The sequence below is a fragment of the Demequina aurantiaca genome, assembly GCF_050598105.1.
GTDB lineage: Bacteria > Actinomycetota > Actinomycetes > Actinomycetales > Demequinaceae > Demequina > Demequina aurantiaca_A.
This window is the reverse complement of sequence record NZ_CP192436.1, coordinates 285,893-343,034: the sequence shown is the minus strand read 5'-3', so window position 1 is coordinate 343,034 and position 57,142 is coordinate 285,893. Positions and strand designations below refer to the sequence as shown.

The 57,142-nt window shown below is 66.1% G+C and carries 53 protein-coding genes (2 of these 53 cut by a window edge); 31 read left to right on the top strand and 22 right to left on the bottom strand.

All coding sequences use genetic code 11. From position 1 onward, the window contains the following. The 6 genes from ACQU6B_RS01560 to eccCa form a co-directional block, all read left to right on the top strand. On the top strand, positions 1-322 hold the 3' portion of the coding sequence (locus ACQU6B_RS01560; protein ID WP_430868290.1) for a hypothetical protein. It extends 38 nt beyond the left edge of the window; only the last 322 of its 360 coding nucleotides appear in the window; its start codon lies off the left edge, out of view; the stop codon is at positions 320-322. Continuing rightward, entirely contained in the window at positions 322-1,635 is a 1,314-nt protein-coding gene (locus tag ACQU6B_RS01555; protein WP_430869262.1) for a S8 family peptidase, read from the top strand. The genes ACQU6B_RS01560 and ACQU6B_RS01555 overlap by 1 nt, the downstream gene beginning before the upstream one ends. After that, positions 1,632-3,041, top strand: a complete 1,410-nt coding sequence (locus tag ACQU6B_RS01550) for a hypothetical protein (protein WP_430868289.1) — start codon at positions 1,632-1,634, stop codon at positions 3,039-3,041. The genes ACQU6B_RS01555 and ACQU6B_RS01550 overlap by 4 nt, the downstream gene beginning before the upstream one ends. 93 nt (positions 3,042-3,134) lie before the next feature. Beyond that, entirely contained in the window at positions 3,135-4,514 is a 1,380-nt protein-coding gene (locus tag ACQU6B_RS01545; protein ID WP_430868288.1) for a hypothetical protein, read from the top strand. Beyond that, complete coding sequence (locus ACQU6B_RS01540) at positions 4,511-5,932, top strand: FHA domain-containing protein (RefSeq protein ID WP_430868287.1); 1,422 nt, start codon at positions 4,511-4,513, stop codon at positions 5,930-5,932. The genes ACQU6B_RS01545 and ACQU6B_RS01540 overlap by 4 nt, the downstream gene beginning before the upstream one ends. Continuing rightward, positions 5,929-9,906, top strand: coding sequence for a type VII secretion protein EccCa (gene eccCa / locus ACQU6B_RS01535; RefSeq protein ID WP_430868286.1), 3,978 nt, complete (start codon positions 5,929-5,931; stop codon positions 9,904-9,906). Before ACQU6B_RS01540 ends, eccCa begins: the two co-directional genes overlap by 4 nt. Positions 9,907-10,010: 104 nt before the next feature. On the opposite strand, the gene ACQU6B_RS01530 is transcribed toward eccCa, so the two are convergent. After that, entirely contained in the window at positions 10,011-11,588 is a 1,578-nt protein-coding gene (locus ACQU6B_RS01530) for a DUF7059 domain-containing protein (RefSeq protein WP_430868285.1), read from the bottom strand. Positions 11,589-11,831: 243 nt separating this feature from the next. Here ACQU6B_RS01530 and ACQU6B_RS01525 point away from each other — a divergent pair, with 243 nt between their 5' ends. From ACQU6B_RS01525 to ACQU6B_RS01470, 12 genes are all read left to right on the top strand, one after another. Then, positions 11,832-12,233, top strand: coding sequence for a YbaB/EbfC family nucleoid-associated protein (locus ACQU6B_RS01525; RefSeq protein ID WP_430868284.1), 402 nt, complete (start codon positions 11,832-11,834; stop codon positions 12,231-12,233). A gap of 18 nt (positions 12,234-12,251) precedes the next feature. Next, a complete protein-coding gene (locus ACQU6B_RS01520; RefSeq protein ID WP_430868283.1) occupies positions 12,252-12,584 on the top strand; it encodes a hypothetical protein in 333 nt (110 codons plus the stop codon). 4 nt (positions 12,585-12,588) lie between these two features. Then, positions 12,589-14,124: an ADP-ribosyltransferase gene (locus tag ACQU6B_RS01515; RefSeq protein WP_430868282.1), complete on the top strand. Its 1,536-nt coding sequence runs from the start codon at positions 12,589-12,591 to the stop codon at positions 14,122-14,124. 624 nt (positions 14,125-14,748) lie between these two features. Continuing rightward, entirely contained in the window at positions 14,749-14,964 is a 216-nt protein-coding gene (locus ACQU6B_RS01510; RefSeq protein ID WP_430868281.1) for a hypothetical protein, read from the top strand. Then, positions 14,961-15,866 carry a hypothetical protein gene (locus ACQU6B_RS01505; protein ID WP_430868280.1) on the top strand — a complete coding sequence of 302 codons (906 nt, stop codon included), beginning with the start codon at positions 14,961-14,963 and terminating at the stop codon, positions 15,864-15,866. The genes ACQU6B_RS01510 and ACQU6B_RS01505 overlap by 4 nt, the downstream gene beginning before the upstream one ends. Before the next feature lie 515 nt (positions 15,867-16,381). Beyond that, the gene (locus ACQU6B_RS01500; protein WP_430868279.1) at positions 16,382-16,720 is read left to right on the top strand and encodes a hypothetical protein; all 339 of its coding nucleotides are present in this window, start codon (positions 16,382-16,384) and stop codon (positions 16,718-16,720) included. Between the two features lie 371 nt (positions 16,721-17,091). Further along, positions 17,092-18,141, top strand: coding sequence for a hypothetical protein (locus tag ACQU6B_RS01495; RefSeq protein ID WP_430868278.1), 1,050 nt, complete (start codon positions 17,092-17,094; stop codon positions 18,139-18,141). Next, positions 18,132-18,470: a hypothetical protein gene (locus tag ACQU6B_RS01490; protein ID WP_430868277.1), complete on the top strand. Its 339-nt coding sequence runs from the start codon at positions 18,132-18,134 to the stop codon at positions 18,468-18,470. The genes ACQU6B_RS01495 and ACQU6B_RS01490 overlap by 10 nt, the downstream gene beginning before the upstream one ends. A 184-nt stretch (positions 18,471-18,654) precedes the next feature. Continuing rightward, positions 18,655-18,795, top strand: coding sequence for a hypothetical protein (locus tag ACQU6B_RS01485; RefSeq protein WP_430868276.1), 141 nt, complete (start codon positions 18,655-18,657; stop codon positions 18,793-18,795). Between the two features lie 301 nt (positions 18,796-19,096). Then, positions 19,097-19,486 (top strand): hypothetical protein, encoded by a 390-nt coding sequence (locus ACQU6B_RS01480; protein WP_430868275.1) that lies wholly within the window; start codon positions 19,097-19,099, stop codon positions 19,484-19,486. A 329-nt stretch (positions 19,487-19,815) separates the two neighbouring features. Continuing rightward, positions 19,816-20,034 (top strand): hypothetical protein, encoded by a 219-nt coding sequence (locus ACQU6B_RS01475; protein WP_430868274.1) that lies wholly within the window; start codon positions 19,816-19,818, stop codon positions 20,032-20,034. Continuing rightward, a complete protein-coding gene (locus ACQU6B_RS01470) occupies positions 20,027-20,338 on the top strand; it encodes a hypothetical protein (protein ID WP_430868273.1) in 312 nt (103 codons plus the stop codon). The genes ACQU6B_RS01475 and ACQU6B_RS01470 overlap by 8 nt, the downstream gene beginning before the upstream one ends. A 96-nt stretch (positions 20,339-20,434) precedes the next feature. Here ACQU6B_RS01470 and ACQU6B_RS01465 read toward each other — a convergent pair whose 3' ends face one another. From ACQU6B_RS01465 to ACQU6B_RS01455, 3 genes are read right to left on the bottom strand one after another with little or no spacing between them, the layout of a single operon-like run. After that, positions 20,435-21,886: a M20/M25/M40 family metallo-hydrolase gene (locus ACQU6B_RS01465; RefSeq protein WP_430868272.1), complete on the bottom strand. Its 1,452-nt coding sequence runs from the start codon at positions 21,884-21,886 to the stop codon at positions 20,435-20,437. After that, on the bottom strand, positions 21,879-23,393 hold the full coding sequence (locus ACQU6B_RS01460) for an MFS transporter (RefSeq protein ID WP_430868271.1): 1,515 nt from the start codon (positions 23,391-23,393) through the stop codon (positions 21,879-21,881). The genes ACQU6B_RS01465 and ACQU6B_RS01460 overlap by 8 nt, the downstream gene beginning before the upstream one ends. Before the next feature lie 45 nt (positions 23,394-23,438). Next, positions 23,439-25,841, bottom strand: a complete 2,403-nt coding sequence (locus tag ACQU6B_RS01455; RefSeq protein WP_430868270.1) for a sodium-translocating pyrophosphatase — start codon at positions 25,839-25,841, stop codon at positions 23,439-23,441. Positions 25,842-26,009: 168 nt separating this feature from the next. Here ACQU6B_RS01455 and ACQU6B_RS01450 point away from each other — a divergent pair, with 168 nt between their 5' ends. Next, positions 26,010-26,606, top strand: coding sequence for a SigE family RNA polymerase sigma factor (locus ACQU6B_RS01450; RefSeq protein WP_430868269.1), 597 nt, complete (start codon positions 26,010-26,012; stop codon positions 26,604-26,606). A 2-nt stretch (positions 26,607-26,608) separates the two neighbouring features. Next, positions 26,609-28,534 carry a hypothetical protein gene (locus tag ACQU6B_RS01445; RefSeq protein ID WP_430868268.1) on the top strand — a complete coding sequence of 642 codons (1,926 nt, stop codon included), beginning with the start codon at positions 26,609-26,611 and terminating at the stop codon, positions 28,532-28,534. A 291-nt stretch (positions 28,535-28,825) separates the two neighbouring features. On the opposite strand, the gene ACQU6B_RS01440 is transcribed toward ACQU6B_RS01445, so the two are convergent. The 6 genes from ACQU6B_RS01440 to ACQU6B_RS01415 form a co-directional block, all read right to left on the bottom strand. After that, entirely contained in the window at positions 28,826-29,182 is a 357-nt protein-coding gene (locus ACQU6B_RS01440) for an Rv3654c family TadE-like protein (protein ID WP_430868267.1), read from the bottom strand. Then, complete coding sequence (locus tag ACQU6B_RS01435) at positions 29,179-29,472, bottom strand: TadE family type IV pilus minor pilin (RefSeq protein WP_430868266.1); 294 nt, start codon at positions 29,470-29,472, stop codon at positions 29,179-29,181. Before ACQU6B_RS01435 ends, ACQU6B_RS01440 begins: the two co-directional genes overlap by 4 nt. A gap of 47 nt (positions 29,473-29,519) precedes the next feature. Continuing rightward, the gene (locus tag ACQU6B_RS01430) at positions 29,520-29,714 is read right to left on the bottom strand and encodes a DUF4244 domain-containing protein (protein WP_430868265.1); all 195 of its coding nucleotides are present in this window, start codon (positions 29,712-29,714) and stop codon (positions 29,520-29,522) included. 126 nt (positions 29,715-29,840) lie between these two features. Continuing rightward, positions 29,841-30,332, bottom strand: coding sequence for a type II secretion system F family protein (locus ACQU6B_RS01425; protein WP_430868264.1), 492 nt, complete (start codon positions 30,330-30,332; stop codon positions 29,841-29,843). Beyond that, positions 30,329-30,841, bottom strand: coding sequence for a type II secretion system F family protein (locus ACQU6B_RS01420; RefSeq protein ID WP_430868263.1), 513 nt, complete (start codon positions 30,839-30,841; stop codon positions 30,329-30,331). The genes ACQU6B_RS01425 and ACQU6B_RS01420 overlap by 4 nt, the downstream gene beginning before the upstream one ends. A gap of 22 nt (positions 30,842-30,863) precedes the next feature. Next, the gene (locus ACQU6B_RS01415; protein WP_430868262.1) at positions 30,864-31,931 is read right to left on the bottom strand and encodes a TadA family conjugal transfer-associated ATPase; all 1,068 of its coding nucleotides are present in this window, start codon (positions 31,929-31,931) and stop codon (positions 30,864-30,866) included. A gap of 141 nt (positions 31,932-32,072) precedes the next feature. Here ACQU6B_RS01415 and ACQU6B_RS01410 point away from each other — a divergent pair, with 141 nt between their 5' ends. The 4 genes from ACQU6B_RS01410 to ACQU6B_RS01395 all read left to right on the top strand — a co-directional run bounded on the left by ACQU6B_RS01410 (position 32,073) and on the right by ACQU6B_RS01395 (position 36,254). After that, positions 32,073-32,882 carry an HAD family hydrolase gene (locus tag ACQU6B_RS01410; protein ID WP_430868261.1) on the top strand — a complete coding sequence of 270 codons (810 nt, stop codon included), beginning with the start codon at positions 32,073-32,075 and terminating at the stop codon, positions 32,880-32,882. Between the two features lie 83 nt (positions 32,883-32,965). Beyond that, positions 32,966-33,574, top strand: a complete 609-nt coding sequence (locus tag ACQU6B_RS01405) for a hypothetical protein (protein WP_430868260.1) — start codon at positions 32,966-32,968, stop codon at positions 33,572-33,574. Next, on the top strand, positions 33,571-35,148 hold the full coding sequence (locus ACQU6B_RS01400) for a hypothetical protein (RefSeq protein WP_430868259.1): 1,578 nt from the start codon (positions 33,571-33,573) through the stop codon (positions 35,146-35,148). Before ACQU6B_RS01405 ends, ACQU6B_RS01400 begins: the two co-directional genes overlap by 4 nt. Before the next feature lie 137 nt (positions 35,149-35,285). Next, entirely contained in the window at positions 35,286-36,254 is a 969-nt protein-coding gene (locus ACQU6B_RS01395) for a hypothetical protein (protein ID WP_430868258.1), read from the top strand. 30 nt (positions 36,255-36,284) lie between these two features. Here the strand turns inward: ACQU6B_RS01395 and ACQU6B_RS01390 are convergent, their stop codons facing one another. Then, a complete protein-coding gene (locus ACQU6B_RS01390) occupies positions 36,285-37,622 on the bottom strand; it encodes an acyltransferase family protein (RefSeq protein WP_430868257.1) in 1,338 nt (445 codons plus the stop codon). An 80-nt stretch (positions 37,623-37,702) separates the two neighbouring features. Continuing rightward, complete coding sequence (locus tag ACQU6B_RS01385; protein ID WP_430868256.1) at positions 37,703-37,978, bottom strand: hypothetical protein; 276 nt, start codon at positions 37,976-37,978, stop codon at positions 37,703-37,705. Positions 37,979-38,075: 97 nt separating this feature from the next. Between ACQU6B_RS01385 and acs the strand changes: the two genes are divergently transcribed. Beyond that, positions 38,076-40,073 carry an acetate--CoA ligase gene (acs, locus tag ACQU6B_RS01380; RefSeq protein WP_430868255.1) on the top strand — a complete coding sequence of 666 codons (1,998 nt, stop codon included), beginning with the start codon at positions 38,076-38,078 and terminating at the stop codon, positions 40,071-40,073. 31 nt (positions 40,074-40,104) lie between these two features. Here the strand turns inward: acs and ACQU6B_RS01375 are convergent, their stop codons facing one another. Continuing rightward, positions 40,105-40,998 (bottom strand): hypothetical protein, encoded by an 894-nt coding sequence (locus ACQU6B_RS01375; RefSeq protein WP_430868254.1) that lies wholly within the window; start codon positions 40,996-40,998, stop codon positions 40,105-40,107. A gap of 267 nt (positions 40,999-41,265) precedes the next feature. Here ACQU6B_RS01375 and ACQU6B_RS01370 point away from each other — a divergent pair, with 267 nt between their 5' ends. Then, a complete protein-coding gene (locus ACQU6B_RS01370) occupies positions 41,266-42,276 on the top strand; it encodes a phosphotransferase family protein (RefSeq protein WP_430868253.1) in 1,011 nt (336 codons plus the stop codon). 25 nt (positions 42,277-42,301) lie between these two features. On the opposite strand, the gene ACQU6B_RS01365 is transcribed toward ACQU6B_RS01370, so the two are convergent. The 6 genes from ACQU6B_RS01365 to ACQU6B_RS01340 form a co-directional block, all read right to left on the bottom strand. Further along, positions 42,302-42,946 carry a hypothetical protein gene (locus ACQU6B_RS01365; RefSeq protein WP_430868252.1) on the bottom strand — a complete coding sequence of 215 codons (645 nt, stop codon included), beginning with the start codon at positions 42,944-42,946 and terminating at the stop codon, positions 42,302-42,304. A 140-nt stretch (positions 42,947-43,086) separates the two neighbouring features. Further along, a complete protein-coding gene (locus tag ACQU6B_RS01360) occupies positions 43,087-43,830 on the bottom strand; it encodes a phosphatase PAP2 family protein (RefSeq protein ID WP_430868251.1) in 744 nt (247 codons plus the stop codon). A gap of 57 nt (positions 43,831-43,887) precedes the next feature. Continuing rightward, on the bottom strand, positions 43,888-44,751 hold the full coding sequence (locus tag ACQU6B_RS01355) for an ABC transporter ATP-binding protein (protein ID WP_430868250.1): 864 nt from the start codon (positions 44,749-44,751) through the stop codon (positions 43,888-43,890). Continuing rightward, complete coding sequence (locus ACQU6B_RS01350) at positions 44,744-45,559, bottom strand: ABC transporter ATP-binding protein (protein ID WP_430868249.1); 816 nt, start codon at positions 45,557-45,559, stop codon at positions 44,744-44,746. Before ACQU6B_RS01350 ends, ACQU6B_RS01355 begins: the two co-directional genes overlap by 8 nt. Beyond that, positions 45,559-46,608: an ABC transporter permease gene (locus ACQU6B_RS01345; protein WP_430868248.1), complete on the bottom strand. Its 1,050-nt coding sequence runs from the start codon at positions 46,606-46,608 to the stop codon at positions 45,559-45,561. Before ACQU6B_RS01345 ends, ACQU6B_RS01350 begins: the two co-directional genes overlap by 1 nt. A gap of 157 nt (positions 46,609-46,765) precedes the next feature. Beyond that, complete coding sequence (locus ACQU6B_RS01340; protein ID WP_430868247.1) at positions 46,766-48,973, bottom strand: MMPL family transporter; 2,208 nt, start codon at positions 48,971-48,973, stop codon at positions 46,766-46,768. Positions 48,974-49,100: 127 nt separating this feature from the next. On the opposite strand from ACQU6B_RS01340, the gene ACQU6B_RS01335 reads away from it, so the two are divergent. The 3 genes from ACQU6B_RS01335 (at position 49,101) to ACQU6B_RS01325 (ending at position 53,070) form a co-directional block, all read left to right on the top strand. After that, entirely contained in the window at positions 49,101-49,766 is a 666-nt protein-coding gene (locus ACQU6B_RS01335; RefSeq protein WP_430868246.1) for a TetR/AcrR family transcriptional regulator, read from the top strand. Positions 49,767-49,840: 74 nt separating this feature from the next. Next, on the top strand, positions 49,841-52,099 hold the full coding sequence (locus ACQU6B_RS01330) for an RNA degradosome polyphosphate kinase (RefSeq protein WP_430868245.1): 2,259 nt from the start codon (positions 49,841-49,843) through the stop codon (positions 52,097-52,099). Beyond that, complete coding sequence (locus tag ACQU6B_RS01325) at positions 52,096-53,070, top strand: NUDIX hydrolase (RefSeq protein ID WP_430868244.1); 975 nt, start codon at positions 52,096-52,098, stop codon at positions 53,068-53,070. The genes ACQU6B_RS01330 and ACQU6B_RS01325 overlap by 4 nt, the downstream gene beginning before the upstream one ends. A 140-nt stretch (positions 53,071-53,210) precedes the next feature. Here ACQU6B_RS01325 and ACQU6B_RS01320 read toward each other — a convergent pair whose 3' ends face one another. The 3 genes from ACQU6B_RS01320 to msrB are packed head-to-tail and all read right to left on the bottom strand — an operon-like array spanning position 53,211 to position 55,291. Beyond that, entirely contained in the window at positions 53,211-54,107 is an 897-nt protein-coding gene (locus ACQU6B_RS01320) for a hypothetical protein (protein WP_430868243.1), read from the bottom strand. Positions 54,108-54,165: 58 nt separating this feature from the next. Next, the gene (locus ACQU6B_RS01315; protein WP_430868242.1) at positions 54,166-54,795 is read right to left on the bottom strand and encodes a hypothetical protein; all 630 of its coding nucleotides are present in this window, start codon (positions 54,793-54,795) and stop codon (positions 54,166-54,168) included. Further along, positions 54,788-55,291 (bottom strand): peptide-methionine (R)-S-oxide reductase MsrB, encoded by a 504-nt coding sequence (msrB, locus tag ACQU6B_RS01310; RefSeq protein WP_430868241.1) that lies wholly within the window; start codon positions 55,289-55,291, stop codon positions 54,788-54,790. The genes ACQU6B_RS01315 and msrB overlap by 8 nt, the downstream gene beginning before the upstream one ends. A 131-nt stretch (positions 55,292-55,422) precedes the next feature. Between msrB and ACQU6B_RS01305 the strand changes: the two genes are divergently transcribed. Beyond that, positions 55,423-56,355, top strand: a complete 933-nt coding sequence (locus ACQU6B_RS01305; RefSeq protein WP_430868240.1) for a phosphotransferase — start codon at positions 55,423-55,425, stop codon at positions 56,353-56,355. A 303-nt stretch (positions 56,356-56,658) separates the two neighbouring features. Beyond that, positions 56,659-57,142, top strand: the beginning of a protein-coding gene (locus ACQU6B_RS01300; RefSeq protein ID WP_430868239.1) for a siderophore ABC transporter substrate-binding protein. The gene runs 521 nt beyond the window's last position; the window shows 484 of its 1,005 coding nt (coding positions 1-484); the start codon lies at positions 56,659-56,661; the stop codon falls past the right edge of the window.

Below are 57,142 nucleotides of genomic sequence, written 5' to 3'. Positions count from 1 at the left end.
GGAGCCCGCCGACACCCAGCAGGCTGCGGGGCCGAATCTCAACGAAGTGGGCCCCGCAGCCACCGAGTTCGATGCTGCCGTTAAGAATGCAGCTCGCAACGTCGCGATTGCTTCAGCAGAACTTCGTCAAGAGTTGGTGGGACTCGGGGAGGCACTGAAATACTCGCGGACGGACTTCGCGGAAAACGAGGCGGAACTTCAAGCCTTTATCGCCCGTCTCGCGGACGGATTGGACAACTCCACGGGCGCTGCGACGCCAGGGCCGGAAATAGATAGCACATCATCCGGTTCAGCAACGGCGTCCAACTATCGGGCGTCGTGATGAAGCTCAGAATCGCCGCTGTTGGAGTGGTCGTAGCGTTGGTGGCCGTGGCGGTAGGCCTTCCCGCGGCCGCTGCTACCAACGACGACGGCCAGTGGTACCTGGACGTGTATGGGATCCCGGATTTCCACGCTGAAGGTATTGATGGTTCCGGGGTCACCATCGCGGTGCTCGACGATGGCATCAACCTGGACGCCCCAGCTTTGCAGGGTGCCGACGTCACTGTGCATGAACCTGCATATTGTTACTCGCCTGAAGGCGTGTCCCGTCCGGCCCAGTCGGATGACGTTGACGCCGCCTGGCACGGTACCAACGTGACCTCGATGATTGTGGGCAACGGCAATTCAGACACCGATGCCCCCGGTGTGCAGGGAGTCGCCCCCGGCGCATCAATCCTGTTCTACGCAGTCGGCGGAGATCGCGTCTGCTATACCGAGGACGGCGGTAGTAGCCTCCAGGGCGTACTTGGTCCCGCCATCTCTCAGGCAGTGGACGACGGCGCAGACATTATTTCAGTCTCGTTCATCACCGATGAGGACGTTGAAAAGGACATTCTCAAGGCGTTGCGAGCCGGGGTCATCGTCGTGGCGGGACTCAGCAACCAGGACACCGGAGACAGCATCCAGGACACCGACGGAGCACCCGTCATATACAACGGTGTGCTCGGTGTGGGTGCCTTTGGTCCCACCGGCGAGGTCATCACCGACTACACGGGCAATCCGAACACCAGCCAGTTTGTGGACGTGGTCGCTCCGGGTGACGTGATCTTGACCCAGGGTCACAAAGGTGACACCTGGGCCGGCACGGAGTTGTCGTCGGGTACGTCGTTCGCGACCCCCATTACCGCGGCCAACCTCGCGCTTGCCGTGCAGAAGTATCCGCAGGCCACCTCTAACCAGCTGATTCAGTCGTTGATACGCAACACCGGCGTGGAGCCGCACGAGCTGATGTGGGACGACATCAATGGATACGGGTCGGTGGACACCATTTCCTTCCTGGCCTCGGACCCCACACAGTATGAGGACATCAACCCCCTACTCGTCGAGTTGACGGGCGATGTGTTCATTGGCCCCTCAATAGAGCAGGTACTCGGCAGCCCCTCCGCTGCCCCCACCACCTCCACGTCCCCCAGCCCCTCTGGTAACGCCACGGAACCCGCGCCGTCTCCCACCCCCCTGCCTGACTCACTGGGAGCGTCCAACACCACCATGGTTATCATCGCCATCGCCGTGCTCGTCGCACTGGCCCTGATCGCCACCGTAGTGATCGTGATCGTGATCTCCAAGAACCGAAAGCAGAGCCCCACGCCATGAGCTACTACGAGGACAAACTCAACGCCATCACCTCCTCCGGAGGCTGGCAAACACCTGGGTTCGAGTCCGCGCAAAAAGCGTACTCGCGACTTGTCCTGACGCTGGATTCGCTCTCTGATCACGAGGGCATCGAGGGCGAGACGGGAAGGGCCGCTGGCCAAGCCTTCAGCAAGTTACAAGCCAAGTTCAACGTTCTTCACACGTCAGTGGTCGCGATGCAGGGAGTCATTGAAAGCGCGAATAGGGAGCTCATGCAAGCCGACAGCGACGGCGGCCTGCCCCCCGGATTGCCGCCCGACTGGGTGTATGCGGCTGCACGCAACACCCCGGAGCCCACCACCCCGCTCTTCGTTCCGGAGTTGGGCATCACCGTGGCCGCCAACGCCGTTGTCGGTGTCGCCGAACGCCTCTTTGGCAACAAGCGAGAGGAAGAAGCCAAGCGACGCTACGAGGCCATCGAGGCAAAGCTCAAAGTCCGGGCCCAAGAACTGCGCGCGAAGGAGTCCGGAAAGAACATCGATCGCCTCACTCCCGTCGAAGACGTGACGACCGAAAACGGTATTAGCGAGGACTATTCGGCTGGCGATGGATCCCAGTCTGGTGGCGGAACGCTACCCCGCGGACACAGCGCCTCCTATGTTGACACCTCCACCTACGGCCGCGGGTCTGGATCGGCTGCAAGCGGCGTCGGGCTCGCCGGCGCGACAAGTGGGTCCTCCGGATCTGGCACCAGCCCCTCCGCCGACGGTGGTTACAGTAGCGACGGCTCCGGTAGCGCCGGTGGCCACTACGGCAGCAACGCCGGCGGCTATTACGGAACTGAGGGCGGCACTGGCCCCTCCTACTCAGCGGACAGCAACAGCCAGGGTCAGATTCCCGGCACCTCAGGCGGCTTCAGCGGCGCGAACGCCGCGATGGGCGCCGGCATGATGGGTGGCGGAGCGGCGGCAGGCGCAGCCGCGCTCAAGTACGGCTCCGGCGCGGGGGGCATTGGTGGTGCCAGCGGTATCGGCAGCGTAGGTGGTATCGGCGGCGCGGGAAGCTTGGGCGGCAGCGGTGGCCTCAATGGGCCGGGCGGCGCCAACTCTGGTAGCGCTGGCGTGCGCGGCTCCGGAGGACTCTTGGGCTCTGGCGGACAAGGCGCAGGCGCGGGTGCCTCAGGCACCGGCGGCGCGAGCGCGGCTTCCGGCGGTGCAGGCGGCGCGGGCGGTCGTGGCGGAATGATGGGAACCGGCGGTCAGGGTGGCGGCAGCCAGTCCAAGGACAAGCGTCCCGGCCTGGGTGGCCACATCGCCCCCAAAATTGAGGACGAGGACGAGTTTGTGCTGCGCCCCAAGTCAGCCGGCTCAGGTGGTCGCGCAGAGCGACTGGCGGACGAGCCAACACAAGCGTCCGAGTCGAATTAGGCTCCCGGGCGCACCACGATCGCAGACCCCGCGGTGTGCCCGTAAACTGCCAGCGGCGGACTACCTTAGGTACAAGGAAAACACCACTCACATATGAGCACGACTACTCCAGAGCACCGACGCATCGCCTTTTTTGGCGATGACGCGCGCTTGGACGTCAGCGCTCCCACCACGCAGCTAGTCGCGGATGCGCTCGATGCCATTGGCGTCTCCTTTGAGTCCGGTCGCGACGTGTTGCTGGACCGCTCCGGCCGCGAGGTCCCCCCGACCACGCTCATAGGCGACCTAGCCGACGGCAGCCTGCTGAGCATCGTCGACCTGGGCAAGGCGGCCGCTACACCACCAGGTTTGCGTGCACAGGCCACAACCACGCGCGCCGACCACCGATCCACGTGGTGGCTGCTCGCCCTATCAGCGCTCCTGCTGGCCGCCGGAGCGCTCGGCTCACTCGCGGCTGGGGCGCCCCTGCTGGCCGGCGCAGGCAGGCCGTGGGTGGCGCTGGGATTGGGGCTGGGCGCACTCGCGTCCGCCGCGCTGTGGATTGTCCGCTCCGCGCCGCGCGGCGCGGGAGCAGCCGCCCTTGTCTCCACCCTTACGCTCGCGTTTGCCGCCGGAACATTGGCGGTTCCCGATGCCGTGGGTGCCACCCACCTCGCCGTCACGATTGGCCTGTTGAGCGCCGCCGCGCTGGGCTCCGTGATGGCAGTGGCCGCGCGGGACCGCGTGCTGCGGGCCATCGCCTCCACAGTGTCCGTGTTGCTGGTGGTGTACGGGAGCATCTGGGGCATGACGCTGCTGCTGGAATGGCCCATGGTCGCGGCTGCGGCTCTGACGCTGGGGCTTGTGGTGCCCGGGATCAGGTTCCTGCCCACCGTGCTGCTACCGGTGGCGGACGGCTACGCCATCAACTACAAGCACTTCATGTCCAGCCGCTGGACCGTGCGCGGCGCCATTCCCCAAGAGCCCGGCGCGGTAATGATGGAGGCCATCCGTCCCACCGTGGAGGTAGCGGCTGCACGCCTGCGCACCGGCACCATTGCCCTGTGCCTGACCGCTCCCATCATGGCGCTGCTGGTGCTGCCAGGCTTTCGTGACGGCGGCATGATGGTGCGAATTGGCAGCATCGGCGTCATTGCCGCCACGGTAGCCGCACTGTTCCTGATGCCCCGTCACGGCACCGAGCCAGTCATCATGTGGGTCTCCCGGGGCGTAGCCGCGGTCATGGTGATTGAGGTGGCAATTGCCGGGGCCGTAAGCGCAAGCACGGTGAGCGTCACGGTACTCGCCGTGGCGCTGCTCGCGGTGGGAATCGTGGCCGCCGCGCTGATAGTCCCGCTCTCCAAGGGAGCGAGGTCGCTCGGGTGGTCACGAGTGGGGGACAAGGTGGAATCGCTATCCGTAGCGCTCGCCCTCCCGTGCGCGCTGCTCGCGGCGAATGTGGTGGAGCTCGTGCGTGGAATGATGTCCGGATGAGCGCTCCTATCCCCTCGCCGATCGTGGCCTGCTGGAGTTGCCAGGAACCCGTCAGCCCGTCCGCCGCGCAATGTATGTGGTGCGGCGCCGCCCGCCCAGGAGTGGCTCACGGAACCGGGGCGATCCCGTCTGCCCTGCCGCCGGGCATGGGTGGCACCCATGCCGATCAAGCCTCCCCTCCGGTGCAGCAGGCTCAGCAGCAAAATACGGCGCTGCCAGGGTTAGCCACGCAGCCGGCTGGCATGGCGTCCGCGCCGGCCATGAGCTCCGCGACGGCTGCCACTTACTCGCCTCGTCAAGCCGACTCCGCTCCCGCACTGGGGGCCGCCTTCCGTGGCCGCGCTGCGGGCACCGGCGCCCGACTCGCCGCCTTTACCCTGGACGTGTTCGCCACCCTGGCCATCGCGGGTGCGGTGCTGGCAGCCACGGGCTCACCCGTCCTCGCAGCCGTTGCGGTGCTCGAATGCGTGGTGTTCCTGTGGGTCTTGGAGGCTCGCACCGGACTCAGCGTTGGCAACGCGATCATGGGCATCCGCACCTCGCGTAAAGACGCCCCTTTCTCCCCCGGAGTGGGCCGGTCCGCCGGGCGCTTCGCTTTCACGGGCGCGGGCTTTGTAGTGGGACTGGTGGGCGCTTGGATAGTGGTCGCCTCCAGCGCATGGGACGGCCAAAGCCGACGTCGCGGCTGGGCGGATATGGCCACGGGCACCATGACAGTGGCATCCCCTCGCGCCGCGCGCAGTGGGCGCCTACCCGGAGTCAACGAACTGGCGGCCTACCAGGCTCCTCACGTCGAGCGAGCCGCTCAGCAGGTCACCGCTCCGACCACCACCGCGCCCAGCAACATCGAGCGCCCACTGCAGGTGCCGCTTGAGTACGAGGACTCCCACAGTTCCTCACGCACAGTTGCCCCTAGCGACACGGCGCTTCCCGCAATCACGCCAACTATTCCAGCCCCCACCCCAGCGCCCAACCCAACCGGGACAAGCGATGGCCCTCCCGCACCCGCGGAGGACTCCGCACTCTTGCAAGCATCGGCCGCGAGTGCTGAGGCTAGCCACGGGGACGTGCTGTTGGTCTTTGACACGGGCCAACGCGAGCAAGTGCCGCTACCGGCCGGGATCGTCCTGGGGAGGAACCCCTCTCCCATCGAACCGAGCGACCACACCATTGTTGTCACGGATACGGAGAAAACCGTGTCGCGCACCCATGTGCGCATTGAACACTCGCGTGGACGTACCTGGGTCACCGACAATGGATCTGCCAACGGCACCGACCTCATTGATCACACGGGCGGCGCTACGCCCCTCGTAGCCCACGAACGCACCCTGCTTGAGGACGGCATGCGCGTGCGCATAGGCCAACGCGCATTCTCCATCAACATCCTTACCGACGGCCCTCAGGGAGGACGCGCATGAGTGGTCGCAGACTAGCGCCACCGCGCCAACCTTCGGGATCTATCCAGGTTCAAGCACCGCCCGAACTCGCCACCGCGGACGGCGCGTCGAGCATGCTTACATCGCTGATGCCGATGGTGGGGTCACTGGGCGCAATCCTGATGGTGGTCATGACCAACCAAAGCGCGACCGGACTGCTCACGGGTGGCCTATTCCTGCTGTCCTCGCTTGGCTTTGTGGGAGTCAACGGTTGGCGTCAAAAGTCGCAGCGCAGCGCGCAGGTGCTTGGTGCACGCCGGGAGTACCTCGCGTACCTGACTGACCTGCGTCAGACCGTGCGCACCGCCGCAACGCAGCAACGCCGCGCCGCAAACTGGGCCAACCCCGCGCCCGGAACCTTGGCCTTTGTGGCGGAGGAGCGCACACGGGTCTGGGAACGCTCTACTGATGACTCGGACTTCCTCTTCACCCGGGTGGGACTCAGCACGCAGCCTTTGTGTATTGCGCTCGAGGCACCGGAACTTCCACCGTTGGCGCAACTCGACCCGGTGTCCGCCTCCGCCGCGCACCGGTTCATGCTGGCGCACGAGACTCAGAAAAACCTACCCTTTGGCGTCAACCTGACGGACTGGGCGCGCGTTGAGGTCACCGGTGATGAGGCTGAGGTGCGGGCCATGGTCCGCGCGATACTGCTTAACATTGCCACCTTCCACAACCCCGATGCGGTGCAGATTGTGATTGCGGCGGACCCGTCCACCGTCGCCCACTGGGAGTGGGCCAAGTGGCTGCCTCATGCGCAGTCGCACACCGAGCGCGACGGCCTGGGCCCCTCCCGCATGATCGGTTCCGATCTGGCCGCCCTCGAGGCGATGCTGCCAGCCGACACCCACGAGCGGTCTCGGTTCACCCCCGGCAGCGGCAGTGGCGACGCCGCCCACATCATTATTGTCACCGACGACCTGCGTGCGCGTGGCGATGACCCCATCGTGACCCCCGACGGCCTTGCCGGCGTCACTGTGATCGACCTACCCTCACGGTGGACCGATCTGGAAGCGGGCAACACCATGCGCGTCTCCTTTGGGATGGGCGACACCGCGGGTATGGCGGACCTGGTCACCATGGCTCACGCCACCGAGACGGTGCGCGCGGACGCGATGACCGTGGCGGAAGCGGAGGCCACCGCTCGCCGCCTTCTGCCCCTGTACACCGACTCGACCCAGATCGACGCCGGCACCACCACTACGGAGCAGTTGGAACTCGTAGACCTGTTGGGCCTGCCCGACGTGCGCGACATCGACTTTGAGCACGTGTGGAAGAACCGCCCCGAGCGCGACCGTTTGCGCGTGCCCATTGGTCAGACCACCACCGGCGCGCCAATTGTGCTTGACCTCAAGGAGTCCGCGCAGCAGGGCATGGGCCCTCACGGCGTGATGATTGGCGCGACGGGTTCCGGAAAGTCCGAGGTGCTACGCACGCTGGTGCTGGCGCTCGCACTGTCCCACTCCCCTGAGCAGCTCAACTTTGTGCTGGTTGACTTCAAGGGTGGTGCCACCTTTGCCGGCATGGCCGGAATGCCCCACGTGTCTTCCATTATCACCAACCTGGGCGACGAGATAGCGTTGGTGGACCGGTTCCAGGACGCCCTCCAGGGCGAGGTGACGCGCCGCCAAGAGGTGCTGCGCGCATCGGGCAATTTTGCCAACGTCTTTGACTACGAGAAGGCCCGCCGCGGCGGGCGCACGGACCTGGAGCCGCTCCCCGCACTCCTCATTGTCGCGGACGAGTTCTCTGAGCTCCTGGCCGCCAAGCCCGAGTTTATCGAGAGCTTTGTGAACATCGGCCGCGTGGGGCGCTCTTTGCAGGTGCACCTGCTTCTCGCGTCGCAGCGGCTCGAGGAGGGAAAGCTGCGCGGGCTGGACACGTACCTGTCCTACCGGGTGGGGCTGCGCACGTTCTCCGCAGCTGAGTCACGCTCGATCCTGGGAGTGCCAGACGCATACACCCTGCCGCAACAGCCCGGCGTGGGCTTCCTCAAGTCGGACACGGAAACGATGACACAGTTCCGCGCGGCTTATGTGTCCGGGCCGCCCAAGACCCGTCGCCGCGCGGCGACCTCCGGCGGCACCACGACCGATGGTGAAGTGGGCTCCAAGGTCGAGCTGTTCACCGCCGCGCCGTCCGTCATCGATGCCCGCGTCGACGAGGCGGCCGATGCCGCCGCGCCGTCCGGCTCCGAACCCCAGGAGACGCGCAGCACGTTCGAACTCGCGGTAGAGCAAATGCGCGGCAAGGGGACCCCCGCCCATCAGGTGTGGCTGCCGCCGCTTGAGGTCGCGCCGTCGCTTGACCAACTGTTCGGGGACCTCACTGAGACTCCAGAACTAGGCATCCACTCCCCGTCGTGGCGCGGTCGCGGTCTCACGGTGCCGCTGGGGATGGTCGACGTGCCCCTCGAGCAGCGACGGGAGGCTCTCACCGTTGCGCTTGGCGGCGCATCGGGTCACATGGCGATTGTCGGAGGGCCACTGTCCGGAAAGTCCACGCTGGCGCGCACCACCATGGTGTCGCTGTCGCTCACGCTTACCCCGCAAGAAGTGCAGTTCTACGTCCTAGACTTTGGCGGCGGAAGCTTTACCGGCCTAGCGAAATTCCCGCACCTGGCGGGCGTCGCAACCCGGTCCGAACCCGATGTGGTGCGCCGCATGGTCTCTGAGGTTGCCGGCCTGGTCGACACGCGCGAGCAGTACTTCCGCGACCACGGCATCGACTCGATCGACACGTACCGCCAGCGCCGCGGCGAGGGGCGCGTCAACGACGGCTACGGCGACATCTTCCTGATCGTGGACGGGTGGGGAACAGTGCGCGCTGACTTTGAGGCGGTGGAAGCGCAGATTCTGGCGATCGCGGCGCGCGGACTGACGTTCGGTGTTCACCTCATCATTACCGCTGCCCGCTGGCTCGAGCTGCGCGCCAACCTCAAGGACCTGCTGGGCACCCGCGTGGAACTACGCCTGGGCGACGTCACCGACTCGGAGATAGACCGAAAAGCGGCGGCCAACGTGACCGCCGGCGCACCGGGGCGCGGTCTCAGCCCCCGCAAACTGCAGATGCTCACGGCCCTGCCGCGGATCGACGGCGTCAGCGACGCATCGTCGCTCGCGGACGGTGTGGAGGGGCTCGTGGGCCACATGAACCGTGCTTATCAGGGACCCGCCGGGCCCAAACTACGGCTGCTGCCGGAGTCCATCAGCCTGGATCAGGTGCGCACCCTCGGGGAGCCGGCACCCGGCCAAGTATTGCTCGGCATCGACGAGGCCAACCTCTCCCCGTTCGGCATCGACATCATGGAGGAGCCGCACCTCTACCTGTATGGCGACGCTGACTCCGGCAAAACCTCCTTCCTCCGTGCCTACGCGAACGAGATCACGCGACTCTACGCTCCCGGCAAGGCCAAGATCTTTGTGGTGGACTACCGCCGCTCGCTGCTGGGTGACCTGCCAGAGGAGTACGTGGGCGCCACGCTGTCCACGCACGAGGAGACGACCACTGGGATCCAGGAGCTGGTGCAGTTCTTCCAGACCCGTGTGCCTGGCAAGGACGTCACCCCAGAGCAACTGCGGGCACGGTCGTGGTGGACCGGCGCCGAGGGATTCATCCTGGTCGACGACTACGACCTGGTATCGACGTCGCAGGGCAACCCCCTCGCGGCGCTCGCGCCCCTGCTGCCACAGGCGGCAGACTTAGGTCTGCACGTGGTCGTCACCCGGCGCACTGGTGGCGCCAGCCGTGCGGCCTACGACCCCATCATCCAGCGATTCACGGACCTAGGCGCCACAGGCATCCTGCTCAGCGGAGACCCCGGCGAGGGTCAGCTGATTGGCAAGGCCAAGGCCGTTCCGGCACCTCCCGGTCGCGCGCAAATTGTGTCCCGCGACCGAGGCAATGTGGCTGCGCAGCTCGCCTATGTGGCCTCGCGCTTCGAGGGCGAGCAGTAGCGCGCTGTCACCCCACCGGCCACGCCCCACCCGGCGCCCTATTGGTCCGATACCGCACGATTCCGGGCTGCCTCGGCTCCAGATGGTCCAAATTGGCTCAGAAACTAGAGAATCAGGAACCCGTCCCGCACCAGGTCGCGCACCGCGGGGACCATCCCTGCCAGCATCGTCGACGCGGGGACGTCCAGCAGTGCAGACAGGGCGTGCGATATCTGCCCCACCGTGAGCTCGCCGTCGCATGCACCCACCAACCCGGCTAGCGCTGTGTCCGCCTTAACAGAGCGACCCAAACCGCCTCCCTGGCGAATCAGGATGTGCTCCGGGTCGTGCAGAAGCGGGCGGCCGTAGGTCTCCTTCGTGACGTCCGGCGCGACCGTGAGCGCGTGGGCGAGTAGCGCATCGTCCGACGTCGTTGCTAACCAATCGTGAGCCGCGAGGGCATCGACGATGTGGGGCCCCAGCGGGGACGGCAGCTGCCCCTCATGTTCCTCGAGGCGGCGCAGCGTGGGGCCGTCGCCGGATGCCCGGCGCAGGGTGATGATGCCGAAGCCGATCGCCTCCACGTCGCGCGCCGCGAAGTCAGCCAGGTAAGCCCGGTAGGCGTCCTGGTATTCGGCTCGGCCACGCTCGGGCGTCAATCCCCCGTCGCGCAACCAGGTCTCCGCGTATTCGGCGCCGTCCAGGGCGTCGCGCTGGATCACCCATGCGTCCATCGGGAAGCCCGCCACCGCCGATGCGTCGAGCCAGCCTTCGAGCCGCTCTCGCCAGTCCACGCCGCGGCCAATTTCCCAGTTGCCGAGCATCTGGGCGACGCCTCCGGGCGCGAGCATTGAGCCTACGTTTGAGACCATCGACTCCACGATCGCGTCGCCGGGCAGACCCCCGTGGCGGTACTCGAAGCTGGGCGCCCCCTGCGGGGTAATAACGAACGGCGGGTTGGAGACCACCAAGTCGAACAGTCCACCCGCCGCGACATCCTCCGCGACTGGCTCAAACATGGAGCCCTGGCGCAGGCTCCACTCACCCGCCGGCTGGTTGAGTGCCCTGTTGAAGTCCGCGTAATCCAGCGCCCGCTGCGAGATGTCCGTCGCCACGATGCTCCGCGAATGCAAAGACGCGTGCATCGCCTGGATCCCGCAGCCGGTGCCAAGGTCAAGTACACGCCCGCGCGGCGCACGCATAGTGGCCGAGGCGAGCATCGTCGACGCCCCACCCATTCCGAGCACGTGGTCGGGGCGCAACTGCGAGCCAGTGACCGCCTCCGCCTGGTCCGAGGCCATCCACCAGGTCACAGTGTCCCCGGAACTACTGGTGCCGCCCGCACCCGCGCCCACGACCGCCGTGGGCCGCAGATCCACCCGAGCGCGCACCTGGTCGTCAGCGCCGGCCCCAGCGGCACGAATTAGCCCGGCCGCGACCGCCCTGTCGGTTCCGAGGGACGGGAGTGCCGCATCGGCCTCCGCACGGGTGACGGTGTCGCCCAGCATCATCAGCCGGGTGAGGGTGGCGAGACGGTCGGACGATTCCCGGGCCGCCAGGATTGCCGGCGTCACCTGCTCGCGGCCCAGAGCCCGCATTGCGACGTCCCCCGCGAGGTCGCCTACGGCATCGACGGTCCAGCCGTCGAGATCGGCGCGCAGTGCCACGCAGTGGGTGGGGTCAACGGGGGTGCTTGATGCCATGCGGAAAGGCTAGCGCGAAGCGCACGCGTGCACCTGCCTCTACGTCCGCACCGTAAATCGACCATTGCCAGCCCGCGCTACGCACGAGCGGCACAGCGAACAGTCGATTTACGGTGCGGACGTAGCCGCGTGCGGTTTAGAGGCAGGGGGTTCACGGAGGCGCCTGACTCCAACCTCATCAATTTTTGCGTCTAGATGGCAATTGGCGCCGCCATTCTTGTGGAGATTTGCTAATCTCCAATCATGACTGAGAATCCGTGGGCGAATCCCGATTCCGCGATAGCCCAGGTGGAAGCCCAAATTCGTCAATCCCAAGAGCAGGCCACCAAGGCCAGGGAGCTCGAGTCCCAGATGAAGACCCTCGTGGGCCGGGCTTCTTCCCCGCGGCGTGAGGTCACGGCAGCTGTTTCCGCTAGTGGCCTGCTGACTGAACTGAAGATCACGACTGACGCTACGGCGCTCCGTGAGGATGATCTCGCGACCTTGATTAAAAAGATAGTCAATGACGCACACCGCGCAATTGGCGCCCAGGCGGTGCAACTCGCAGCCGATGCGTTTGGCGAGGACTCTGGCGTGACCGCGCGGCTTCGTGAAGAAGCAGCCGCCCGCGATATTCCGCCCGCCGAGCCTGGCATCACGTACTAATCGGACCCGGGGGATATCGTGGCTGACAAGATCTCGATAGACGCTGATGTGATGTCGCACCACATTTCTCGCGTGCGCCACGTGGCCACCGACGTGGGCACGGCGGCATCTGCGGCCCGTTCCATGAATCTTGGAGGTGGCGCATTTGGCGTGATGTGTGCGTTCCTGGTCGCCCCTGCGGTGGCAGTCACGAGCGTTGCTCGCTCAGCGATCGAGTCCGTTGAGGGGGCGTTAGATCGCAGCGCGACGGAGCTGAAAGGCGCCGTGGCTGACTTTGACCGGTACGAGAGCGACGTAGAGCACCATGTGGCCAGCATCAGGGGCTTCCTTGACTCGGGCGGGGTGAGGTAGCGCCGTGACGGCGGTGAACTCCCTGGTGGTGGGCCGGGTCGAGATGTCCACTCCGCTGGCGGGCACGTTCTTGCTTGAGGACTGCGACATGATCTCGTCGGGGATCAAGAACGGTGATTGGGTTGAGGGCGGCATGGGTGCGTTCGCCGCCGTGGCCGATGGCGTGGCGATGGTGGTGGACCCACTGGGCAGCGCCATCGGGATGGGCATCGGTTGGCTGATCGAACACATGGAACCCATCAAGGGATGGTTTAACGACCTCACCGGGGACGCGGGCGAGGTGATGGGCTTCGCCGGCACGTGGGAGAACATTGCCGCGCAGATGCAGTCCGCTTCCGACGAACTCACCAGGGTGTTGGGAGACCTCGACAGCCAGCACGGGCTCATGGTCGAGACCTACCGCAAGTTCCAAACCGAGTGTGCGGCTCACGCTGCAGCGGCGGGGCGACTGTCGTCGGCCATAGGTACGGGCATGCGGATTGCTTCCACCATCGTGCAAGCAGTTCACGACATCACCCGCGATGCGCTCTCCCAAGCGATCGGCACCGCGATCTCCGCGGCAGCCACTGCGGCCATTACTCTGGGCTTCGGAGCGCCCGCCGCGATCGCACAGGTCACCGCCAGGGTCGCGTCCCTGACCGCCAAGGTCGGCAAGTTCGTTACCAAGCTCCTCAAAGCAATCGGCGAGCTCATGCCGCTACTGGACGACGCCGCCCGACTCTTCCGCTCCCTCAAAAGCGCCTTCGACGAGCTTGTCACCAGCGCAACGGGTTACCGCCCAGCTTTTGATGCCCACGGTCGCCCCCATGCCGCGCCGGAAGTGGGTCGCGGGCCCGATGGTGTCGCTACGCCCGCAGGCAAGCCGGACAACACTCCGGACGGCGACTGGGGCACGAACCCCAAAAGTGCGTCTACCCTGAACGACCAGTATCTGCCCGATGGCGAAGGCAAGCCCACGTTCAACAATGCTGATGGTCAGCGCTACGGCGATGATCAATGGCACAACACCGTAGAGAACCTCACTCCCGAGCAGAAGCAGTCAATCATTGACTACACCAAGGAGCTCGACACGGACAAAAGCCCCGGCGAGATCGACTACAAAGATATCAACAACGCTTTGCGGACCGGCGACGTCAGCAATCCGAAGATTAATGATGCGATCGTCAATATTCAGAAGACAATGGAGGCCACACCAACGCCCCACGACCTGACGGTGATGCGCGGTATTGATCTGCAGAAACAGGAGTGGTTTGGAAACAGAACGTTCGACGAGCTTATTGGAGCCAGAATCGAGGGGCAAGGCTTCACATCGACCACACTGGGAGACGAACTTCCGGGTTGGGCAAAACTGCCTGAGGTGGACAGTGTGGTGTACTTGGATGCTCCTCAGGGGACACCAGCGCTCTACGTCGAGTCCTTAACCGCGATCCCCGGTGAAGGCGAATTACTCCTGGGCAAGGGCCTAGACACCGTCATCACGAGCGCCGCCCAGGACAGTTTGGGTAAATGGCATATCCACGCGACATTAGCTCCGCGCTAGGGGGTTTCGGCACCGATGGCAGACCAAACTACAATATATCCAGGCGAATTAGACCACCTACGGTTGATGGCAGAACAATTGAAGAACGCTACCGCCGAAGCCACCCTTCCACAATGGCGGGACAATGCTAGTGCCGAAGTCAGCACGGCATACGACGTTCAAGCGAACGTGCAAACCGTTGAGAATCTAGTGCACATAGGCCTAGTGCGTGACGAGTGGTCTGCTCGGTGTATCGCGCTCTCGCGATCGTTCGCACCGTCGTCGATTGCGGGTTTCGAGTGTCTATTCGCGGAACTCGCACGCCCCACGGCGAAGGTGTTTTCTCCGGATCGTATCAATCGCCTCATCAGTGGTGGTCAAAACACTGAGACCAATAGGTGGGCGTGGCTGGGCTGGGATCCGGCAACTCATAGCAAGAGGATCCGACCCGACGACAGCGACTGGAGTGACAACTGGCTTTCACCTCCCGCCAGGGGCTCCGTTTCACCTCGCGGAAGGTGGCTATTGAGGGCCCGCAACACACTCGCCGGGTCGGCAAAGGGTGCTTGGGCCCTGGTTGACGGACAAGATGACGACGCCGGTCGTGGCACGCTAAGGTCCGAAACCGGTCAGTTGGTGGGCGTGATGAACCGGCGGCAAGATGCCGAATTCTCGATCGTCGCACGTGAGGTGATGTCTGTCGCGGGCGCCGCGCTAGAGTCGCTTGACGCACTCATCCGTGAGAACCCCGACGCGGAGATCTCGCGTGACAAAATCATTAGCACCATCGCCAACTCGATACCGTGGCCTCTTGGCTCGACTACCGAGAACCCTCAAGAGGAAGGCCCCCGCAACCGATGAACGAAAATTTGCCATCGCAGGTCCTTGCTCCGCTGGAGTTCCGCCGCGCAGGAACGTCCGTCAGGTTTGCCGTCTACACCGGTGGTCCCATCACCGCGGTCGATGTCGTGAGTGGCGACTCCCGCATCGGCTGGCTGTGGTTCTCCGATGCGGATGCCGCAGCTGGGTGGATCACCGATCACAACGTCGACATCACCGAACCCTCACCAGCCCCGACCGTAGGAGAGGTAGGCGCGGCGTGGACACGGATGTTCGAGGCGCTCGCCGTCGCCGGCCACGCCCCCTCCACCGTGCAAAGGCTTCCCGAGGAGGCGGCTGGCTCGGTCGGCACTCCGATGTGGGAAAACGCGTATGCCTCGACGCTTAAGGACTTGTGGGCTGTCGCCGGTTTTGTGCGCTCCGATTTGCCATCGGTCGCGAATCTCGCGTTAGAGGCTCTGGGTGGTGGACGGGTGTCAGGGGCAGCTCTCGACGCAGTTTTGCGCGGACAATTTCCTGTGTCCGATGCAATGCTCGAGCAGATTCACGCGATGGACCAAGCCTTAGAGCACAAGCCTGTTCCTGAAAGACTCGTGGTTTCTCGAGGCACTTCGCTTGGCGCCTGGTTGGGGGAGCCGGAAGCCTTGGTAGGCGAGCGGCTCGTTGAGAACGCCTACCTCGCAACCCGCATCGGTCCTATCGAACCGGAAGGCATCGACGCCGTTGTCCATTTCGCTGTACCTGCTGGCGTGCCCGCGCTGTATACGGCACCGCCTGACCAACCCGAGCGCGGCATGCTCATCCTGCGGCGCCTGCTCGAATGGAACGTCGTAGGCATCCACCGCGCCGAATCGGGCACATGGGTCATCTCCGCCGACATCGTCTGGCCGCCTACTCCCGCCCCCACAACCCATGGTGAGTGATCGAAAAACCTCGAAATTGGTCGTTGCCGTCCTTGCGGTCTGTATTACATTTTTGGCGACGTGGTCGACATGGGCGAATAACATGGCATCACCGAGCCGCCAGCTATCCCCCCGGGCTCCGCTCATTTCAAACCCGAAGATTTCGAAACAGGGCCAGGCGAGGCTACGTTCTGGTCGGGTCGTTCAGTTCTGCCGAATCGCGAGGAGTTGGGCTCCGGCGGTGTCGCTAGCGAGTTCGCGGCTGGTTCTCATCGGACGACTTTGGAAAACACTCTCCTCGAGAGAGGGATCACGACGCCCCCGTTCGACATTAATGACTCCGGCGCACTGAAAGCCTGGGAAGCGGCGTCTCATAATTTCGCTGCTGGGGCGCAAGGGAATGTCACAGTTGTTATCGGCGACGTGGTGCGCACCAAGAGCATTTGGGAGGTCACCGAGTTCCCTCTACTACAGTCGAACCCAAACGTGACATCAATATCGTCGGTGAACGCAATGACAGGAGCAGTGACAAGACTATGGCCGTAGATCTATCAGCCTTCAAGTTCGCATTCTCTGTCTACAGCCTGCCCGATCGAGACCGTGCCATTCTTGCTGTTGTGGTTGACGGTGACGATGAGCAACTCGCTGAGATTGCCGGCCCACGCGCCAATGAGTTCGTAGCCGAAGCCAACAAGGTGTCCAAATTCATCAGCACACTCGCTATTGCCGAGCCTGAAGTGGGTTTCTCGAGTGTCCTTGAGAGACTCCGATTCCTAGTGGGTGCCGCGATAGTCGAGGTTGATCACGCATTTCCGGGCTTGGACCCAGACGTCTTGTGGCGCGCGGGGAACCGATACGCATTCCTTAATCGATAGTTCTACGGGTGCAGCCGTCCCGGTCCGTGGATTCGGGGTTGCCCGTCTACTTCTCAGGTCACACTGTGGAGACCCCCACCTCCTAGGAGGTGTCGCACGTTGAACGTGACGTGGAAGACCACGTAACCGGCATCGGCCGCCGTCTCGATGCCGGCAAGTCAAGGTAGCGCTGCGACGGCAGTGAACTCCCTTCAGGACACGTTCTTGCCTGAGGACTGCTAAATGATTTCCTCGGGCATCAAGAACGGTGACTAGGTTGAGGGCGGCATGGGGGCTTCGCCGGCACGCGGGAGAATATTGCCGCGCAGATGCAGTCCGCGTCCGACGAACTCACCAGGGTGCTGGGAGACCTCGACAGCCAGCACGGGCTCATGGTCGAGACCTACCGCAAGTTCCAAACCGAGTGTGCGGCTCACGCTGCAGCGGCGGGGCGACTGTCGTCGGCCATCGGTACGGGCATGCGGATTGCTTCCACCATCGTGCAAGCAGTCCACGACATCACCCGCGACGCGCTGTCCCAAGCGATCGGCACCGCGATCTCCGCGGCAGCCACTGCGGCCATTACTCTGGGCTTCGGAGCGCCCGCCGCGATCGCACAGGTCACCGCCAGAGTCGCGTCCCTGACCGCCAAGGTCGGCAAGTTCGTCACGAAACTTCTCAAAGCAATCGGCGAGCTCATGCCGCTACTGGACGACGCCGCCCGACTCTTCCGCTCCCTCAAAAGCGCCTTCGACGACGTACTCACCGGGGCGTCGGACGCCGTCTGCTCAACAACCCGCAAGGTTGACGATGTCGCTCCGGGGATCAAGCCCGAGGTACACAGCACGGTGCCGACCTCCTACACCGTCGAATCAGCGACTCCACCACATATCGCAGTCGATGGCACTGAAAGTCTTGCGCTCGGGTTCGCCGTGGACTCTAGTTCAAGCGTGCCAACGCCACTTCACCACGGCGACGTGGTCGACATGAGCAACTACCACAGCACCGCGGACACACCCAAGACACACGATGGCCCCGCAAACTTCAAGGCCGAAGACTTCGAGACTAGACAAGGCGAGGCTACGTTTTGGTCCGGACGTTCTGAGGTCTCGAGCGGTGAGATTCTTGGTTCTGGCGGCATTGCAAGTGAGTTTGCAAGTGGCTCCCACCGGACAACGCTCGAGAACACGCTCAACGAGCGTGGGATCACTATTCCAGACTACGACGCGGACGTCGCTGATACGGTAAAGGCTTGGGACGATGCGTCAGCACACTATGCTGCGGGGGCGCGGGGGGACGTGACTGTCGTATTAGGTAATTCGGTACGACCTAACAGCATTTGGGAGTCCATTGAATTTCCAAGGTTACAATCAAATCCTCTCATTACATCAATCTCTGCTGTTGACGCGATTACGGGGACGGTAAAGCAACTATGGCCTTAGACCTTTCAAACTACAACTTTCCGTTCTCAGTAGAAGACCTACCCGGCGTCGACCGCGCAATACTCGCCATGGTCGTCAACGGCAATGATGCGCAACTAGCTGCGATCGCGGGCACAGACGCAGCAAAATACGCCGATGAGGTGAACACTTTCGCACATGTCTTTCAACGGCTCGATATTGCAGAGCCTGCGGTGCCGTTCGCTGATTCTCTAGAACGCGCTAGATTTCTGGCACACAATGCGACAGACGAACTGAGTATCGCATTTCCCGGACTGAACGCTGAAGTTCTCCGGCGTGCAGGAAACCGGTACGCATTCCTCAACAGATAGTTCTGAAGCTACAGCCGTCCCGGTCACTGCATTCATAGCCTCCCCGGCGACGCCCCGGATCACGCTGGGCCGACCCCACCCATTCAAGTAGGTGTCTCGCACGTTGAACGCGACGTGGAAGACCACGTAACCGGCATCGGCCGCCGTCTCGATGCCGGCAAGTCAAGGTAGCGCTGCGACGGCAGTGAACTCCCTTCAGGACACGTTCTTGCCTGAGGACTGCGACATGATCTCCTCCGGCATCAAGAACGGTGACTGGGTTGAGGGCGGCATGGGGCCTTCGCCGCTGTCACCGATGGTTTCGCAATGGTGGTGGGCCCGCTAGGCAGCGCGATCGGGGTCTATTCTCTTTGGTATGACTGCCGACGGGTCGACTGAATTCTTGGGCATGTTCTCGTGACGCCGTTGGCAGCTAAGGGATGCGAGCTATGTCTCTACGAATGGGGGCACTGGTCTTCCACGCGAGACTATGTCCAACTCGTGTTTGAAAATGCCGAGACTGGCGACAAGGTGTTCCGTTGCGCGGCTTGCAATTCGTGGTGGTCCTATCACGTTCTGTCAGACCGCCCTCATTGGCGCAGCAACGAGCAAGCTTCTCAGGAACTGCGAGAAATTGGAGGTTCCGCATGAAGGCTTCAGAGATGAATCAGATTCTTGACCACCTGATAGCAAACCCGCGAGACGATCAGGCGGGGCGCTACGCACTGGTCACCGCCTTTCTTGGTGCGATGCTGATTCTTCCCAGCGGTGGCGACATGGTCACCGGTGACGGCAGTTTTCAACCGGTGCTCTCAGAGGAAAACGGTGAACGCCTCATCGTCGCCTACGGGTCGAAAGAGGCAGCCATGCAGACTCAAGACATCGCACCGTATGGGGTCACTGCTACAGGCGCAGATCTGGTGCGACGTATCGGACCTGAATTTGGCTTAATGGTAATAACTGACAGTGGAAAGCTGGCGCTTGACTCACAGTTCATGGGGCGCATTCGAGCGGACATCGATGCCGGCCGCGCCTAACTGCGCGGGAAGGAACTTTGTAGCATGGCTGAGGCAAGCGAGCTCAAGGAGCCTTGTCGGAACTGTGTTGACACTTTCTTTGTAGGCGGCGACGAGGAGCGAGTCCTTGATTACTATCCCGGCAAGCCTTATCAACAGCTGGACGTGTACCAATGTCGTATCTGCGCAGCATGGTGGGACGGTAGCCCACTCGGTAGGCCACGAGTCATTAGCTACGAGCGTGCTCAACATCTCATAGGAGGCGGAGCAGCGTGAAAGTAGACGACAACTCCGAACCTGAGGCGGCGACAGCGAATCCACCCCAACACGAGGCTAGACGCATGTGAGTAATGCGAACAGTGCTTACTTCGCTTCTGGCGTTAGCGGTACCAAACCGCGTGAAGCCGCAGAAATTTCACGAGCCGTCTCCGGTCATGCGTCCCGGCCCGGAAGACGAATGTGTCGCCGCCTCCACATCGGCGGAGGCCGCGGCAGCGACCCAGGCCTATGCGCCGTTCGTCATGGTCACGTCGGGCGCCAACTCGCTGCAAGGCATGAGCCATGAATGACGAACTAGAATTGTCACGGAGCTACGACAACATTGTGACTACCGTTGCAGACTTATCCGGCTACGAATTCCCATTCATCGTGAGCGAATTGCCTGACTGCGATCGAGCGGTACTCGCGGCTGTCGTCAATGGTAGTGACGGTCAGCGTGCTGCGATAGCCGGCCCGCGGGCTGCAGAACACGTCGCCGAAGCCAAGTCGGTCATCGGATTTGTCAACGAGCTCTACGTAGTTGAGCCCCCGCACCCTTCCAAAGCCCGCTCGAACGGGCTCAGTTCCTTGCTCAAGCAGCCAGATCAAAAGTAGAACGGGAGTTTCCCTGGCTCCAATCCGAAGTCGCCTGGTGCGCAGGCAATCGCTACGCCTTTCTTAACCGCTAGCGGCACGTAGAAAGGTCGGTTTCTAGGATGCGGCAGGTCCTAGAGCCGCACCGGTCAGTAGCTCGCGATAGAACTCAACTCCCGTACCCAGCGCGGAGACCTCCACGTTCTCGTTGGGGCCGTGAACCGCCTCGCGCTGAGCCTTGTCCATTCGCAGCGGCGAGAACCGATACACCGCGGGGCTGATGCGTGCCAGGTGGCGACCGTCGCTCGCCGCCATCATCACGTAGGGCACCGTCACCGCGTCCGGGTAGGACGCCGCGACTGCCGCGGCGATCGCGGCGAACCGTTCGTCGTCCCCTGTCGGAGACACCCGCGACGGCTCGTCCGCCTCCACCACCGTCATGGTCACCCGCTTGTCTCCGATGGTCTTGCGCAGGTGGGCAATCGCCTCCTCAGTAGTCGTACCCACGGCGATGCGCATGTTGATGGTGGCCGAGGCGCTCGTGGCCAGCACGTTGCGCGCGGCGCTGCCGCTGAGCTGAGTGATGGCGGCCGTGGTGCGCACCATCGCGGACATCTCCGCCCCGAGCCGGGGCAGCATGCGCGCAAGCGCGCCCCGCATGGACTCCGCGCGGCTCAGGATGGTCTTGAGCGGACCGCGCAGGTGCGGCGCGACCCCCTCGAACATCTCCACGCTGATGTCGTGCAGGTGCGCCGGGAACGGGTGCTTCTCGATGGCGACTAGCGCCTGGGCGAGGATGCCGGGAGCCGAGCGACGCGGGGGCGTTGACGCGTGCCCACCACCGCCCTGAACGGTCAGCACCACCGTCACCAGGCCCTTCTCTGCGGCGCCGATGACGGCCATCTCCTTGGCCAGGCCGGGGAAGGCGCCGGTGGCCACCGCGCCGCCCTCGTCGAGCACCAGCCACGGCTCGACGCCGCGGGACTCGAGCAGGGCGGTCGCCGCAATCGCACTGTCGCCGTGGGACTCCTCGTCCGCGCCGAACAGCAGGTACAGGTCGCGAGCGGGGGTCCACCCCTCGGCGAGCAGCGACTCGACCGCGTCCAGCAGGCACACCAACGCGCCCTTGTCGTCGAGCGTGCCGCGCCCGTGGACTCGGCCTTTGGAGATGACCCCGTCAAAGGGCGGGTGCTCCCATCCTTCCGCGGCCCAGTCCTGGGGCACCGGCACCACGTCCTGGTGCGCCATCATCACCACGGGACGCTCGGCGCTGGCTCCAGCCAGCCTCAGCAGGATTCCCGCCCGGCCCACGGTGTCGCGTTCCGCAGTGGCGAACGTGCGCGGGTAGAGCTCCTCCAGCGCCTTGCTCAACTGACCGAATACCTCCCGCTCAGCCTCCGTCAGGTCGCCGCGACCCTCGGGCGAGACCGTTGCGATTCGCACCAGCCGGCTCAGGTGGTCCGCCGCGAGCGCCGCTACGGCGTTGTCGGTGAAGTCGTCGATCGCCGTGGCCACCTCCGTAGCGGAGGCCTCCGTCTCCAAGTCGGGCTCGCGCCGCTTCCTAAGCATCTGTGTTTCCCTTCACTGGTGCGGGTCGGGAGGACGGATCCCCCGCATCGGCTTCCGGCAGTCCCGAGAGGTCCGCCATGGGCGGCGTGGTGAACGCGACCTTGGGGACCGCGAACAGGACGATCGTCGCAACCACTGCGGTGCCGCCGCAGATCGCCCACACCGCGATGTAGCCGGACAGTGCGGCGGCCGTAGATTCTCCACCGGTGCTGGTGACGACCACACCGCTCGCGAGCGCGAGGGCGAAGGCCGACGACGCGAACGCGCCGCCGATCACCTTGGTGGTGTTGGTCAGGCCGGTGGCGACACCGGTCTGATGCTCGGGGGCGGCGGCTGCGGCCGCGGCTGGCAGGGCGGCCACCAGCGCTCCCGAGCCGAGCCCGGCGATGATCATGCCGATGAGGACCTGTTGGAAGTTCGCGTGGAACGGGATGAGAGCGAAGTACCCGATCGCTACCAGGGACGATGCGCCGATCAGCACCTTGCGGGGAGTGAGCGACCGCGATATACGGGCGAACAACCCGGCGCCCACCAGCAACGCCATGACGTAGCCGCCGATCAGGTAGGAGGCGGTGGCGGAGGTGGCGCCCAGGCCGTAACCCACCTCGTCGGGGTCCGTGCGGGCGAACGTGGACAGCGGCCCCTGCGCGCCGAGCACGCTGACCCCGAACAGCGCGGAGGTCAGGAACACGGGCCACAGCTCGGGCCGCTTGAACATGGAGATGTCGATCAGCGGGTCGCCGGAGCGCTGCTCGAAACGCACGAAGACCCACAGCAGGACGATGCCCACCAGAACCATGCCGAAGACCCACGGGGTGATGCCGCTGAGGCGGACCAGCGACAGTCCACCCATGATGGCCAGGAGCGCGAGGGTGAGCAGCACCGTGCCGCGCGAGTCGACCGTTCCCCCAGAACGCACGCCCGGGTCGGGGACCTTGAACACGACCACGACCAGGGCGACCGCGACCAGCGCGGCCGGGACGCTCAGCGTGAGCCACAGCTTGTCCGCGAAGATGGAGCCAAGCTGACCGCCCGCGAGCGCGCCGAAGATCGCGCCCGCCTGGAGCGCGACCACGATCAGTCCGGCGCCCTTGCGGGTCAGCGCCGCGCTGTTGGGGCGCCCACGCGAGCGCAGGAAGATGATCGAGATGTTCATGGGCAGCCACACCACGTAGAAGCCCTGCAGCGCCCACGCCGCGATGAAGATCGGGAAGCTGGGCGCGAACGCCACGCCGATGCTCGCGATCAGCGTCACGATCAGCGAGAAGATCAGGATCTTGCGGTGGCCAAACATGTCACCCAGGCGCGCCATGAACGGCACCACGATCGCGCTCAGCAGCAGCTGCGCGGCCTCGAGCCAGTTGATGTCCGCGTCGTTGATTCCCAGGTGGCGAGCCACATCCGTGAACAGGGGCGTGTAGTACCCCTGCAGTACCCCGGACGTGAACTCGACAACGACCAGGGCGCCGACGACGCCGCCCACCAGTGACGCGCGCGAGGTTCTCATTTACGCATGATGCCAGAGGTGTGTTTCCGGAACTTAAACGCGCCGTTAGACACGGTCGCGCTGTGCCGCGGACGCCCCCTCAGTCGTCCCCGCATCGGCCTGCTGGTCGAAGGGCTCGTCCTCATCGCCGGCAGCTGAGCCGCCGGGGGAAGGGTTGTGCCCCTCGGAGCGGGCCGCGGCATCGGCCTCACCCTCGGCCCCCGCGGCGTGCGAGCGACGCGACGCCCGGGCGACGGCGGTGATGGCGATGGCCGCCGCGACGGCGGCAACCACCCCGCGCAGCCACGGGTTGGCCTCCGCGCCGTACGACGTTACGACCACCGCGGGGGCGATCAGCAACGCGACCAGGTTCATGACCTTGATCAGCGGGTTGATCGCGGGGCCGGCGGTGTCCTTGAACGGGTCGCCGATGGTGTCGCCGATCACCGTCGCCTCGTGCGCCGGGGAGTTCTTGCCGCCGTGATGGCCGTCCTCGACGATCTTCTTCGCGTTGTCCCACGCGCCTCCGGAGTTGGACAGGAAGACCGCCATGAGCACTCCCGTGCCGATGGCCCCGGCGAGGAAGCCCGCGAGCGCGCCGATGCCGAGCGAGAAGCCCACGAATACCGGGGCCGTCGCGGCGAGCAGGCCAGGGGTGGCGAGTTCGCGCAGCGAGTCGCGCGTGCAGATGTCCACCACGCGGCCGTACTCGGGACGCTGCGTGCCGTCCATGATGCCGGGCATCTCGCGGAACTGGCGGCGCACCTCGAACACGATCGCGCTCGCCGCGCGGGTGACGGCGTCGATCGCGAGCCCCGAGAACAGGAACACGGTCGCGCCGCCGATGATCACTCCCACCAGCGTGAGCGGGTGGATGATGTCGTAGCTGAAGTCCGCCGCAGCGGCGCCTGCCTCGACGAGCGCCGTCGCCACGGTCTCCGAGTAGGAACCGAACAGCGCGGTCGCGGCCAGCACCGCCGTCGCGATGGCGATGCCCTTGGTGATGGCCTTGGTGGTGTTGCCCACCGCGTCGAGGTCGGTCAGGATCTGCGCCGCCTCCTCGTCAACCTCGCCGGACATCTCCGCGATGCCCTGGGCGTTGTCGCTCACGGGGCCAAAGGTGTCCATGGCCACGATGACGCCCACCGTGGTGAGCAGCCCACAGCCCGCGAGGGCCACGAGGAACAGCGCCAGCGGCACCGATGCGCCGGCCACGAAGAACAGGATGACAACCGATCCGGCGATCACCGTCGCGGTGTAGACGGCGGACTCCAGGCCGAGCCCGATGCCCGACAGCACCACGGTGGCGGCGCCCGTGAGCGACGTCTCCGCGACGCGCTTGGTGGGCTTCTGTGCGACGTCGGTGAAGTAGCCGGTCAGCCACAGGATGAGTCCCGCGAGGCCGATGCCCACGAAGACCGCGACCGTGGCCATGATCCGCGGGTCGCCGGGCAAGTCGCCCAGCGACGATCCGGTGAACTCGGAGAACGACGCTGGCAGGTAGGTGAAGGCGGCGATCGCGGCGAGCACGGCGCCCACCACGGCGGAGATGTAGAAGCCCCGGTAGATGGCCTTGAGGCCGCTCTCCTCGTTACGGATCTTTGTGACGAAGACGCCCAGCGCCGCCGTGAAGGCGCCGATTGCCGTCACGATCAGCGGGAACACCAGGCCCTGCTCGCCGAAGGCGGCCTTGCCCAGGATGAGGGCGGCGACGAGCATGACGGCGTAGCTCTCGAAGAGGTCGGCGGCCATGCCCGCGCAGTCGCCCACGTTGTCGCCCACGTTGTCCGCGATGGTGGCCGCATTGCGGGGGTCGTCCTCGGGGATGTGTTGCTCAACCTTGCCCACCAGGTCGGCCCCGACATCGGCCGCCTTGGTGAAGATTCCGCCTCCGACTCGCATGAACATCGCGAGCAGGGCCGCGCCAAATCCGAAGCCCTCGAGCACCGCCGCGGCGTCGCCGCGATAGATCAGCACGACGCTCGCCGCGCCCACCAGTCCTAGGCCCACCACGGACATGCCGACCGCGCCGCCGGTGCGGAACGCGATGCGCGCACCCTCCTTGCGCCCGTTGGGGAAGGTCGCGGCGGAGGCGACGCGCACGTTCGCGCGCACCGCGAGCCACATGCCCATGTACCCGATGGCCGCGGAGAATCCCGCCCCCAGCAGGAAGAACATCGAGCGGCCGATGCGCACGCCGCCGTCCCCGGGTAGGAGGAAGAGCAGGGCGAAGACGATCGCGGCGAAGAGAACCAGCGTGCGCATTTGCCGCCGGAGATATGCGGATGCCCCCTCCTGGATCGCGTCGGCGATCTCGTTCATCTTGGGGGTGCCACCCTTGGCTGCCAGCACTTGGCGGCGCAAAACGTAAGAGAATGCGAGAGAAACTAGCCCGATAAGCGCGATCACCGCGACGATGGTGACCGACGACGACCCCACCTCCACGGTCGCTCCAACAGATGTAGACATCCGTCCTCCTTGACGAGTTGCCTGTGTGAGACGCCCTTGTCTCACCCATGATGGGTATGCCGGGAGTCTAACGACTTAACGACCCCGCGCGCCGGGTGACCCAACGTTTTACGCCTGGCACGCGTCGTATCTGCATGACAAACAACGCAAGGACCGGAGGGAGGGACCATGGCTGATTGGCGAGACACCATGAACGAGCTGGTGCGCAACCGCGAGCGCGCGCTGCTCGGCTACGCGTACCTGGTCTGCGGTAATCCCGTTCAGGCCCAGGACCTGGTCCAGGACGCCCTGGTGCGCACGTTTTCCAAGCCGCGCCCTGGGCTCACAGCCGTCAAGGCGGAGGGCTACGTTCGCCGTGCCATTACCTCCGTCTACGTCGACAACTATCGCCGCAGCCAGCGTTGGCAGCGGGTGCAGCACCTGTTCAGCCCGGCGCCCACGGCCCCCGATGCGTTGGGTCAGGTCGAGGCCGGGTCCGACGTCGCCGACGCCCTCGCCACCCTGCCCCCCAGGGTGAGGGCCTGCGTGGTGCTGCGCTACTTCGACGATCTCACGGTCCCCGCCATAGCCGCCACGCTGGGCATCGCGAGCGGGACGGTCAAGCGGTACCTGTCCGATGGGCTGGGCCAGCTGGAGCTGGCGCTCGGCTCGTTCGATGACGTGGGCGATGCTCCGTCTCCAGCCCCCTCGCGCACCACTTCGCGTGCCGACGGCCGCACCCCCGGCGCCGATGCCTCGGCCCCCCACCCTTTCGAAGGAAACTGATCATGGTCAAGCTATCCGATGCCCTGCGCGGCGCCGCCGACCGCGCGCCGCTGGACGGGGTCACGGTCTCCACCGACTCGGCCGCGCGACGAGTCTCGATGCACCGCGGCCTGCGCGGCGCCGCTACTGGGGTTGTGGGCGCCACCGCCATCGGCGTGCTCGCGCTCGGCGTGATTGGGCCCAACGGGCTCGCGTCGTCGGACTCGAGCGATACCGACGACGGGTCGTTGTCCGCCGCAGCCGAGGCCGCACCGGGCCTTCCCGACAGCGCCGCCGGCGCCGATGATTTGGCCGCGGGCTCACAGCTCGCGTGGGGAATCTGCGGCGCACCGCTCGGCACCCCTCCCGAGCAGGACAGCTCCGCTCTGAAACTGACGGCCTCCGCGCCGGGCGAGGCCGATCCGGGCTCGTCGCTGCCGCTGACGGTGGATGCCACGGTGAGTGAGGATGCCCCGACCCCCGACCTCGCTGGCGAGGGGCCGTTGGAGATGGTCACGACTGGACCCGGCGCGCTGGTGCTGTGGGACGGGATAGTCGTCGCGTCGGTGCCGCAGGAATCTGTGTTCGAGTTTGGGCCCGCGGACGAGCAGATCCTGAATCCCCGTGCGGACCTCACGTCGGTCGCGCTGGTCGCCGGCGAGACCCACACCTTCGCGATCGACGTCCCCCTAGTCAACTGCTGGGACGGGGCACCACTTCCGGCGGGCGAGTACGAACTGGTCGCCTCGCAGGAGTTCTTTGGCTCCTCCCAGCCGTCGGAGTTCGATGTCGCACAGCCGGACTCGGAGCAGTCCTCCGCGCCGGCAGAGCTCTCCGACCCGACGGAGACGGTTCCGGTCGACCCCGAGGGCGCAGCCCCGCTCGATGATGCCCCTGCGGCGACCGTCGCTCCCGAGGGAGAACTCAGCATCGTCGCCGGGTTCCGTCTGACTGCCGACCCCATCGGTTTCGCGGTGTCGGGCGAACCCGTCGACAACCCGTTCGGCGACTACCTGGCCCAGCCGGAACCGCCCATCACGGAGCCGGTCGACCCCCCGACGGATCTGCCGCCTACGGAGCCGCTTCCCGACGGATCGCTGACCCCCAACGCCGCGCGCCAGATGTTTCAGGAGGGTCTTACGGACGACCAGTGGGACATGGCGGCGGGAACCCAGCGGTGGGTGGTCAGCAACGACAGCACGGTGCCCTACGACGACCAGACGTGGGCCAACAGCTACTTCGGCTGCCCAGTCCAGGGGCAGGGAGATGGGCGCTTCCCGGCGCGATCGGCGACGATGGACCTGCTCGCCGTCAGCGGTGACGTGCCCTCACGGATAGGAGTGAGCTACGGGTGGGTCGTGGACGGCAATCCGGAGTTCGCGCTGACGGCCCGCAACGTCTCCGGCTCCACCCTTGCTAACTTTGCCCCCACCCTGAACAGCCAGCTCTACCTGGTGAAGAATGGCGTCGTAGTGGCAGAGGCGTGGGGGGTCAGCCCCTCCCAAGACGACGGCATCAGCATCTACAACGACTTGCCGATGGCCGCCGATGCAGCTGACTCCAGCCCCGCACAGGCGCGCGATCTAGGCACCGTCGTAAGTCCCGGCGAATACCGCACCCCGGCTCTCGCCCCCGGCGCGAGCGTGAGCTCGACCTTCCTTTGGCGAGACGTCAACGGTTGCTGGGACGGCAACCGCCAAGCGCCGGTGGCTCCCGGCACCTACACGGTGGTCTCGATGCAGTACCTGTCGGTAGGCAACCCGGAGATCTATTTCGAGGCGGAGCCCGACGTGTTCGACTCGAGCGGTGACGGCCTGGATCTCGGGCTCGACGGCGACTCGCCGTTCGATGAGCCGGACGTTGGCGCGGCGATCGCCCCGGCACCTATGCCACATGACTCGGTTGACTTCCAGGTATGGACGTCACTAGGCAGCGTTTCGGTGGGGTGAGCGTTCACCTAGGAGGGCGAACTCCAAAAGCGACCGAAACAGCCCCGTTGGGCTTGTGTGATTCATCACAGCGAAGCCCGATTTGGCCACCACTTCACCCATTCCTAGGTTACGTTTTAGTCACGGGCCGCGAGGTTCGTAGCAGAGGGACGCGAGTCACTTTGCACTTCTTGACCGGGGAGCGCACCCCTCAGCCGCGCTTCGGACAAGTCGTACACGCCCGGTGGCGACTCGGATCCCTCAGCCCGAGTCACCACCGGGTTCTCGCGTTTCTGGGGCCATCCGCTTCGCCTAGCCCGGCCCCGCCCGCGCCGATGCACGCGCCTGACCCCAGGCCGTCGCGATGCGCACCTCGACCTGAACCGATGTATCGATGCTCACCAGGCAGCTCTCAACTCGCGCCCCGTTGGCTTGCGCGACGGCCCCAGCGGAATCGCAGGCCGACCCCGTCGCGCGACTAGCCAACACGGCAGTGGCGCGCGACTCGTGAGCACCGGTAAGCGCCGCGAGATCGGCTACGCCCTGGGCCCGCACCTGCACCACCGCGACGCCGCCCAGCGCCGCAGCCATCATTGCGACCATACCCACCACGGCTAGCAAGCCGATGGCGAGCAGCGACCCGGCACCTCGGTCGTCGCGCCAACTCATGGCTGCAACGGAACGCGGGCCATGGCCTCGACATCGGGCACTGGCCCCGCGCCGGGCACCGTCACCCGCGCGACAATCCAGTCTCCCTCTCTGGTGACCTCTACCGAGCCGGTAGACATGCGCTGGGCGGCGGACGTGGCAGCCGCGTCCCCGTCGGTGAGCGCGACTCGGGCGGCAGTCGACGCGGCCTGGGTGGCTGCGATATCCATTCGCACCCAGGCCGCGCCCGCCAGCACAAAACCCAGCACCAGAACGACGGAGGGCAGCGCCAGCGCGAGCTCCACACTCACGCTGCCGCGCTCCGACGCACCAGGGCACGCCCTCCTCGAGACCATGGTCAGCCGCCAAGCGCGCCCTGAATGATGCCCATCAACAACTCACGCACCTCCGACGACTTCAGCAACACGATCAGCAACCCGGCAAACCCCGCCGCGGCAACCGTCACCAGCGCGTACTCGGCGGTCGCCATTCCTTGATCGTCGAGTTCGCGATGGTGGAGCTCGCGCGCTTCAGACTCAGCCTTGATATCCATGATTTGCTCCTTCGGTTAGTGGAATTCAAGCGTCGCGCGGCAGTTGCGAGAGCGGCGGCTGAGGGGCAGACCACGCGGACTCATCGCGCAACGGCTCGACCTGTGCACATCAGCCGCGGCGAACCCTCAGGAGCCCAGCGAGACTCCCGCGCCCATCGCGACGGCAATGACCATGGGAACGATCCCCACCAACGCGAAGGCGGGCAGCAGGCACAGCGTCAGCGGCAACGCCAGCGCTACGCCCAGCTCGGCCATCGCCTTGTCTCCCTCGCGCCGCGCCCTGCCGGCCAGCGCGCGCGAGGTCGCGGCGAGTGACGCACCCGGCGCGGCTCCGGCAACCCAGCACGGACGCAGCGCCCCTTCAAGTGGGGCCCAACGCGCGTCCGCCGCCGCCCAGGCCTCCGCCCACGAGCCGCCGTCCCCGATACGTCTGGCCACAGCCTTGAGCTCGCTGCCGCTAGTTCCTCCGACCGCCGCGCCAACGGCAGACAGGGCCCCCAACACGTCGAGCCCGGCCGCCACCGCTGCCGCGACCAAGGTCAGCGCAGTCGACACCGGGACCGGCTCGCCAGGGCCCCGGGCCGTCGCGTCCCCTGCACGCCCTCTGCGTACCTTCACGGCTCTCGGGACGCTTCCTCGGCAGTGCGCATCATGCGTCGCATCCATGCCCGCCCGAGCAGCGTCAGGCCCCCCGCCGCGGCCAGGAGGAACCACCCGATGGGGGTGGTTGCCACCACCCGCACCACCCCGGCATCGACCACGGCACCCAGTCCGAGCCCCACCAACGGGAGGAAGGTCAGCACCCTCGCACTCAGGCGCGGACCCGCGGCGGCCGCCTCGCGCCGGGAGTCGGCCTCGAGAGTGGCCTCGACGTGGTCGCTGACCGCATCGAGCACCGTTGCGAGCGGCGCGCCGGTGCGGTGAGATAGTCGGCACGCAGCGCCTACCGCAAGCGTCACCTGCGCGTTCCACGGCACGTCTGGGGTGCCATCCTCCGCGACCGACAACACCCCAACCGACCTCCATGCCGCACTGGTGCTCATCCCCGACCGCAGCAGGCCCACCACCGCCGCCAGCACAATGGGCGGGTCGGCATGACCGAGCGCTGCAGCACCCGGGTCGCGCACGGAGGGCGGCGCACCTTTGGGCTCACGCCGCAGCATCGGCCACCCGCGCTATCCCGGCCAACGCCGCGAGGATTTGCCACGCTGGTCCGCGCTCCAGCCGACCGTCCAGGCCGGCCGTCACTGCAGCTCTCACCACCAGTCCGTCGGCGGCGTCGAGCACCCCGACCTGCGCCACGCGCCTGCCGCCAACACCTCGTTCCACGTGAATTACGGCGTCGAACGCGGCACTCGCGTGTAGCGCCACCGACTCCGGCCCCATGCCGGCGAGTGACCCGAGCGCCGTCAGCCGCGCGGGCACGTCGAGCGCCGAGTTCGCGTGGATGGTCGACATCCCGCCCCTGTGGCCCGTATTGAGCGCGGTGAGGACGTCCCTCACCTCTGCCCCGCGACATTCACCAAGCACGATGCGGTCCGGGCGCATCCGCAGCGACTCCCGGACCAGTCGCGCGAGACCCACCTCTCCAGCGCCGTCGACATTCGCCCGGCGCTCGACGAGCCGCACCACGTGCGGGTGCGACGGCATCACCTCGCCGCCCTCTTCGATGACGACTATCCGCTCGGAGTGGTCGACCATGGACAGCAGCGTGGCTAGGAGCGTGGTCTTGCCCGCCCCGGTGGCCCCGGAGATCAGCACCGAGGCGCGCTCGCTCACCAGCCCGGCGAGAATCGGCTCTAGCGCGGGCGGTACCATGCCCGAGGTGACCAGGTCCGCGATGGTGAATGGCGTACGCCGCACCGTGCGCAGGGAGATCAGCGCACACTCGTCCGCGATGGGCGGCAGCGCGGCGTGCAACCGGGTGCCATCGCTCAGCCGCGCATCGACAAGCGGGCTCGCGTCGTCGAGCCGGCGCCCACCCGCCGAGGCCAACCGCACGGCAAGGTCGCGCACCGCCGCCGCATCCGTAAAGCGGATCCTCACGCGCTCGAGGCCGAGGCCCCGGTCGCACCAGACGTCGTCGGGGCCGTTCACCACGACGTCCGTCACCCCCGGCTGACGTAGCGCTACGGCGAGCGGCCCCAGCGGGTCCGGTGGCGGAGCTATGGACCCCGCTGGCGACGCGCCGCCGTCCGGCTTTGGTGGACTATTCATCCTGCAAGCATGCTGAAATTCGGCCCCTGACTACGCGCCGCGCGAAAAACTGTGGATGGTGCAGCGTGGGGCCCGGTTTGTGGGAATCCGTGCGGCGCCCACCTCTCGCCTTTAGTCAGTCAGTCTGGTTACTCTTGACGCATGGCAACTAGCTCCGATCCAGCGGCACCGCGGCCCAGCGCGGCCTTTTTCGACCTCGATAAGACGATCATCGCGACCAGCTCTTCCATGGCCTTCTCGCGTTCGTTCTACGAGGGCGGCCTAGTGACACGCACCGACGCGATCCGCACGGCGTACTCGCAGTTTGTGTTCCTGGTGGGCGGCGCGGATGAGCGCCAGACCACCCGCCTGCGCGACTCCCTCAGCGTCCTTATTAAGGGATGGGAAGTCAAGAAGGTCCGCCAGATCGTCAAGGAGACCATCCACGATCACATCGACCCGGTGGTCTACGACGAGGCCCTGGACCTCATCCGGCGTCACCACGAGAACGGCCGCGACGTCATCATCGTGAGCGCCTCGAGTTCAGAGCTCGTGAAGCCGATCGCGAAGCTGCTGGGGGCGGACGGGTCGATCTCCAGCAAGATGGAATCCAAGAAGGGGCTCTACACCGGCGAGATCACGTTCTATGCGTACGGCCAGGCGAAGGCCGACGCCATGCACGCCATGGCGGAGAAGCGCGGCTACGACCTAGAGCGCTCGTTCGGATACTCGGACTCCATCACGGATGCGCCGATGCTCAACGCGGTGGGACACGGCTTCGCGGTTAACCCCGATCGAGCGATGCGTCGCGCGTGCGCGGAGAACGGCTGGGGCGTCCTGCGCTTCAAGCGGCCGGTGGATCTACGCAACTCGTCGGCAACGAGGCCCGCCATCGCGACCCTGCTCGTGGTGGCCGCCGTCGCGGCGGCCGGAGTCATCATCTTCCGCACGGCAACTCGAGGGCGAAACTAGACAACCGATAGCAATGGAGCACGGTGCCAAGACGATGGGTGAGGGGACTTAGCGCAGCGACGCGTGAGCGCTATCCTGCGCTATTGAGTTACGCAGCGATGCTCACTCCCGACCCCGACAAGGCCCGTCGCCTTACCGATGCCGCCATCGTCTCGGTCATGGGATCGCTCCGGGCGCCGCGCAGCGAACTGGAGCGCGAGCTTGCGATCCACGAACGGATCTCCCGCGCCTACCTCGACAGCCAGCGCGCCGAGGCGGCAACTGGCCACGCGGAGCCCTTCGCCGCGCTTCCCACTGGCGCTTCCGCCGCTCACACCTCCCCCGGCAACGACGCGTATGCCCCACCGGAGGAAGGCGACGACGCGACAACGCGCGCGTGGGCGACCGACGACACCGACCCTCGGCCTTTGGTCGAACGGCCTGCCGAACTGCTGACGCCCCTCGCCTCGGCGCTGGCTGACCTCACCCCCACCGAGCGGGTCGCCGCGCTCGCCTGGTGGATCGATGGCGCGACTACGGCGGAGGTCGCCGACCGGTTAGGGTCCACGTTGAACTCCGCGATCGATGCTTTGCACCGGGCTGGCGTCGCGCTGGCGGCGGCCACGGGCGACACGGCACCCACCCGCGACCATTTCGCGAGCGGCGGCGACGTAGTGACGGTCGAGATCTCAGGAGCGGGTGGCCGACGGTGAGCGACAACATCGCGCGCGGCCTCGACGACCTGATGCGCCGCGCGCAAGAGTCGTTCGAGGCAGACTCTGCCCAGGCTCCTGACGAGGTGGTCGCGAGCGTCAGGTCCCGGCATCGTCGATCCGGCGGGGTGCTCGCAGGAGTCGCAGTGGTCGCGTGCGTGGCCATCGGCGCAGGGGGAATCGGCCTCACGGGCGCGAACGGCGGGGATCCCGCGCCATCATTCACGGCGTCACCCTCTCCCGTCCCGAGCGAGGACCTGACGGTGCCGCTGGCGACGGCGACCATCCCGATCGAGGGCGGACCCGCGTACGACGGCGTCGAGTCGCTCCTCGAGTGCGGCGCCCCGGCCCCGGAGCCGACCGACACCGTCGACCACTTCGCCGTGTCAATCGCCGAGCCGTCTCCGCTCACCATTCCGGCAGACGTCGCGAGTTCGGGCGCGGCCGACTTTGTCAATACCGTGATCACCTACGACGGAACCGAATCGGTGCCGGTCGCACAGACGCCCGTGACACTAGTCCTGATCAAGGACGGCAAGGTGGCGGGCCACTTCCGTCCGGACGACACCGCGCTGCGCTATTGGACCTACAACAATTTCGACGGGTCCTATGGCGGATCAGGACTGATGCCGCTCGGCTCATTCTGCCCGGAGGTCAGCGAGCCGGTTTCGGATGAGCAGGCCCAATATTGGGGGGAATACACGGTGCTCTCCCCCGGCGAATACCAGGTGGTCCCGGTGGCTCGGGTGTGGGCCAATGAGGAAGCGGCCGCACTCAGACTTCTCTACCAAGGCGGCATCAACGTCGCCAATTCTGCCTTCTCCCGCGATTCCGCCGAGTACCTTCCCGGCTCCTGGGACTGCAAGCAAGCTGTGGCATCGGGGTGGTCACCACGAGTGTGTCTGGGCGACGCGACCGGCGCTGCCATCGTCGACATGGCGGCTGGGACAGTCACTCTTCCCTATGAGGTAGACCAACTCACCACGTCACTCGACCTCACGCTCGTCGGAGACCCGGTCGCCCTCAGCGTTCCCGGCCCCTTCGAGATACCCGAGTTCGAGACATATAACTCGAAGCCCCTCGACGTGTCGGGCCCCCTCGAGTGCGGGGTCACCTTCGACTACACCACACCCGAGGCCCCTGTTCTGGTGAGCGGGAAGATGCCGCGCACGCTCGGCCTTGGCGCCGGAGCGTTTAACTCAACGAACGCGGCGTTGCTGCCTGTGGGCTCTGGCGCTGGCGAACTGAGAATCGAGCCCGGCGCCAAGGCCTGGCTCGTGGCCGGGCTGACGGAGGACTACAACTACTTCCGGTCGCACCCCGGAAATCAGCAGATAGTGGGGTTTGCTGACGTCTCCATCACCGGCGGCAACACGGTGCAGTACGACCGCTACGCGGGCCCAACCATGGTGGACCTAGTGTTCACCGGAGTGACGTTATGCGACGGCTTCACCCTGGACTCGGGGATAGACGCCGCGGTCATCGACGCGGACTTGACCATGACACCCGAGGGCGCGGATCGGAAGGATCCGACGCGTCGGTTGCTCGAATTCAGCCCACTTCTGGACTTCTAACCATCAATTACGAGGGCGATGTCCCCCCGCGCCAGTGAGGCGCGAAAATCCCCCCTCAATCTGGGTTAATGTCGCCTTCAGCGCGACGTGAGCTGGGGCCCGTTGCAACCACCCGGAAAGACAAGCAAGGAGACTCCATGCCCAAGCCGCTCATCATCGTCGCAGCGGTCCTGGTGGCATGCCTCTCCGGCGCAGCCGGCTGGTATGGAGTTCAGGCCTGGCGCTCCACGCAGACGGTCGCGCAGCCGATCGTGACGCCGTCCGCATCCCCCTCCGCCACCGCGGAGGCGCAGACCATCTCGCTCACGTTTGACGTCAACGCGGTCAACGACTCGGTTTCCGACATTCACACGGTGCCGCAGTGCGGCGCCACCTACGCCCCCGAGGCGAGCATCGCCAACGGCGTCGAGGCGCGAGTGGACGGTGCGGTCATGCTCAACGACGACGTCGAGGCCCTCGAGGTCAACCCCGGCTTCCGCGTCACCGGAAACGAGGCCCTCGCATTCCTGGCAGGCGAGGGCACCATCGTGGTGACGCGCGACGACGTGGTCGTCTCCCCCGACTGGGGTGCCGAGTTTGTGCCCGAGTACTACGTCGCGGAGCCCAACGACACCACCTTTACCGAGGGCCAGGTCAGCATGACGGGCGCGGAACTCTGCGACGTCGCCGGCGAGCTCGACGCCATCTGGGCCGACATCGACTGGGCGACCGCGACTGAGGCCGAGATCGCTGCGGCACAGACGGAGGCCGCGGCATTCAACGACTCGTACAAGGAACTCCCTGCCGGCGAGTACAAGATTTACATGCTGTCCCCCGTGATCCTGGGTGAGCCCGCCGCCATCGCGCGCCAGCTCACCGAGGAGGGCGTGTCCGGGCTCGCGACCCTGCAGTACACGATCGCGTACTCGCCCCTCGAGTCCGACCCCGCCGTGGCGAAGTACTGCGAGACCATCACGGACGAGGAGGGCAACGAGACCGAGCGTCAGTGCAACGTGCCCGCCGATGTGCTGCTGGACGTGCTGCGACGCGATGTCCCCGCCGCGTACGTGGTCGAGGGCGCCCCCGCCGAGGCCGTCTCCGAGGCCTACGGCGTCACCGTCGAGTAGCCGCTCCGTCGGCCCCGAAGAGCCGGGGCGCTAGGCCTCGCCATCCTTAGCATCGGCCGATGCTGTGGTGGGCTCCGCCCGCGGGCGGGGCGGCTTGGTCGCCCACTTTGACTTCAGGATGGGCTTCTCGAGCAGGAACCAGCTCGCGCTGGCGACGGCGTAGGACATCAGCAGCACGGCGACCACCAGCCACGCGTGCTTGGCTGGATTGAGGATGCCGTCGTAGACGAACTGCCCGTCGGTCAGGTAGGTCACCAGGTGAAGCAGCAGGTAGTGCCAGATGTAGATGCCGAAGCTCACCGTCGCGGTGTAGCGCGCGAAGCGATTGTCCACCAGTCGGTGCAGGAACTTGGAGTGCGCGAGGCCAAGCAGGGCCACCCCAATCAGGACGGCAAACCAGGGCCATAGGTAGGGCTGACCCTGGAAATTGGTGGTGTGGTCGGGCTCCGGAGGCTCGCGGTTAATCCACACGAGCCAGAACGCGCCGCCCAGTCCCGCGAGCGCTACCAGGTCCCACCACCAGGTCCGCAGCATGCCAAAGCGGTGACGCCACATCACGATTGCGGCGGCGACCATGATGCCGATGAGGAAGTGTGCGAACAGCGCCACTGGGTTGTAGTCGGGCCACCACAGGGCCGCGCCGCCGATGTTTCCGTTCTCCCAGCCCTTGAACGCGTCGTCCGTGCTGAGGTGGGTCACCAACCACTGGTTCACCGCAATAACGACCCCGAGGATCAGGATCCAGTACCCCGCGCCGATGCGCCTTCCTCGCCACCCGCGCCTGCCGAGGAAGAACATGCCGATCATCGCGAGCGGCATCAGGACGTAGCTGATCACCTCGAACCCAATCGACCACAGCGGCCCGTTCACCTCCACGGGGAAGAAGGTGATCCACGACAGCCCCGACGTAAAGGTGAAGCCCGAGACCAGGCGCCAGATGGCGTAGGGGGTGTCCGGCGCGAGGTGGAGGCCCACCACGAAGCTGACGGCCAGGCTCGCGTAGAACCCCGGGGCGATGCGCGCGAATCGGCGGCGGGTGTAGTGACCCAGCCGCGGCATCGGCTCGCCGCGCAGGTAGGCGTTCCAGAAGGGGAAGCTCAACAGCATGCCGGACAGGACGAAGAAGATCGAGACGCCAAAGGCGCCCTTCATCATCACCAGCTTGAAGTCGAGCAACCACTCGGGGATGTTCGCGCCGTTGAGTCGTTGGTAGGCGTGGCTCAACACCACCCAGATGGCGGCCAGCGCGCGCAGCCCGTCGGCGCCGGAGATGCGGTGTGCCTGCGCGCGGGACGCGTCGGAGGTAGCGGCCCGCGGATCGGCAGGGGGCGTCGCATCGGGAACTGTAGAGACCGTCGTTGCACTCACTCGTCGCAACCTACCGGGTTGCGACGGTTCACGGAAGCGTCAGCACCACTCGCAATCGAATCGATGCGAAAGAGCGGGGGCTACACCGACTTGCGGCGGAACTCCGTGGGCGCGTGGGCCGAACCGTTGCCACCCTTGGAGACATCCGGCGTCTTGTGGCCGCTACCCGGGCGCGAGTTCTGTCCGTCGTTGCCCACGGCATCGGACATCGCCTGCTGCGCGTCGGTGTCGTCGACTGCCTTCAGGAAGGCCTTCGCCTCGTCGCCGCGCATGAGCTTTGACATCTTGCCGTGGTGGAAGATGGCGACCTCGCCGTTAGAGCGGGTCTTGTAGTCATAACCTTCTGCATTAGCCATGTGCTCATCGTGACACGCGCGGAGGGTTCCTGCAGGCCACATGACGATTTTGCAACATTGGTATACGGAAAGAGTCCTAACAAACTATGCTGTGCGAATGGTCAACGACGCCCACACCTTAGAGAACCTGCACACCGAGACTCGGGCCTTCCCTCCGTCTCCCGATTTCGCGGCTCAGGCGAATGCGACAGCCGAGCTCTACGCGCAAGCCTCGGCCGATCTCCCCGAATTCTGGGCGGAACAGGCCCGCGAGCTGCACTGGGATAAGCCCTTCACTGAGACCCTGGACTGGTCCGATGCGCCCGTGGCGCGCTGGTTTGCCGACGGCACCCTCAACGCGTGCGACAACGCAGTGGACCGCCACGTGCGCGAGGGTCGCGGCGATCGGGTCGCCTTCCACTTCGAGGGCGAGCCCGGCGACACCCAGACCTTCACCTATGCGGACATGCAGCGCGAGGTCTCCAAGGCCGCGAACGGCCTGCTCTCGCTCGGAGTGTCCAAGGGCGACAGGGTCGCCATCTACTTGCCGCAGATTCCCGAAGCCGTCATCTCGATGCTCGCCTGCGCCCGCATCGGCGCCATCCACTCCGTAGTGTTTGGCGGCTTCAGCGCCGAGAGCCTGCGCCAACGCATCGACGACGCCGAGTGCTCGCTCGTCATCACCTCCGACGGCGGCTTCCGGCGCGGCACCGCGTTCGCGCTCAAGCCCCTGGTCGACGAGGCGCTCGCTCCAGGGGATCACCACCCGGACCGCTGCGCCTCGGTCAAGCACGTGCTCACGGTGCGGCGCACCAAGCAGGAAACCGAGTGGAACGAAGCGACTGACGTGTGGTGGCACGACGTGGTGGGCACCGCGTCCGAGACCCACGAGCCAGTCATGGTCGAGGCCGAGCACCCGCTGTTCATCATGTACACCTCCGGCACCACCGGCACCCCCAAGGGCCTGTTCCACACCACCGGCGGCTACCTGACCGGCGCCGCGTACACCCACAAGGCAGTGTTCGACATCAAGCCGGAGACCGACGTGTACTGGTGCACGGCGGACGTTGGATGGATCACCGGCCACTCCTACGTGGTCTACGGCCCCATGATCAACGGCGCGACCCAGGTGCTCTACGAGGGCGTCCCCAACTCCCCTCACGAGGGCCGCTGGTGGGAGATCGTCCAGAAGTACGGCGTCACGATCCTGTACACCGCGCCCACCGCGATCCGCACGTTCATGAAGTGGGGCGAGGCGATTCCCAACAAGTTCGACCTGAGCTCGCTGCGCCTGCTGGGCTCCGTTGGTGAGCCCATCAACCCGGAGGCCTGGATGTGGTACCGCCGGGTCATCGGCGGAGACCGCTGCCCCGTGGTGGACACGTGGTGGCAGTCGGAGACCGGCGCGATCATGATTTCCCCCCTACCGGGCGTCACCGTGGCCAAGCCAGGTTCGGCTCAAGCCGCCATCCCCGGCATCGCCGTGGACATCGTGGACGATGCGGGCAACTCGGTCGGCGACGGCGCCGGCGGCTACCTGGTGGTCCGAGAGCCCTGGCCGTCGATGCTGCGCGGCATCTGGAACGACCGCGCTCGCTACGAGAAGACCTACTGGGAGCGCTTCCCGGGCATGTACTTTGCCGGCGACGGCGCCAAGCACGACGCAGACGGCGACATCTGGCTGATGGGCCGCGTGGACGACGTGATGAACGTCTCCGGGCACCGCCTGTCCACCACCGAGATCGAGCACGCGCTCGTGTCCCACCCGTGGGTGGCCGAGGCCGCGGTCGTTGGCGCCTCCGACGAGACCACCGGGCAGGCCGTCGTGGCTTTCGTGGTGGTGCGTTCCGATGCTGCGGGAGTCGATGCATCGGGCCACGAGGTCGCCGTCGCGCTGCGCAAGCAGGTCACCAAGGAGATCGGCGCGCTCGCCAAGCCGCGTTCCATCCTGGTGGTCAGCGAGGTCCCCAAGACGCGCTCGGGCAAGATCATGCGGCGCCTGCTGCGCGACGTTGCCGAGCACCGGGTGGTCGGTGACGTGACCACGCTCGCGGACTCCTCTGTGATGGACGCAATCTCCGAGGGGCTCGACTCCGGCAAGGCAGACGAGGACTAGTCCGGCCGTAGTGACTAGCCCCGCATCGGGGTCAATCTCCCGTGCGTACCCATTCGCCGCAGTTGTCGCTGTTCACCATGACGCCGGTCTCTAGCTGAGTGGTGTATTGCGCCGGATAGTCGGCGAACTCCGCGGCGTAAACCAGATCTGATTCGCCCAGCCAGCGGTCGGAGACGGAGTAAAAGCAGAAGTCGTTTTCGTCGCCAGGGTCAAACTCATTCACCATGGTGTAGGTGCCGGGACGGATGTCCTCCCCCACCAGCCAGCCGCCATTTCCAAACGTCTCGGCGGCAGCGTCCGGGTTGAGGAACAGGCCCGCCGGATCCACCTCCACCCAGGCGCCGCACGCGTAGGTGCTCCACAACTGGCCGTCACTTACCGTGACCGCGCCGCGGCCGCCGGTATACACATCGCCACTCACGCGGTTGTCGTCGCCAATCACGCCGTCCGAGTAGAGCGCCCACGAACACGAGTCCCATCGGTCCGCGCCCACGTAGGTTTCGGCGAGTCGGTACACCCCCGCGTCGAGGTCGCTGCCGATCAGGTAGTCCACCTGGCCCGTGGACACGCTCTCGTCAGAGGCGGCCTCGCCGTCCGACCCCGCGGTAGAGCCTGCCGCATCGGCGGGCTCGGAGGTGGTCGTGAAGTTCGGAAGCTCTATCCGGTTGGCGACGTCGACAGCGATCTTTGACAGCACGAACACCAGTAGCACCAACACCAGGACCAGTCCCACCAATACCCACCGGCCAGCCCGGCTGTGAGCCTTTGCCTCCGGCGTCGCGGGCTTGCTGATCCACGCGTGCTCGTCTATCCCCGGTGCTGGTCGCTCGTCGGGCGCATCGATTCCGGGCCGCGCGGCGATCCCGGGCGACGAGACGGGCGGTGGTTGCTCGAGCCCATCCTTGGGTTCAGGGGGAAGCGTCATGCTCGACTCCAAGTCGATGGGGTACTGCTCGCGAACGGCTCGGGGCCAGAGCGCGCTCGGTTTCGCCAACAAGTGGCGATACGTCAAGGTACCGCTCCTGCGGCATTCGATCTCCCCCCGTAGGCGGAGACCCGCGTCGTCGCTCAGCCGGACAACCGCGCGGGTATGCCGTCTGAACGCACGCAGGGTGCGTTCAGACGGACAAGTACTCCACTTGGCCGTCCGAGCATCACGTCACATCACGAGACCTACCGGTAGCCTCGCCTCATGACAACTGTGGCGCACCCCGAGGGCGTGGGCCCGCGTCCGTTCAACACCCGCCGGATGGGGTGGAGCGACCTTCCCGAGCAGGCGCAGGCACACATAGTCGACCTGGTCGGCAGCCCCGTGGCTGAGGTGCGCAGCACCGCTGAGGGGTTTAGCCCCGGTTTCGCTGGCATCGTCCAATGCACCGATGGCAGCCAGACCTTCGTCAAGGCGACCAGCGCAATTCGCCACCCCCACTCCATCGCTCTGGGACGGCGCGAGATAGTCGTGAACGCTGCGCTACCCGCTGCAGTGCACGCCCCCGTCATGGAGTTCTCTCACGACGACGGCGACTGGGCGCTTGCGGGATTCGAGGTAATCGACGGCGGCACTCCCCACCTGCCGTGGACCGCGGACGGCCTCGAGGCGGCGCTAGAGGCAATTGCCGACCTGTCCGAAGTCCAGGTCGATGCGGCCGATGGTTTCCGCCCCTTCTCCGAGTCGCTCGCCGAGGCCTTCAGATATTGGGGGGAGTTCGCGGCCCTGCCCACCGCTGAGCAAGCGGCGCGTGCAGCCGGACGCGAGTGGGGCAATTGGGCCCTAGCTCACGCGGACACCCTGGCCACGTGGGAAGCCGAGGCGCCCGCGGCATCGGCCGGAAACCGACTGATCCACGGCGACCTACGCGCAGACAACATGGTCCTTGATCGGGCCGGTGACGTGTGGCTGGTCGACTGGCCGCACGCCGAGTACGGCGCGCCGTGGGTGGACCTGGTGGGGCTCCTACCGTCGGTCGAGATGCAGGGCGGAGGCCCGTGCGCAGGTCATTTCCGTGAACATGCCCTAGGAAGCCAGGTGGAGCACGAAGAACTGCGTGCGCTCGTCACAGCCATTGCCGGGTATTTCTTGCTCGGCTCGTGGACTCCAGCACCGGAGCAGATCCCTACTCTGCGTCAATTCCAGTTTGCACAGGCCGGGCCGGCGCTTCGCTGGCTCCAGTCCTTGGAACCCTCACTGCTGATCAGTCGCTAAGGGCGCGCTCGGGAGCGGTGTGCGTTTAGTCGCCGATTCGCTCCCAGTCGCCGCAGCCCTCGTTGAGAAAAACCAAGCCCAGCGGGGCGTCGGCCGTGAGAACGTCACCCTGCTCGGCCCGACCATTGACGAGATATCGATCGGCCGTCTGGCTCAGCGTGTCGGAGACCGAGAAGTAGCAGGGGTCCTCCGCGACCCCACCGTGCGGCGCCACCATCCGGTAGGTACCGGGCCGAACGTCCTTGCCCACTACCCACATGCCCTCCGTAACGGTGGTAGCGGCGGAGTCCGGGTCAAAGGTCAAATCGTCTGGGCTGGTCCCCACCCATTCAGGGCACCCGCTCGAGGTGAGCCCTTGACCGCCCTCCAGAAGCACCATCGCGAAGCCGCCCTCACTCGCGGCGCCAGAGACGACGCGCTGATCGTCACCGTCGATCTCGAAGCTCGACCACTCGCACACGACTCCCGGTTGACTCACGCCCACCTGCTCCTTGGAGCGGTAGATGCCGGCGCCAAGGTCCTCGCCGACCACCTGGGTGTTGTCTCCGTACGGCACATCTCCCGTGCCGCCACCGTCTTCCCAGTCAATGTCCGCCAACACCGAGCCGCCAATCTTGACGACTGCGAAGCCAAGCGCGGCGACCACCACGAGCCCCGCCACGACAATCAAGGCTGCGACCCTGCCCCGGGCAGGCCGGGTCCCGGCAACCGCTGCCGGTACCGGTACCACCGAGTACGGGTCGACCTGCGCATCGGGCTCCGAGCTTAGGGATGGCTCCTCCGGAACCCTAGGCGGCTCGGCCGGAACGTTCACTCCATGGACCCTTCGGTGCCCTCGAGAGCGGGGTCCCCCGCGTCGGGGCGGCCAGGGTCGCGGCCGGCACGCAGGTCAAGCAGCCGCGACGCGGTCACCACCAGCCCGAGTGTCACGACGCCTAGGCAAGCCCCCGCCAATACGTCACTCAGGAAGTGGTATCCCAGGTAGAGACGGCTCGCACCCACGATCCCAATGATCAACACGGACGCCAGCATCCAGACGGCCAGCCAGCCCTTGCCGCGCCTGCGGCGCCACAGCAGGTAGCCAGCAACGAGCACGAGGGTCGACGCGCCGGTGGTGTGCCCCGAAGGGAAAGAGAACGAAGTCTCGAACCCCGGGACCACCTGCAAATCCTCCCCAGGCCGTGGGCGTTCCACCAAGATCTTGACGATCGTGGAGAGCACAGTGGACATCACCATGGCGCTCGCGAGCAGGATGGGGTCCCGCCACTTACGGGTCGTCAGGCCCCAAATCGCACACCCGACCGCGACGATGATGGGCAGGATGACTGGCCCGAACATATTAGTGATGAAGGTCATCGTCTCCGTGAGCCACGGGGTGCGAATCGACACCATCCAGTCGAGCATCGGCTGGTCCCAGGTCTCGATGTCGTCACCCTCGAGCACTGCATCAAGGATTCCCAGGAACGCGACCGCGCCCACCAGGACCAGGATGGATCCGGGCAGGATCGCCTTCATCGCGGGAGACAGCCCGCGCTCTTGCTTGTGTAACTTCATTCGGCCATTCTGCCTCGCCGATGCCGGGACGGGGTCAGGCGCAACGGTCGCCCCGTCTCAATTTCCCGCGCGTTCGCGCGCCACCATCGCCTCATCGAGGCTCGCCGCCACCGGCGCCAGGTCTGCCTTCACCCCCGCTTTCGCGAGCGCTGTTCGGATCTCGCCCTCCCCCGCGTCCACCGCGCGGACATGAGTACCCGCGAGCGCGACCAGAATCCGCGCCTGATTCAGAGCCGTGAAGGCGTGCTGCCAGTGCTCGGCGCGCACCTCTGTGGCGGTGGTGTCTCCCACGATGTCGGCGACGGTCCCCTGCGCGACCGCCGCTCCGCGCGACATCAACACGAGGCGATCACACCGCTCGGCCTCCTGCATGTAGTGGGTGGTGACCAGCGCGCCGACTCCCGCGTCGGCGTGATCACGAATGGTGTCCCACAGCCGGGCTCGAGCGAGCGGGTCGACGCCCGACGTCGGCTCGTCCAGCACCAGCAACTCCGGCTCGTGGCCTAGCGCCGCCGCGAACGCGAGTTGACGCTGCCCACCGAGGCCGATGCTTCCCACCAGTTCCCGCCCCGCGCTCCGCAACGAGTCGGGTGGCGCGGTTGAGACGGAGCCGAAGGCCCCATCGACGAACGCAAGGTTCTCTCTTACCGTGAGGTCATCCCACAGCCCTAGCCCTTGCGATACGTATCCCAGGCGTGCCCGGGTCTCGCGAGAGGGTTCGCGACCGAAGAGCGCCAGCTCACCGCCGCTGGGCTGCAACAATCCCAGGATCATGCGAATCAGCGTGGTCTTGCCCGCACCGTTGGCCCCGAGCAGCCCCACAATCTCGCCCGGCGCGACGTCGAGCGAGACGTTGTCGACCGCCGTGAAGTCGCCGAACTTCCGGGTCACGCCGCGTGCTGAAATCAGCGCCTCAGGCATTGTTTGCCTCCTTCGCCAGCGTCGCCGCGATCACCGCATCCTCGAGGTCATCGGCTCGCGCGACGCCCGCAGGAGGATCCTCTGGTGACCACGTCTTGAACTGACCGCCGCGGCGCCAAGACCGCACGCGGTCCGGGGTGACCACCGCATCGGCGACGTGGCCGGGGATGTTGGCCGTCACATCGGCAGGCGTCCCCGCCAGCAGGACCGAGCCGCCGTCGAGCACCACGACGTGCGACGCCCGCTCCGCCTCGTCGAGGTAGGTGGTGGCCATGATGATGGCTGCGCCGTCGACGGCCGCCTGCGAGATCATGCGCCACAGGTCGATGCGGCTGACGGGGTCCACGCCGGTCGATGGCTCGTCCAAGATCAGCATGGGAGGGCGATGGATCATGGCCAGCGCGAACGCCAGCTTCTGCCGCATGCCGCCCGACAACTGTCCGGCGAGGCGCTTGTTCGCGCCCTCGAGTCCCGTGTCCCCGAGGAGTTCCGCGCGGCGTTCGCGAAGGGCCGCACCTGTTACGCCTTGAGCAGCGGCGACGAAGTCGATGTTTTGGTCCACGGTCAGATCCCGCCACACACCGGCGGAGGAGGGCATGAAGCCGATGCTGGCAAGGCCCGGGGCGCGCACCTCACCCTCGCTTGCGGTCACGGCCCCGGCGAGGGCGCGCAGCAAAGTGGTCTTGCCCGCCCCGTCGCCGCCGACAATCGCGAGAACCTCACCCTCGATGAGGTCGACGCTCACGCCGTCGAGGGCGACAGTGTCGCCGTACGTGACGGTAAGTCCTCGGACTCCCCAGCCCTGCATTACCTCCTCACCTTGCGCCGCGAGCTGGGCGCGAGGTCTCGGCGAAAGCGCAGCACCGCCGCGGTGAAGATGACGATGGCCATGACAGTGAGCACAGCGAACGACGGCCACAGCGCCGCGAGGTCCGCGCCGCGGAGCATGATGCCCTGGGAGATGTTGACCCAATAGGTCAGCGGCAGGAGGTAGCCGATCCAGGAGATTGCCGCGGGCATGGCGGACAGCGGGAAGATGAAGCCGGACAGCAGTATCTGAGGCAGCAACACCATCATCGCGACCTGAATCGCCTGAGCCTGAGTCTGCGAGGCCGTCGAGATCAGCACCCCTAGACCCAGCACGACGAACAGGAAGATCGCTCCGCCTAGGGCGAAGAGCGCCACGTTGCCGTTGAACGGAACATCGAATATCCATACCCCCAGCAGGGTCACGACCACCATGTCGAGCGCGGCAAGGAAGAAGTATGGCGCGATCTTTCCAACGATCACATCGGAGGGCTTGAGCGGCATCACCGCCAACTGCTCCAGCGTCCCGTTCTGACGCTCGCGCACCAGGCCGATGCTGGTCACAATGGTGCCGATGAACGTCAGAATCAGGCCGATCAGCGCGGGCACCATGACCCAGGCCGTGATGAGATTCGGGTTGTAGAGGACGTCGATGGTGACGGTCCCCGCCGGCATTTGGGACAGTGCCGCCTTGGCTGTCTGCGCCACGAAAAGGTTCGAGCCGTCTATATACGCGGTGGGCGGCGAGGTAGTCGTGTCGATGGCGACTTGCGCATCGCCGTCCTGCACCAGATCGCGCGCGGTCTGGGCGTCCCCCGCCGCGTCATCATCAGCGGCGGCAGCCGTGGTGTCGACCTGGAAGAGCGGGGGCAGTTGCTTGGTGACCTGGGCCGAGTCCGGGCCCACCACCCGCGTGGGGATCTCGTCGATGGTGAAGTTCGCCGCGTATCCGAAGATCACCAGCAGCAGGATCGGCAGGGCGATCAGCATCGCCATGGTGCGTCTGTCCCGGCGTAGCTCGCGGAACTCCTTCAGGATCATCGCCTTCATTGGAACAACCTGTCTTAGCCTCGGTCCCGCCTTCACTTCCAACCTAGTCCCGATGCGGTCGCGCGCGCCCCGGCCGGCCGCCGCAGCGGTTACGGCTGGAGACGCAGCAGGGCCGGGGTGCGTGTGCACCCCGGCCCTGCTGACTAACTATTTGCTACTAGCGTGAACCTGTGGCGACCTCGTCGTCCGCGGGAGCATCGGCCTCGATGACCTTGCGATCCTCGGGGTCACCCTCGAGGTGAATCTCGGGCACGACCTTCTGGAGCCACTTGGGCATCCACCATGCCGACTCGCCCATGAGCTTCATGGCCGCGGGCACCAGCGTCATACGGACCACGAAGGCATCGAACAGCACCGCGAAGGCGAGCGCGAATCCGATGGACTTGATGATCACGTCGTCGTCGAGCATGAAGCCGAAGAAGACCGACCCCATGATCAGCGCGGCTGCCGTCACCACACGAGCGGTGTGCGAGTAGCCCACGATGATCGCCGACTTGGCGTCGCGACCGTTCAGGTGCTCCTCACGCATGCGGCTGACCAGGAACACCTCGTAGTCCATCGCCAGTCCGAACGTGATTCCGATGCCGATGATGGGCAGGAACGCCACGATCGGCCCCGTGTACTCGACTCCGAACAGGCCAGACAGCCAGCCCCACTGGAACACGGCCACGAGCATGCCCGTGGTGGCGGCGAGCGTCAGCAGGAAGCCCAGCAGCGCCTTGATGGGAATCAGGATCGAGCGGAACACCACCAGCAGCAGGATCAGCGCGAGGCCGATCACTACGGCAAGGTAGCCGGGAAGGGCGGACCCGATGCCCTCGGAGACGTCGACCAGGATCGCAGTCTCACCAGTCACGCCGAACGTCACGTCGCCGGAGGCCTCCACGTCACGGATGTCGTGCACAAGCTGCTCGGTCTCCGCGCTGTCCGGCGCCGTGGTCGGGATGACCTGGAACAGATACGCGGAGCCGTCGGCGTTGGGGACGGGGGGCGACACGAAGGCCACATTCTCGAGCCCCGCAAACTCCTCGCCGATGGCGGCAACGTTGGCAGCACCGTCGGTGCCCTCGTCAGTCTCCGCCAGGACCAGAATCGGTCCGTTGAAGCCGGCGCCGAAGCCGTCGGCAAGTAGCTCGTAGGCCTGGTAGCCCGTGCTCTCCTCCGGCTGCGAGGCCGCAGAGGGCAATCCCAGGCGCAGGTCCGCCGCCGGGATGGCAATGATGCCCATGCCCACTACTCCGGCGATGAGCACCGTGGCAGGACGGTTGGTGACGAACCTGACCCAGCGGTTGGTGCTCGGCTCGGCCTCGATAGCGGGAGTGTCGTCACCCTGGATCTGCACCACCTGAGCGCGCAGCTTCTTGGGAAGGACCTTGAGGCCCGCGAGGCTCATGACCGCGGGCAGCAGCGTGAGCGCCGCGATGACGGCGAGGGCAACGGTGAACGCGGCGGCATTACCCATCGCGGTGAGGAACGGAATGTTCGCCATAAAGAGGGCGACGAGGGCCACAACCACGGTTGCGCCCGCGAAGACCACGGCGGCACCGGAGGTACCGATGGCCTTGGCGATCGACTCCTGGATATTCATGCCCTCAAGCAGCTGGGTTCGATGCCTCGCGAGAATGAAGAGCGAGTAGTCGATTCCCACGGCGAGTCCGAGCATCAGCGCCAGCACCGTGGCAGTAGACGGCAGGTCGACGAATCCGGTCAGCGCGGTCACCGTGCCGACACCCACTCCGACGGCGGCGATGCCTGTGACGAAGGGCAGCGCCGCAGCGACAACGGCGCGCAGGGTGATGTAGAGCACCACTACGGCGACAAGCATTCCGATGACCTCGCCGGCGCCACCAGCAGGCGCCTGCTCAGTGAACGCTGTGCCAGCGAACTCGACCTGTAGGCCGGCGTCGACCATGGGCTGCGCCGCCTCGGTGGCGTTGTCGAGCGCGCCCTCGGGCAGTTGCCCCGCGGCCTCGTCGTAGCTCACCGAGATGTACGCGACGGTGCCTTCAGGCGACACGGCCATCGACGCGAACGGGTCGGTGGCGGAAGTCACGTCGGCGGTCGCACTGAGCTCGGCCACGGAGGCGCCGATGGCTGCCATCGCGTCCGGGTCGGCGAGGGTCTCACCCTCAGGAGCTGCGATCACCAACTGCGCGGTCGCGCCGCCAGCACCGGGGAACTCCTCGCCGTACTTCTCGTAGGTCTCGATGGACTGCGTGCCGGGGATGCTGAACGAGTCATCCGCAGGCTCCTGGAACGTCACCGCCGCGGCGCCAACACCCACCATCAGAATGAGCCAGGCGATGATGACCGCCCAGGCGCGGCGCGCACTGAAGGCGCCGATGGCGTGCAGAACTTTACCCATGTGGGTGACTCCTTGAGGGAAGATTGGTCGCGCCGACTTTGCGCGGTGTAATCACGTTACCTCGCGGATTAACAATCTGCAACCACTGCATATTTGCAGTTAGTGAAGTTTTGGATATGATGAGCACATGACTGAGATTGAAGCCGATGGCGGCCTCCGCGAGCGCAAGAAGGCCCAGCGCCGCCTCGCGCTACACAACGCCGCAGTCGAACTCTTCGAGCAGCACGGCTACGAGGCGACGACCGTAGCTCAGATCGCGGCCTCAGCCGGCGTCTCCCCCCGAACCTTCTTCAGCTACTTCCCCACTAAGGAGGCGGCGCTCTTCGCGTCGCTCGACGACGCAATCACGCAACTGGAGGGCGCCCTCGCTACCCCGCCTTCCGACGGCGACGTGCTGTCCTTCCTTCGCGATGAGGTCACCGAGATGTTGGGCAACGGCGGCCCGCTGGGCCCCCGCGCATCGGCCGTGCTGGACACCCTCGCCGCCAATCACGACCACATCGTCGGCCACGCACTGCGCTACCTGGACCGCATCGGCCAGGCACTGTCGCACGCCCTGCGCGCCGAGCTTGGCAGCGCCGTCGACGATCCCCTGCCCGACATCGCCGCCGCCGCCGCCATCGCCGCGCTCGCCGCCTCCATGCCCGTTGGCCACGACTTCCCCCACAAGGGAACCCGGACCTCGCGTCCCGGCGCGGAGTCGGTCGAAGTCATCCAGCGCGACCTCGACCGGGCCATCGAATTTGTGCGAGCGGGACTCGCCGCGACCGCGACGACCCCGACCTCCCCCTAGTCCGCGAATGACACCCAGGTAAATACTTCACCAAACGCTACTCAACCCTGGTCCGGGCATGCCACGATAGGGACATGTCAGAAAGCCTCGACGCAGCGTCGTCCGTTCCCGCCCCCGGCCCCCGCACCGGCGACCTCCCCCAGGTGGTCTCCGACGAGACGTACCCGGTGCCTGCCGTCACCGAGATCGAGGCGGATCCGGACCCCAGCGACAGCGGGTTGCCCGACGACAGGTTCCTGGACCGTGAGTTGTCCTGGCTCGCGTTCAACGAGCGCGTGCTCGAACTAGCCGAGGACCCGGCCACCCCCCTGTTGGAGCGCGCGCGCTTCCTCGCGATCTTCGCGTCCAACCTCGACGAGTTCTTCATGGTTCGAGTCGCGGGGCTCAAGCGGCGCATCGCAGCGGGCTTCGCGGTCCCGTCGGCGACCGGCATGAGCCCGAGCCGGCTGGTCGAGGCGCTCACCGAGCGCGCTCATGTGCTCATGGATCGGCACGCGGGCGTCTTCGAGGAGAAGATCATCCCCGCGCTGTTCGACGAGGGCATCCACCTGGTGCGCTACGACGAGCTCGAGGACTCCGAGCAGGAGCGCCTCCGAAAGCTGTTCCGTTCAGACATCTTCCCCGTGTTGACCCCGCTCGCGGTTGACCCGGCCCACCCGTTCCCGTACATCTCTGGACTTTCGCTGAACCTCGCGGTGGAACTGCGCGACGCCGACTCGGGCAAGGAACACTTCGCTCGTGTCAAGGTCCCGGAGACCCTTCCCCGCTTCATCTCCGTCGATGCGCGCGGGCGCGCGTCCCAGGTGATCGATGCCTCGGCGCTCTCCGACGAACCGCGCAGCTTCGTGCCCCTCGAGGACGTCATCGCGGCGCACCTCGACTACCTCTTCCCCGGCATGGAACTCACCGATCACTACACGTTCCGCGTCACGCGCAATGAGGATGTAGAAGTCGAGGAGGACGACGCCGAGAACCTCCTCAAGGCGATGGAGCGCGAGCTCCTGCGCCGGCGCTTCGGCCCCGCCGTGCGCCTCGAAGTTGCCGAGGACCTGCCGCCTCGCATTCGCGACCTGCTGGTGCGTGAGCTCGGGATCACCGAGAGCGACGTCTTCCACCTGCCCGCCCCGCTGGACCTCACCGGGCTGCACGTCATCGCAGACCTCGACCGTCCGCGCCTGCAGTACCCCGCGTTCCGACCGACCACCCACCATCAGTTGGCGCCGGTCGAGACCGCGGACGAGCAGAACATCTTCGACGCCATCAGTCGCGACGACGTCTTGCTGCACCACCCGTACGACTCCTTCTCCACGTCGGTCCAGGCCTTCCTCGCGCAGGCAGCCACGGACCCCAAGGTGCTCGCGATCAAGCAGACGCTGTACCGCACCTCGGGGGACTCGCCGGTGGTGGACGCCCTCATCGAGGCCGCCCGCAACGGCAAGCAGGTGCTGGTGCTGGTCGAGATCAAAGCCCGGTTCGACGAGCAGCGCAACATCTCGTGGGCGCGCAAGTTGGAACAAGCGGGCGTGCACGTGGTCTACGGGCTCGTGGGACTTAAGACCCACTGCAAACTCTCGCTCGTGGTGCGCCAGGAGGACGAAGGCCTGGTCCGCTACTGCCACATCGGCACCGGTAACTACCACCCCAAGACCGCGCGCCTGTACGAGGACTACGGCCTGCTGACGCGCGACGCCGAGGTAGGCGCCGACCTCACCAAGCTTTTCAACCAGCTCTCCGGCTACGCGCCCAAGGCCAAGTTCCGCCGCCTGATGGTCGCACCGGTAGGCGTCCGCACGGGACTCATCGAACTCATCGAAGCCGAGGCGAAGCGTGCGTCCAAGGGCGAGCCCGCCTGGATCAAGTTCAAGATCAACTCGATCGTCGACGAGCGCGTCATTGACGCGCTCTACCGGGCGTCGCAGGCCGGCGTTCAGGTGGATCTGGTGGTGCGCGGCATCTGTGCGCTGCGCCCCGGCGTTCCCGGACTCAGCGAGAACATCCGGGTGCGCTCGGTGCTCGGACGATTCCTCGAGCACTCACGCATCTACGCGTTCGCAGGCGGCGGTGACCCCGACGTTTATATCGGGTCCGCGGACCTGATGCACCGCAACCTGGACCGTCGCATCGAAGCCTTGATCTCGATCGTGGGCGATCAGCAGCGCGCCAGCATCATCGAGAACATGGACATGGTGATGAACGACAAGTTCACCAATTGGGAGCTCCGCGAGGACGGCTCATGGGAACGCGCCACCGAGGATTCCGAGGGCGTCCGGCTCAAGGACCTTCAGTCCACCTATATCAAGCGTCAGCCTAAGCGTCGGGCCAAGGGGAAGTGACTCACTACCCACCGGGAATTGTGATCTCGGCGGGCGCGCTGGTGTGGCGCGTTCGTGACGGCGAACTTCAGGTGCTCTCGGTGCACCGCCCCCGCTACGACGACTGGTCGTGGCCCAAGGGCAAGATCGAGGAGGGCGAAACGCTGCCTCATTGCGCCATCCGCGAGGTATCCGAGGAGACGGGCAAGGAAGTCATCCTCGGCCAGCCGCTTCCCTCGCTGCGCTACCCCATCGCATCGGGCAAGCAGAAGGTCGTGAGGTACTGGGCGGCCCAGGTGGCCTCGCCCGGATCCCGAGCGGTCGCGGCCAGACCCCCTGTCAAGGCAGCGTCCAAGCACGAGATCGACAAGATACGCTGGCTCTCCGTCGCCGAGGCACGCGATCAGATCACCCTCTCCGATGACCTGCGCCCGCTGGAGGCCTTGGTCGCTGCGTTCGAGAATGACAGGCTGGACACGCGCGCGTTTGTGCTGGTGCGTCACGCGCGCGCCACTCGCCGCAAGGCCTGGTCGGGCGCCGACGAGGATCGACCCATTACTCACGCGGGCGACGCCAGGGCCCAGCAGCTGGTGCCCCTCATCGCGGCGTTCGGCGTCAAGCACGTGGGATCCTCCCCGGCCGAGCGCTGCATGGCGACGGTGCGTCCGTTCGCCGAGGCCTCGGGAATCCCGGTCAAGACTTACGAGGCGCTCACCGAGCATGGCCACGCGTCGACGCCGCTCAAGACGGCGTCCACGCTGACCAACCTGCTGGGCAAGCAGTCGAGTCGCGTCGTGGCCGTTCACCGGCCTACGTTGCCGACGATCGTGGAGATGGTGCGCGCGGCCACTCGCACCTACACACGCGGTGCCTTGCCCCGCAAGAACCCCTACCTACCGGCCGGCGGGGTGCTAGTGGCTCACGTGCTGGACACGGACTCTGGTCCGCGCGTCACAGCGGTGGAGACCCACCTGCTTCACGTCCACCCTTAGCGGCGGACGATGCGCGGGGCCAGTGGTCCTGTCTGGAGAAGAAAGCGACATCGGACTGGGAGCGCCAGTCGGCGCAAAGGCCGCTCGAGGCGGCTGGTATTGGAGCCCGGGGCTTCCGCAGTCCGACGTCGATTACTACCCTACGCCTGCTCGGGCATGGGCGCACACGAATCCGCGTTGCGCGAACCTTCATCAGTGAAGTTGAGCGCGGGCAGAACCCGGACGTCGACCCACCACTCGAGTGGGGCTCCCGGCTCGATAAACAGAACGCGGTCACGTTCCATGGCGAGCGCGAGTGCGTCGCGATAACCGTTGCTCGGCTCGATCGCGATGATCGGTTCGCGAGAGAAGGCGCCGTTGTCGAACCACACGCCGACGTACGGGCAGTTATCGGACCACGCCAAGTCGAGCTGACTGCCGTCCGCTCGGACCAGCGACGCCGAGGTGACGGGCTCCTGGGGGTCCGCGTACCACTTGCGGTATCCCCCAGCATCCACCGTGTCGATCGTCGCCAGCGCGTCGTCAATGGCTATCAAAGGCTCGTCAGGATCGATCACGTCGACGACCCTGACAGCGTCTATCTTGACGCGCGTGCCAGGCGGCGCGCAGAACTGAGGGTGCGCGGCCCACAGGAAGGGGATTCGGTCGCGCAGTGCCGTCGCGCGGTAACTCATCCGGATACCTCCTGGGACCTCCCGGATGGAGCGCTCGAAGGCGAATCCCAGACCCTCACGGACGATGCTGGCGTGGGCGGCTGTGCCGGCGAACGGGTGATCCCACAGGTCTCCGTGATCCGGCATAGCCTCGTCGTTCACGACGCACGCGTCGACGGTGGGAGCGCACTCGTCCCAACCGGCCATCTCAGCATCCGTGAACGGCGCGCCCGGTGCCCGAGCCCTGCCGGGTTCGGCTTGGGCCAGCCACTCGCGCCCGGTTCGGTCCACCAACGAGGTGATCTTCGCGCCGCGCTCAAGGTCGACTGTGAGGTCGAAGTGATCGGTGGACAGCGAGTTCACGACGCCCTGTTCCGTTGTCATGCCATCTCCTACTTTTGTCATGCCTCGGGCCGTGACCTGGACGGGAAGGTCCTCGAGCTCAGTCCAGTCGACCCTCACGGAACATCGCGGCACAGCGCTCAAGGTCCTCGCCGGTGCGCAGCAACTGCGCGGCCCGCAGGGTGGTTTGGTGAGCGCGCTCATCGGCATGCCCGTCGTCGGACTCCGCCTCGAAGGCGGCCCCGGTGGCCACCACTCGGCAGAACGCCCCGGCGCGCTCGAGAGCCACGGCCAGGTCTCCGGAGAAAACCCCAGACAGCACCGAGTCGGCAAGCGTCTTGACCTCCTTTGGCCCCGGGGGGTCCTCGACGCCGGCGATCGCGTGCCGCACATTCGCAGCCCGCACGCCGTGATGGTAGGACCTCGCAACAGCATCGGCATCGTGCTGCACCCACTCGCGCAGCATGTAGATGCGCCACAAGGCACCTGGCAGAGTGTGGGCTCCCGCCTTCGACCACATCATGGCGACGGTGTCGATGCCCTCCTCGTCAACCAGGCGTATGAGCTTTTCTACGAGCTTGGGGTCACCCGCCTCGCGAGCCTGCGCGACGATAGCGCCGGCCGTCTCATGAGCGATGAGACCGATGTCGGCGGGGTCGATGTCGCCCTCGATCTGCTCGGCCTCCTCCATCTCGAGCATGGCCGGCCGGCGGTACCGGTGCTCAACCATTGGAGGGGTGGTCAATCTTGCCGTAGGGGCCCGGGTCGGGGTCATCGAAACCCGCGCCCGCGTTGTACGGCAGCGCACCGGACTCCTGGTCCGCCCGCTCCGCCTCGGTCTCGAACGTCAGGCAGACGGAGTTGATGCAGAATCGGTCGCCCGTGGGGGTCTGCGGTGCGTCCTTGAAGATGTGGCCGAGGTGCGACTCGCAGGTGGCGCAGCGAACCTCGGTGCGCACCATGCCTAGGCTCGCGTCCTCGCTGAGAACGACGGCGTCGTTGGAGGCCTCGAAGAAACTCGGCCACCCGCAGTGCGCGTCGAACTTGGTGTCCGAGCGGAAGAGCTCCGCGCCGCATGCGCGACAGGAGTAGATGCCGTCACGCTGGTTGTCGAGCAACTGGCCGGTTCCGGGGCGCTCGGTACCCGCCTCGCGAAGCACCGCGTACTCCTCGGCGGACAACTCCTCGCGCCATTGCGCGTCGGTCTTTTCGATCTTGGGGCTCATAGTGGCTCCTTCCGGTTTCAGCCTACGCTCCGTCCAGCACGATTCCGTCGCGCGTCGGGCGTAATAGATAGACACCGTCGGAGCACGATTTGTTCCGCGCCCGCCTGCAACGCGGTGCTAGCGTCATGGACATGACCGGCGCCCCCATCCCCACCCGCGTGGGCGCGAACGGCCCTCCCCCCGCTCACGAGTCGATCACCCCCGAGACTGCCAGGGCCCTGCTGACCGACCAGTTTCCCGAACTCAGTGGGCTGAAACTCGGCACCCGTTTTGACGGCTGGGACATGGTCACCTACCGCCTTGGCGAGAGTCTCGCGCTGCGCATCCCGCGCGTCCAGGCCGCGGTAACGTCCCTGGCCACCGAGGTCCGGTGGCTATCCGAGCTCTCCCCCGGCTGGAGCTTCCCGCACCCGCGCATCGAGCAAGTCGGGACGCCCGGGCGCGGCTATCCGTGGCCGTGGGCCGTGGTCTCCTACGTGCCCGGCGGCACCGCGGACGCGCTTCCCCTTGCCGCCGATGCGGGGGTCGACTTGGGCCTCGCCCTCGCCCAGGTGCACTCCCCGGCGCCGGATGACGCTCCGGTCAACAAGGAACAGTCGGTGCGGATGACAGAGCGGGCCGACGACGTGGCGTGGGCACTGGCGCAACTCTCCGATGCGCGCGGCCCCGCGGGCGAGCGAGTCGACGCCCGAGCAGCGAGCGCCATCTGGTCGGCAGCGATGGCCGCCGCCGAGCCCACGCAGCGGCTCTGGTGTCACGCGGACGCGCACGGCTCCAACATCCTGTCCGACGGCGGCGCATTCGCCGGCATCATCGACTGGGGCAAGATGGCGGTCGGGGACCGCGCGGTCGACCTCGGCTTCCTCTACACAGCGATGGCTCCCGGCGGCGCCGAGGTCGCGCTCGCCACCTACCGCGACGCCACGCGATGCGACGACCCCAACCTCGAGTCTCGAGCCCGCGGCATTGCGCTCAACAAGTGCCTGATGTGGGCGACGCTCGACCGCCCGGCCAACGTGACCATGGCTTGGCGCGGCCTCAACTCACTGGCCGTCACCTCCTAGACCGCCGCCGGCGCCCCTTGGGCACCGGCTCCCTGAGGCTGCGGCTCCCCCGACCGCGCTCGCCGTCGCCCGTCGCCCGCCGTCCGTCGCCCGCCGCCCGTCGTCCGTCGCCCGCCGTCCGTCGTCCGCACATAAGGCGCCTCCGAGCTATCGCAAACGCTCCCGTCGCCCCTGGTTACGCACCACCCAGCGCCGTATTTGGCGTTTACGCAACTCTCTAGTACCGTAATTCCCGCCGGCCCACTTAGGTATGCCTTACCTCACTTCTGGGGTAGTTTATGCCCCATTTACTAGGAGATTCCCTTGACCTTCGCCAACCAGCTCCGCGGAGTCACCCTCGTGGCCGTCGCCGCGATCACCCTGGCCGCCTGCTCTAGCGCGGACGATGACACCGCCGCCTCGACCGACGCCTCCTCCGCGTCGCCCTCATCCGTCGCGGCGTCCTCCGCAGCCGCCGCACCCACCGAGGTCTCCGTCCAGACCTACCAGGGCGAGGTCACCGTGCCCGCGAACCCGCAGACCGTAGTGGTCTTCGAGCACGGGATTCTCGACACCATCGACGCGCTTGGCGCCGGCGACGCAGTGGCGGGCATCCCCCACCACGCGGTGCCGTCCTACCTCTCGGACTACACCACCCCGACGGCAAACACCGGGACGCTCTTCGAGCCGGACTACGAGGCCATCAACGCCCTCGAGCCCGACCTCATCATCGTCGGCGGCCGCTCCGCGGCGACGCTGCCCGAGATGGAGAAGATTGCCCCCACCATCGACCTCAGCTTCGACTGGG

Coding starts and splice junctions, on each gene's coding strand:
- ACQU6B_RS01530 (WP_430868285.1), bottom strand. CDS start 11,588: ATGGCATCAAGCACCCCCGTTGACCCCACCCACTGCGTGGCACTGCGC.
- ACQU6B_RS01550 (WP_430868289.1), top strand. CDS start 1,632: ATGAGCTACTACGAGGACAAACTCAACGCCATCACCTCCTCCGGAGGC.
- ACQU6B_RS01410 (WP_430868261.1), top strand. CDS start 32,073: ATGGCAACTAGCTCCGATCCAGCGGCACCGCGGCCCAGCGCGGCCTTT.
- ACQU6B_RS01465 (WP_430868272.1), bottom strand. CDS start 21,886: ATGCTTAGGAAGCGGCGCGAGCCCGACTTGGAGACGGAGGCCTCCGCT.
- ACQU6B_RS01460 (WP_430868271.1), bottom strand. CDS start 23,393: ATGAGAACCTCGCGCGCGTCACTGGTGGGCGGCGTCGTCGGCGCCCTG.
- ACQU6B_RS01495 (WP_430868278.1), top strand. CDS start 17,092: ATGGTCGAGACCTACCGCAAGTTCCAAACCGAGTGTGCGGCTCACGCT.
- ACQU6B_RS01450 (WP_430868269.1), top strand. CDS start 26,010: ATGGCTGATTGGCGAGACACCATGAACGAGCTGGTGCGCAACCGCGAG.
- ACQU6B_RS01355 (WP_430868250.1), bottom strand. CDS start 44,751: ATGCCTGAGGCGCTGATTTCAGCACGCGGCGTGACCCGGAAGTTCGGC.
- ACQU6B_RS01315 (WP_430868242.1), bottom strand. CDS start 54,795: ATGGTTGAGCACCGGTACCGCCGGCCGGCCATGCTCGAGATGGAGGAG.
- ACQU6B_RS01345 (WP_430868248.1), bottom strand. CDS start 46,608: ATGAAGGCGATGATCCTGAAGGAGTTCCGCGAGCTACGCCGGGACAGA.
- ACQU6B_RS01470 (WP_430868273.1), top strand. CDS start 20,027: ATGAATGACGAACTAGAATTGTCACGGAGCTACGACAACATTGTGACT.
- ACQU6B_RS01430 (WP_430868265.1), bottom strand. CDS start 29,714: ATGGATATCAAGGCTGAGTCTGAAGCGCGCGAGCTCCACCATCGCGAA.
- ACQU6B_RS01510 (WP_430868281.1), top strand. CDS start 14,749: ATGAACCGGCGGCAAGATGCCGAATTCTCGATCGTCGCACGTGAGGTG.
- ACQU6B_RS01480 (WP_430868275.1), top strand. CDS start 19,097: ATGAAGGCTTCAGAGATGAATCAGATTCTTGACCACCTGATAGCAAAC.
- ACQU6B_RS01330 (WP_430868245.1), top strand. CDS start 49,841: ATGTCAGAAAGCCTCGACGCAGCGTCGTCCGTTCCCGCCCCCGGCCCC.
- msrB (WP_430868241.1), bottom strand. CDS start 55,291: ATGAGCCCCAAGATCGAAAAGACCGACGCGCAATGGCGCGAGGAGTTG.
- ACQU6B_RS01525 (WP_430868284.1), top strand. CDS start 11,832: ATGACTGAGAATCCGTGGGCGAATCCCGATTCCGCGATAGCCCAGGTG.
- ACQU6B_RS01415 (WP_430868262.1), bottom strand. CDS start 31,931: ATGAATAGTCCACCAAAGCCGGACGGCGGCGCGTCGCCAGCGGGGTCC.
- ACQU6B_RS01540 (WP_430868287.1), top strand. CDS start 4,511: ATGAGCGCTCCTATCCCCTCGCCGATCGTGGCCTGCTGGAGTTGCCAG.
- ACQU6B_RS01475 (WP_430868274.1), top strand. CDS start 19,816: ATGCGAACAGTGCTTACTTCGCTTCTGGCGTTAGCGGTACCAAACCGC.
- ACQU6B_RS01445 (WP_430868268.1), top strand. CDS start 26,609: ATGGTCAAGCTATCCGATGCCCTGCGCGGCGCCGCCGACCGCGCGCCG.
- ACQU6B_RS01360 (WP_430868251.1), bottom strand. CDS start 43,830: ATGAAGTTACACAAGCAAGAGCGCGGGCTGTCTCCCGCGATGAAGGCG.
- ACQU6B_RS01375 (WP_430868254.1), bottom strand. CDS start 40,998: ATGACGCTTCCCCCTGAACCCAAGGATGGGCTCGAGCAACCACCGCCC.
- ACQU6B_RS01370 (WP_430868253.1), top strand. CDS start 41,266: ATGACAACTGTGGCGCACCCCGAGGGCGTGGGCCCGCGTCCGTTCAAC.
- ACQU6B_RS01335 (WP_430868246.1), top strand. CDS start 49,101: ATGACTGAGATTGAAGCCGATGGCGGCCTCCGCGAGCGCAAGAAGGCC.
- ACQU6B_RS01385 (WP_430868256.1), bottom strand. CDS start 37,978: ATGGCTAATGCAGAAGGTTATGACTACAAGACCCGCTCTAACGGCGAG.
- ACQU6B_RS01440 (WP_430868267.1), bottom strand. CDS start 29,182: ATGAGTTGGCGCGACGACCGAGGTGCCGGGTCGCTGCTCGCCATCGGC.
- ACQU6B_RS01305 (WP_430868240.1), top strand. CDS start 55,423: ATGACCGGCGCCCCCATCCCCACCCGCGTGGGCGCGAACGGCCCTCCC.
- ACQU6B_RS01350 (WP_430868249.1), bottom strand. CDS start 45,559: ATGCAGGGCTGGGGAGTCCGAGGACTTACCGTCACGTACGGCGACACT.
- ACQU6B_RS01545 (WP_430868288.1), top strand. CDS start 3,135: ATGAGCACGACTACTCCAGAGCACCGACGCATCGCCTTTTTTGGCGAT.
- ACQU6B_RS01340 (WP_430868247.1), bottom strand. CDS start 48,973: ATGGGTAAAGTTCTGCACGCCATCGGCGCCTTCAGTGCGCGCCGCGCC.
- ACQU6B_RS01395 (WP_430868258.1), top strand. CDS start 35,286: ATGCCCAAGCCGCTCATCATCGTCGCAGCGGTCCTGGTGGCATGCCTC.
- eccCa (WP_430868286.1), top strand. CDS start 5,929: ATGAGTGGTCGCAGACTAGCGCCACCGCGCCAACCTTCGGGATCTATC.
- ACQU6B_RS01505 (WP_430868280.1), top strand. CDS start 14,961: ATGAACGAAAATTTGCCATCGCAGGTCCTTGCTCCGCTGGAGTTCCGC.
- acs (WP_430868255.1), top strand. CDS start 38,076: ATGGTCAACGACGCCCACACCTTAGAGAACCTGCACACCGAGACTCGG.
- ACQU6B_RS01500 (WP_430868279.1), top strand. CDS start 16,382: ATGGCCGTAGATCTATCAGCCTTCAAGTTCGCATTCTCTGTCTACAGC.
- ACQU6B_RS01455 (WP_430868270.1), bottom strand. CDS start 25,841: ATGTCTACATCTGTTGGAGCGACCGTGGAGGTGGGGTCGTCGTCGGTC.
- ACQU6B_RS01320 (WP_430868243.1), bottom strand. CDS start 54,107: ATGACAACGGAACAGGGCGTCGTGAACTCGCTGTCCACCGATCACTTC.
- ACQU6B_RS01490 (WP_430868277.1), top strand. CDS start 18,132: ATGGCCTTAGACCTTTCAAACTACAACTTTCCGTTCTCAGTAGAAGAC.
- ACQU6B_RS01555 (WP_430869262.1), top strand. CDS start 322: ATGAAGCTCAGAATCGCCGCTGTTGGAGTGGTCGTAGCGTTGGTGGCC.